At 62.0% G+C, this 55,859-nt stretch carries 53 protein-coding genes (1 of these 53 running past the window's edge); 20 read left to right on the top strand and 33 right to left on the bottom strand.

Features of this window, described 5'->3' with window-relative positions; all coding sequences use genetic code 11:
* Together ACTQ4R_RS06655 and ACTQ4R_RS06650 are read left to right on the top strand one after the other, a co-directional pair.
* A protein-coding gene (locus tag ACTQ4R_RS06655) for a GNAT family N-acetyltransferase (protein WP_441627048.1) crosses the window boundary here: on the top strand, positions 1-94 show its 3' end. The gene continues 1,010 nt to the left of window position 1, outside the view; 94 of the gene's 1,104 nt are visible here — the last part of the coding sequence; its start codon lies beyond the left edge, outside the window; it ends in the stop codon at positions 92-94.
* A 275-nt stretch (positions 95-369) separates the two neighbouring features.
* Complete coding sequence (locus tag ACTQ4R_RS06650; RefSeq protein ID WP_441627046.1) at positions 370-1,326, top strand: calcium/sodium antiporter; 957 nt, start codon at positions 370-372, stop codon at positions 1,324-1,326.
* A 289-nt stretch (positions 1,327-1,615) separates the two neighbouring features.
* Here ACTQ4R_RS06650 and ACTQ4R_RS06645 read toward each other — a convergent pair whose 3' ends face one another.
* Entirely contained in the window at positions 1,616-2,992 is a 1,377-nt protein-coding gene (locus ACTQ4R_RS06645; protein WP_441627044.1) for an MATE family efflux transporter, read from the bottom strand.
* Positions 2,989-3,435 (bottom strand): MarR family winged helix-turn-helix transcriptional regulator, encoded by a 447-nt coding sequence (locus ACTQ4R_RS06640; protein WP_441627042.1) that lies wholly within the window; start codon positions 3,433-3,435, stop codon positions 2,989-2,991. Before ACTQ4R_RS06640 ends, ACTQ4R_RS06645 begins: the two co-directional genes overlap by 4 nt.
* Before the next feature lie 172 nt (positions 3,436-3,607).
* Between ACTQ4R_RS06640 and ACTQ4R_RS06635 the strand changes: the two genes are divergently transcribed.
* The 4 genes from ACTQ4R_RS06635 to ACTQ4R_RS06620 all read left to right on the top strand — a co-directional run bounded on the left by ACTQ4R_RS06635 (position 3,608) and on the right by ACTQ4R_RS06620 (position 8,466).
* The gene (locus tag ACTQ4R_RS06635) at positions 3,608-4,453 is read left to right on the top strand and encodes a DegV family protein (protein ID WP_441627040.1); all 846 of its coding nucleotides are present in this window, start codon (positions 3,608-3,610) and stop codon (positions 4,451-4,453) included.
* A 142-nt stretch (positions 4,454-4,595) separates the two neighbouring features.
* A complete protein-coding gene (gene arcA, locus ACTQ4R_RS06630; RefSeq protein ID WP_441627038.1) occupies positions 4,596-5,819 on the top strand; it encodes an arginine deiminase in 1,224 nt (407 codons plus the stop codon).
* Between the two features lie 240 nt (positions 5,820-6,059).
* On the top strand, positions 6,060-7,058 hold the full coding sequence (gene argF, locus ACTQ4R_RS06625) for an ornithine carbamoyltransferase (RefSeq protein ID WP_441627036.1): 999 nt from the start codon (positions 6,060-6,062) through the stop codon (positions 7,056-7,058).
* Positions 7,059-7,077: 19 nt separating this feature from the next.
* The gene (locus ACTQ4R_RS06620; protein WP_441627034.1) at positions 7,078-8,466 is read left to right on the top strand and encodes a YfcC family protein; all 1,389 of its coding nucleotides are present in this window, start codon (positions 7,078-7,080) and stop codon (positions 8,464-8,466) included.
* A 46-nt stretch (positions 8,467-8,512) separates the two neighbouring features.
* Here the strand turns inward: ACTQ4R_RS06620 and ACTQ4R_RS06615 are convergent, their stop codons facing one another.
* From ACTQ4R_RS06615 to ACTQ4R_RS06565, 11 genes are all read right to left on the bottom strand, one after another.
* Complete coding sequence (locus ACTQ4R_RS06615) at positions 8,513-9,043, bottom strand: ECF transporter S component (protein WP_441627033.1); 531 nt, start codon at positions 9,041-9,043, stop codon at positions 8,513-8,515.
* A gap of 140 nt (positions 9,044-9,183) precedes the next feature.
* On the bottom strand, positions 9,184-9,813 hold the full coding sequence (locus tag ACTQ4R_RS06610) for a hypothetical protein (protein WP_441627031.1): 630 nt from the start codon (positions 9,811-9,813) through the stop codon (positions 9,184-9,186).
* A gap of 108 nt (positions 9,814-9,921) precedes the next feature.
* Entirely contained in the window at positions 9,922-11,712 is a 1,791-nt protein-coding gene (ftsH, locus tag ACTQ4R_RS06605; protein ID WP_441627192.1) for an ATP-dependent zinc metalloprotease FtsH, read from the bottom strand.
* Between the two features lie 81 nt (positions 11,713-11,793).
* Positions 11,794-11,976, bottom strand: a complete 183-nt coding sequence (locus tag ACTQ4R_RS06600; protein ID WP_441627030.1) for a hypothetical protein — start codon at positions 11,974-11,976, stop codon at positions 11,794-11,796.
* A 48-nt stretch (positions 11,977-12,024) separates the two neighbouring features.
* A complete protein-coding gene (gene hpt / locus ACTQ4R_RS06595) occupies positions 12,025-12,579 on the bottom strand; it encodes a hypoxanthine phosphoribosyltransferase (protein WP_441627028.1) in 555 nt (184 codons plus the stop codon).
* Positions 12,576-13,925: a tRNA lysidine(34) synthetase TilS gene (gene tilS / locus ACTQ4R_RS06590; protein ID WP_441627027.1), complete on the bottom strand. Its 1,350-nt coding sequence runs from the start codon at positions 13,923-13,925 to the stop codon at positions 12,576-12,578. Before tilS ends, hpt begins: the two co-directional genes overlap by 4 nt.
* A complete protein-coding gene (dnaB, locus tag ACTQ4R_RS06585) occupies positions 13,909-15,258 on the bottom strand; it encodes a replicative DNA helicase (RefSeq protein WP_441627025.1) in 1,350 nt (449 codons plus the stop codon). The genes tilS and dnaB overlap by 17 nt, the downstream gene beginning before the upstream one ends.
* Before the next feature lie 38 nt (positions 15,259-15,296).
* Entirely contained in the window at positions 15,297-15,746 is a 450-nt protein-coding gene (gene rplI, locus ACTQ4R_RS06580; protein ID WP_441627023.1) for a 50S ribosomal protein L9, read from the bottom strand.
* 22 nt (positions 15,747-15,768) lie between these two features.
* Positions 15,769-17,763, bottom strand: a complete 1,995-nt coding sequence (locus tag ACTQ4R_RS06575; RefSeq protein WP_441627021.1) for a DHH family phosphoesterase — start codon at positions 17,761-17,763, stop codon at positions 15,769-15,771.
* A gap of 138 nt (positions 17,764-17,901) precedes the next feature.
* Complete coding sequence (locus tag ACTQ4R_RS06570) at positions 17,902-19,095, bottom strand: MFS transporter (RefSeq protein WP_441627019.1); 1,194 nt, start codon at positions 19,093-19,095, stop codon at positions 17,902-17,904.
* 73 nt (positions 19,096-19,168) lie between these two features.
* Positions 19,169-20,194, bottom strand: a complete 1,026-nt coding sequence (locus tag ACTQ4R_RS06565) for a LacI family DNA-binding transcriptional regulator (protein WP_441627017.1) — start codon at positions 20,192-20,194, stop codon at positions 19,169-19,171.
* Between the two features lie 411 nt (positions 20,195-20,605).
* Here ACTQ4R_RS06565 and ACTQ4R_RS06560 point away from each other — a divergent pair, with 411 nt between their 5' ends.
* The gene (locus ACTQ4R_RS06560) at positions 20,606-22,264 is read left to right on the top strand and encodes a ribonuclease J (protein ID WP_441627015.1); all 1,659 of its coding nucleotides are present in this window, start codon (positions 20,606-20,608) and stop codon (positions 22,262-22,264) included.
* A 54-nt stretch (positions 22,265-22,318) separates the two neighbouring features.
* On the opposite strand, the gene ACTQ4R_RS06555 is transcribed toward ACTQ4R_RS06560, so the two are convergent.
* On the bottom strand, positions 22,319-23,089 hold the full coding sequence (locus ACTQ4R_RS06555; RefSeq protein WP_441627013.1) for a DeoR/GlpR family DNA-binding transcription regulator: 771 nt from the start codon (positions 23,087-23,089) through the stop codon (positions 22,319-22,321).
* Between the two features lie 218 nt (positions 23,090-23,307).
* On the opposite strand from ACTQ4R_RS06555, the gene ACTQ4R_RS06550 reads away from it, so the two are divergent.
* Complete coding sequence (locus ACTQ4R_RS06550) at positions 23,308-24,381, top strand: type II glyceraldehyde-3-phosphate dehydrogenase (protein WP_441627011.1); 1,074 nt, start codon at positions 23,308-23,310, stop codon at positions 24,379-24,381.
* Positions 24,382-24,391: 10 nt separating this feature from the next.
* Complete coding sequence (locus ACTQ4R_RS06545) at positions 24,392-25,636, top strand: phosphoglycerate kinase (protein ID WP_441627009.1); 1,245 nt, start codon at positions 24,392-24,394, stop codon at positions 25,634-25,636.
* A gap of 58 nt (positions 25,637-25,694) precedes the next feature.
* Here ACTQ4R_RS06545 and ACTQ4R_RS06540 read toward each other — a convergent pair whose 3' ends face one another.
* The 4 genes from ACTQ4R_RS06540 to ACTQ4R_RS06525 form a co-directional block, all read right to left on the bottom strand.
* On the bottom strand, positions 25,695-26,612 hold the full coding sequence (locus tag ACTQ4R_RS06540; protein WP_441627007.1) for a phosphate acyltransferase: 918 nt from the start codon (positions 26,610-26,612) through the stop codon (positions 25,695-25,697).
* Between the two features lie 187 nt (positions 26,613-26,799).
* On the bottom strand, positions 26,800-27,525 hold the full coding sequence (locus ACTQ4R_RS06535) for a response regulator (RefSeq protein WP_441627006.1): 726 nt from the start codon (positions 27,523-27,525) through the stop codon (positions 26,800-26,802).
* On the bottom strand, positions 27,518-30,196 hold the full coding sequence (locus ACTQ4R_RS06530; protein WP_441627004.1) for a DUF4118 domain-containing protein: 2,679 nt from the start codon (positions 30,194-30,196) through the stop codon (positions 27,518-27,520). The genes ACTQ4R_RS06535 and ACTQ4R_RS06530 overlap by 8 nt, the downstream gene beginning before the upstream one ends.
* A 69-nt stretch (positions 30,197-30,265) precedes the next feature.
* Positions 30,266-30,442, bottom strand: a complete 177-nt coding sequence (locus ACTQ4R_RS06525) for a hypothetical protein (RefSeq protein WP_441627002.1) — start codon at positions 30,440-30,442, stop codon at positions 30,266-30,268.
* Between the two features lie 308 nt (positions 30,443-30,750).
* Here ACTQ4R_RS06525 and ACTQ4R_RS06520 point away from each other — a divergent pair, with 308 nt between their 5' ends.
* Both ACTQ4R_RS06520 and ACTQ4R_RS06515 read left to right on the top strand, forming a co-directional pair.
* A complete protein-coding gene (locus ACTQ4R_RS06520) occupies positions 30,751-32,097 on the top strand; it encodes a TrkH family potassium uptake protein (RefSeq protein WP_441627190.1) in 1,347 nt (448 codons plus the stop codon).
* Positions 32,098-32,112: 15 nt separating this feature from the next.
* Positions 32,113-32,760 carry a potassium channel family protein gene (locus tag ACTQ4R_RS06515; protein WP_441627000.1) on the top strand — a complete coding sequence of 216 codons (648 nt, stop codon included), beginning with the start codon at positions 32,113-32,115 and terminating at the stop codon, positions 32,758-32,760.
* A gap of 174 nt (positions 32,761-32,934) precedes the next feature.
* On the opposite strand, the gene groL is transcribed toward ACTQ4R_RS06515, so the two are convergent.
* The 4 genes from groL to ACTQ4R_RS06495 all read right to left on the bottom strand — a co-directional run bounded on the left by groL (position 32,935) and on the right by ACTQ4R_RS06495 (position 37,137).
* Positions 32,935-34,560 (bottom strand): chaperonin GroEL, encoded by a 1,626-nt coding sequence (gene groL, locus ACTQ4R_RS06510; RefSeq protein ID WP_441626998.1) that lies wholly within the window; start codon positions 34,558-34,560, stop codon positions 32,935-32,937.
* A gap of 62 nt (positions 34,561-34,622) precedes the next feature.
* Positions 34,623-34,907 (bottom strand): co-chaperone GroES, encoded by a 285-nt coding sequence (locus ACTQ4R_RS06505; protein ID WP_441626996.1) that lies wholly within the window; start codon positions 34,905-34,907, stop codon positions 34,623-34,625.
* A gap of 166 nt (positions 34,908-35,073) precedes the next feature.
* Entirely contained in the window at positions 35,074-36,000 is a 927-nt protein-coding gene (locus tag ACTQ4R_RS06500; RefSeq protein WP_441626994.1) for a diacylglycerol/lipid kinase family protein, read from the bottom strand.
* A 27-nt stretch (positions 36,001-36,027) separates the two neighbouring features.
* Positions 36,028-37,137: a THUMP domain-containing class I SAM-dependent RNA methyltransferase gene (locus tag ACTQ4R_RS06495; protein ID WP_441626992.1), complete on the bottom strand. Its 1,110-nt coding sequence runs from the start codon at positions 37,135-37,137 to the stop codon at positions 36,028-36,030.
* A 173-nt stretch (positions 37,138-37,310) separates the two neighbouring features.
* On the opposite strand from ACTQ4R_RS06495, the gene ACTQ4R_RS06490 reads away from it, so the two are divergent.
* A complete protein-coding gene (locus ACTQ4R_RS06490; protein WP_441626990.1) occupies positions 37,311-37,766 on the top strand; it encodes an NfeD family protein in 456 nt (151 codons plus the stop codon).
* Positions 37,763-38,707 (top strand): SPFH domain-containing protein, encoded by a 945-nt coding sequence (locus tag ACTQ4R_RS06485; protein ID WP_441626988.1) that lies wholly within the window; start codon positions 37,763-37,765, stop codon positions 38,705-38,707. Before ACTQ4R_RS06490 ends, ACTQ4R_RS06485 begins: the two co-directional genes overlap by 4 nt.
* A 54-nt stretch (positions 38,708-38,761) precedes the next feature.
* Here the strand turns inward: ACTQ4R_RS06485 and ACTQ4R_RS06480 are convergent, their stop codons facing one another.
* Entirely contained in the window at positions 38,762-39,910 is a 1,149-nt protein-coding gene (locus ACTQ4R_RS06480) for an aminotransferase-like domain-containing protein (RefSeq protein WP_441626987.1), read from the bottom strand.
* 437 nt (positions 39,911-40,347) lie between these two features.
* Between ACTQ4R_RS06480 and ACTQ4R_RS06475 the strand changes: the two genes are divergently transcribed.
* Entirely contained in the window at positions 40,348-40,860 is a 513-nt protein-coding gene (locus ACTQ4R_RS06475; protein WP_441626985.1) for a CarD family transcriptional regulator, read from the top strand.
* 34 nt (positions 40,861-40,894) lie between these two features.
* Here the strand turns inward: ACTQ4R_RS06475 and ACTQ4R_RS06470 are convergent, their stop codons facing one another.
* The 8 genes from ACTQ4R_RS06470 to ACTQ4R_RS06435 all read right to left on the bottom strand — a co-directional run bounded on the left by ACTQ4R_RS06470 (position 40,895) and on the right by ACTQ4R_RS06435 (position 49,182).
* Positions 40,895-41,662, bottom strand: coding sequence for an HAD family hydrolase (locus tag ACTQ4R_RS06470; RefSeq protein WP_441626983.1), 768 nt, complete (start codon positions 41,660-41,662; stop codon positions 40,895-40,897).
* 20 nt (positions 41,663-41,682) lie between these two features.
* Entirely contained in the window at positions 41,683-42,720 is a 1,038-nt protein-coding gene (locus ACTQ4R_RS06465) for an endonuclease/exonuclease/phosphatase family protein (RefSeq protein ID WP_441626981.1), read from the bottom strand.
* A complete protein-coding gene (locus ACTQ4R_RS06460) occupies positions 42,717-43,751 on the bottom strand; it encodes a LacI family DNA-binding transcriptional regulator (protein WP_441626979.1) in 1,035 nt (344 codons plus the stop codon). The genes ACTQ4R_RS06465 and ACTQ4R_RS06460 overlap by 4 nt, the downstream gene beginning before the upstream one ends.
* Positions 43,741-44,403 (bottom strand): hypothetical protein, encoded by a 663-nt coding sequence (locus tag ACTQ4R_RS06455; protein WP_441626977.1) that lies wholly within the window; start codon positions 44,401-44,403, stop codon positions 43,741-43,743. The genes ACTQ4R_RS06460 and ACTQ4R_RS06455 overlap by 11 nt, the downstream gene beginning before the upstream one ends.
* Positions 44,404-44,515: 112 nt before the next feature.
* A complete protein-coding gene (locus tag ACTQ4R_RS06450) occupies positions 44,516-45,742 on the bottom strand; it encodes a hypothetical protein (protein ID WP_441626975.1) in 1,227 nt (408 codons plus the stop codon).
* Between the two features lie 66 nt (positions 45,743-45,808).
* Positions 45,809-46,930 carry an ABC transporter ATP-binding protein gene (locus ACTQ4R_RS06445; protein WP_441626973.1) on the bottom strand — a complete coding sequence of 374 codons (1,122 nt, stop codon included), beginning with the start codon at positions 46,928-46,930 and terminating at the stop codon, positions 45,809-45,811.
* A gap of 24 nt (positions 46,931-46,954) precedes the next feature.
* Entirely contained in the window at positions 46,955-48,820 is a 1,866-nt protein-coding gene (locus ACTQ4R_RS06440; protein WP_441626971.1) for an ABC transporter permease, read from the bottom strand.
* Between the two features lie 137 nt (positions 48,821-48,957).
* A complete protein-coding gene (locus ACTQ4R_RS06435) occupies positions 48,958-49,182 on the bottom strand; it encodes a hypothetical protein (RefSeq protein WP_441626969.1) in 225 nt (74 codons plus the stop codon).
* Positions 49,183-49,233: 51 nt separating this feature from the next.
* On the opposite strand from ACTQ4R_RS06435, the gene ACTQ4R_RS06430 reads away from it, so the two are divergent.
* Positions 49,234-50,256 carry a LacI family DNA-binding transcriptional regulator gene (locus ACTQ4R_RS06430; RefSeq protein ID WP_441626967.1) on the top strand — a complete coding sequence of 341 codons (1,023 nt, stop codon included), beginning with the start codon at positions 49,234-49,236 and terminating at the stop codon, positions 50,254-50,256.
* A gap of 54 nt (positions 50,257-50,310) precedes the next feature.
* Here ACTQ4R_RS06430 and ACTQ4R_RS06425 read toward each other — a convergent pair whose 3' ends face one another.
* On the bottom strand, positions 50,311-52,098 hold the full coding sequence (locus ACTQ4R_RS06425) for a peptidoglycan DD-metalloendopeptidase family protein (protein WP_441626965.1): 1,788 nt from the start codon (positions 52,096-52,098) through the stop codon (positions 50,311-50,313).
* 313 nt (positions 52,099-52,411) lie between these two features.
* Between ACTQ4R_RS06425 and pta the strand changes: the two genes are divergently transcribed.
* From pta to ACTQ4R_RS06405, 4 genes are all read left to right on the top strand, one after another.
* Positions 52,412-53,392: a phosphate acetyltransferase gene (gene pta, locus ACTQ4R_RS06420; RefSeq protein ID WP_441626964.1), complete on the top strand. Its 981-nt coding sequence runs from the start codon at positions 52,412-52,414 to the stop codon at positions 53,390-53,392.
* Positions 53,393-53,538: 146 nt separating this feature from the next.
* A complete protein-coding gene (locus ACTQ4R_RS06415; RefSeq protein ID WP_441626962.1) occupies positions 53,539-54,078 on the top strand; it encodes a YitT family protein in 540 nt (179 codons plus the stop codon).
* A 208-nt stretch (positions 54,079-54,286) separates the two neighbouring features.
* On the top strand, positions 54,287-54,424 hold the full coding sequence (locus ACTQ4R_RS06410) for a hypothetical protein (protein WP_441626960.1): 138 nt from the start codon (positions 54,287-54,289) through the stop codon (positions 54,422-54,424).
* Positions 54,425-54,597: 173 nt separating this feature from the next.
* The gene (locus tag ACTQ4R_RS06405) at positions 54,598-54,864 is read left to right on the top strand and encodes a hypothetical protein (protein WP_441626958.1); all 267 of its coding nucleotides are present in this window, start codon (positions 54,598-54,600) and stop codon (positions 54,862-54,864) included.
* Positions 54,865-55,103: 239 nt separating this feature from the next.
* Here the strand turns inward: ACTQ4R_RS06405 and ACTQ4R_RS06400 are convergent, their stop codons facing one another.
* Complete coding sequence (locus ACTQ4R_RS06400) at positions 55,104-55,316, bottom strand: helix-turn-helix domain-containing protein (RefSeq protein WP_441626956.1); 213 nt, start codon at positions 55,314-55,316, stop codon at positions 55,104-55,106.
* Positions 55,317-55,560: 244 nt separating this feature from the next.
* Between ACTQ4R_RS06400 and ACTQ4R_RS06395 the strand changes: the two genes are divergently transcribed.
* Positions 55,561-55,839 carry a hypothetical protein gene (locus ACTQ4R_RS06395; protein ID WP_441626954.1) on the top strand — a complete coding sequence of 93 codons (279 nt, stop codon included), beginning with the start codon at positions 55,561-55,563 and terminating at the stop codon, positions 55,837-55,839.
* Positions 55,840-55,859 lie beyond the last annotated feature (20 nt).

Here is a 55,859-nt window from a genome sequence, read left to right as displayed (position 1 = left end):
TTTCCGCAGCTTCGGCTTCCGGGAGGAGGACGCGGCGGAGGGCGGCAAGACGGTCCTGGTCAAAAACATCGGCTACGACCCGGAATACCTGTGACCGGCCCGGGCTTCCGCTCCCGGATTTTGCCAGAGGACAGCGAAAAATTCGCATTGACAAACGGACGCCATCCTTCATATAATATAGGCGTGTAAAAGGGAGTAGCCTGCGCCCCTTGGGGCGTGGTGTGGTTCGTCAGCACGGCGGCGCGCAGCCGCCCGGGGCACGTCGAAAAGGCGAGACTTTTACTGGGCACCGCTGCCGCGGATGAAACGCCGCGGTTTGGTGTGCAGTAAGGGTCTCGCTTATTTTTTGCGAAAAACGCGGGAGGACGTATGAATATCTGGATCACGGTATTGTTGTTTTTGATCGGTCTTATGCTGATCGTCAAGGGCGGCGACTGGTTTTTGGACGGCGCCGTCTGGATCGCGGAGAGCACCGGCGTGCCCCGCTTCATCATCGGCGCCACCATCGTGTCCCTGGCCACCACCCTGCCGGAGCTGACTGTCTCCGTCACCGGCGTGCTCCAGGGAGAGGTGGACCTGGCGGTGGGCAACGCCGTTGGCTCCGTCACCGCCAACCTGGGTCTGATCCTGGGCATCTCCGTGGTGTGCATCCCGTCTGTGGTCAGCAAAAAGCAGTTTAACCTGAAGGCCGTTTTGATGATGGCCGGCGGCGGATTGCTGCTGGCCCTGTGCCGGGGCGGCGGACTTGCCTTCCTGCCCAGCCTGCTGCTGTTCGTCATTTTCCTGACGTATCTCGGCAACAACATCGCCGACGCCCGCCAGGGCATGGCGGAGCGGCGGGAGGAACATCCGGGCCGCCGCACCGTTTCCCACCGGCAGATGTTCATGAAGCTGGGCTTGTTCGCGGCGGGCATCACCGCCATCGTGGTGGGCTCCCGGCTGCTCATCACCTACGGCAGCGAGCTGGCGCTGCAGCTGGGCGTTCCCTCCAGCATCATCGGCGTCACCATGGTGGCCATCGGCACTTCCCTGCCGGAGCTGGTCACCACCTTGACCGCCATTGCCAAGAAAGAGGCCTCCATGTCCGTGGGCAATATCATCGGCGCCAATGTCATCGATCTGACCTTGATCCTGCCGGTATGCTCCGCCGTGTCCGGCGGACGGCTGACCATCGGCACCCAGACTACGGCGCTGGACCTGCCCTTCTGCTTTTTCATGTGCTGCCTGGCGGTGATCCCGCCTCTGCTGAAGGGGAAGTTTTACCGCTGGCAGGGCATTTTGATGCTGGCGGCCTACGCGGGCTACGTGGCCGTGCTGGTCATGTGAACAAGAGCCGGAAGCTATGCTTCCGGCTCTTGCAGCTTGTCGAAAAGCTTCTGTTTGGAGAAAAAGCGTTCCGTTTTGCAGGGGGAGTACGAGGGGGCGGGAGTCCCCTCGTGTTGAATCGAATGTCTGCAAAAAGCCTGCGGCAGCAGCCCGTTGCGCCGCACAGCGGCAGCTTTTTGGACTGCGAAGCAGGCAAAAAAGCGAGGCATTGTGCAGGCTGTCGAAAAAGTCCACTGGACTTTTTCGACAGCCTGCAAGAGCCGGAAGCGCTGCTTCCAGCTCTTGTTTTTTATGTCTGCCGTTCCAGCTCCGCCATGCTCTTTTTGAATTGGACGGCAAACATGCCGGCCGTGGTGCACACCGCCAGGAGGTCCGCCACCGGCTCCGCCAAAAACACGGCAAACACCTTATCCGCGAAGAAATGGGGCAGGATATAGATGAGAGGGATCAGAAGGATAATCTTCCGCAGCACCGCCAAAAACAGCGAGGTCTTGGCGTTGCCCAGGGCAATGAAGGTCTGCTGGCAGGCGATCTGCACGCCGAAGATGCCGGTGGCCCCCATGTAAATCCGCAGCGCCCAGGCGGCGTAGGAGCGCAGCTCCGGGTCCGGCGTGAAAATGCCGGCGAACATCCGGGGCATCAGCTGCACCAGCGCCCAAAGCGTCAAGGAATAGGTGACGCATGCCAGCAGCAGGCACCGGAATGCCTCCCGCACCCGCTGCGGGTTCCGGGCGCCGTAGTTGTAGCTGACGATGGGCTGGGCTCCCTGGGTCAGGCCTTGCAGGGGCATCATGGCCAGCTGCATGATACTGGTCAGAACCGTCATGGCGCCCACCGCCAGGTCCCCGCCGTATTTCAGCAGGGAGGAGTTGAAGCACACGGCGATAAGGCTCTCCGTGGACTGCATGATAAAGGGCGCCAGGCCCAGGGCCAGGCAGGGTCCCACCACAGACGCCCGGGGCCGCAGGTTCTCCCGCCGCAGGCGCCACTTGCTCCTGTTTCCGGTCAAAAAGCGCAGCACCCACGCCGCTGACACCGCCTGGGACAAAATGGTGGCCAGGGCCGCGCCCCGGACGCCCATGTCCAGCACGAAAATGAAAATGGGGTCCAGCACAATGTTCAGTCCGGCGCCAATGAGCACCGTCCGCATGCTGACGGTGGTGAAGCCCTGGGCGGTGATATAGGCGTTCATGCCCAGGGTGACCTGCACAAAAACCGTGCCCAGGGAGTAAATGCCCATATAGGCCGCGGCATAGTCAATGGTATTTTCACTGGCGCCGAACAGCAGCAGCAAGTCCCTGCCGAACAGCTGCAGCACCGCCGTCAGCACCAGGGAGGCCATCACCAGCATGGTAAAGCAGTTGCCCATGATGCGCTCAGACTCCCGGGCATTGCCCCGCCCCTCTTGAATGGAGGCCCGGGGCGCGCCGCCCATGGCCAGCAGCGCCGCGAAAGCGGAGATGACCACGATGATGGGAAGGCACACGCCCACGCCGGTGAGGGCCAGCTTGCCCACGGTGTCCACCGGCTGCATATGGCCGATATACACCCGGTCTACCAAATTATACAGCATATTGACGATCTGGGATGTGATGGTGGGCAGCGCCAAAGAGAACAGCAGGCGGCTCACCTTTCCGCTGCCCAGGTCCACATTTTGCCTGTTCATTCCAGCGTCTCCTTTCCGGCCAGACGCTCCGCGTTGGCCATGACCTTTTCCATGATGTGCCGCAGGAAGTCCATCTCCTCCGGTGTCAGGCCCGCCGTCAAGGCCCGGCCGCAGCCGGCTTGAATGGCCCGGGCCTCCTCCGCCAGAGGGCTGCCCTTCTCCGTAATGGACAGGTGGATGACCCGCCGGTCCTCCCTGTCGGGGCAGCGGCGCAGAATTCCCTGGTCCGTCAAGCGCTCCACCGCCTGGGACACCTGGGACTTCGCCAGGCCCCGCAGCGTGGCCACATCCCGGGCCGTGTCCCGCCCCGGATTGTTGGCCAAAAACAGCAGCACATGGACCTCCGCCATATTCCATCCCATCCGTTCCAGCAGCGGCACGAACCGGGCGGCGTAAAACCGTTCAAACTGCCGGGAAAACCGCAGCAGGCGGGACGCTTCCATACCGGCACCTCCATTTGTTCCTTTTTCAACAGTTCTCTTTTGAACTTTTATAAAATATCACGTTCCCCCGCCTCTGTCAAGGTCCCTTTTTTCCCCATTGACAAACGTGTCATGTCGTATTATGATGAAAATAAAAATCTGGTATGCAAAACCAGATTACAAGGAGTTTTATATGACTTGGAATATTGTCAGTGACAGCAGCTGCGACCTGCGGATGGCTGCGTTTGAAAGTGACCGCGTCCGCTTCGAGACCGTTCCCCTGCGCATCCAGGTGGGTGAGCGGGAATTTCTGGACAATGACGATCTGGTGGTCCCCGACCTGCTGGACGCCATGAGCCAGGAGAAATCCGCCTCCTCCACTGCCTGCCCCTCTCCCGCCGCCTTCGCCCGGGCCTTTGAGGCCGGGGACTGCACGGTGTGCTTCACCATTTCCTCCAATCTGTCCGGCACGTACAACTCCGCCGTCATGGGCCGGGAGATGGTGCTGGAGGAGCACCCGGAGAAAAAGGTCTGCATCATTGACTCCAAGGCCACCGCCGGCGCCATGGTGCTGCTGATCCGCAAGGCCAAGGAGCTGATGGAGGCTGACGAGACCGGGGATTTTGAGGACATCTGCGACCAGCTGCGGCTGTACCAGGCGGCGCTGCGGACCTGCTTCACTTTGGAAAACTTCGACAACCTCATTAAAAACGGCCGTATGCGTCCCCTGGTGGGCACTTTGCTTCACTCTCTGGGCATCCACGTCATTGCCGACGCCACGCCCCAGGGCACCATCCACGTGGCAGACAAGGCCCGGGGCGAGGCCAAGACCTACAAGACCATCACCGCCCTCATGAAGTCCAGCAAGGACTGCACCGGCGCCGAGGTGGTCATCTCCCACTGTGAGAACATGGCCGGCGCCTTGAAGCTGAAGCAGCAGATCCTGGAGGACCTGTCGGTAAAGAGCGTGGATGTCCTCTCCTGCCGGGGCCTCACCTCTTTTTACGCCATGGAAAAGGGACTCATCATCGGATACTGAATGAACACGAACCGCCGCTGACATTCGTCAGCGGCGGTTCTTTTTTTGTCATTTTGTCAAAATTTCGAAATGCGCGCATGAAACCGGAAAAACAAGAGACCCTAAGCCAGAACGATTCCCAGACAACAAAGGAGTGACTGATTTGGAAACCGGAATCCACAACACCTCCGAGATCGGGCGGCTGAAGCGAGTCCTCCTCCACCGCCCCGGCGGCGAGCTGGAGAACCTCATGCCGGACTACCTGGAGCGTCTGCTGTTTGATGACATCCCCTACCTGCGGGAGGCCCAGAAGGAACACGACGCCTTTGCCGAGTGCCTGCGCAGCCAGGGCGTGGAGGTGGTGTACCTCACGGACCTGGTGACGGAGTCCCTGACAGGCGACGATGTGCGCCGGGAGCTGCTACGCCAGTTCCTGAACGAGGCGGATATCCAGGATCACCGGACCCGGGAGGCGGTGGAGGAGTACCTCTCCGCCATGCCGGACCGGGAGATGGTGGCCGCCATGATGGCCGGCGTCCGCAAGAGCCAGCTGCGCACCGGCAGCGCCCGGCTGGGGGACTACCTCTCCGCCGCCGGGGACGACTATCCCTTCGCCGTGGACCCCATGCCCAACCTGTATTTCACCCGGGACCCCTTCGCCACCATCGGCACCGGCGTCTCCCTCCACAAGATGCATACCGTCACCCGGAACCGGGAGACTCTGTTCGGAAAATTCATTTTCGAGCACCACCCCGTGTATAAAAACGCTCCCCGCTGGTATGACCGGGGGCTCACCAGCTCCCTGGAGGGCGGCGACATCCTCATTCTCTCCCCCCAGGTGCTGGCGGTGGGCATCTCCCAGCGGACCAGGGAGGACTCCATCGACACCCTGGCGGAGGCCGTCCTCTCCTACGATGGCACCTTCCGCAAGGTGCTGGCCTTCGACATCCCCAAGACACGGTCCTTCATGCACCTGGACACGGTGTTCACCATGGTGGACCGGGACAAGTTCACCGTCCACCCCAACATTCTCGGACAGCTGACCGTATTCGTCATGGAGCTGGATGAAAACCGGAAAATGACCATCCGCCAGGAGGACGGCCGGCTGGAGGACATTTTGAAAGAGCACCTGGAGCTGGACAGCGTGACACTGATCCCCTGCGGCCGGGGCAGCGAGATCGACGCCGCCCGGGAGCAGTGGAACGACGGCAGCAACACCCTGGCCATCGCCCCCGGCGAGGTAGTGGTGTACGCCCGGAACTACGTGACCAACCAGTCCCTGGAGGAGGCGGGCATCCGCATCCACACCATCCCCAGCGCGGAGCTGAGCCGGGGCCGGGGCGGTCCCCGGTGCATGAGCATGCCTTTGTGGCGGGAAACGCCTTAGGAGGGGAGCAGGCTCCCCTCCTAACCACCCCACCACCAGTGACATTGGTCACTGGTGTCGCCGCCCAGGGCGGCTGGGTCAGTGTGTTTTCGCCACGTACACGCCGCGGCGAAAATGATCTCATTTTCTTCGTTTGCTTGTGGGCAAACGAACCGGGAAATAAGCGGTTCCCTGGCCCCTCCCTTTTCAGTGGGCGGGGCTGGTAGAAATCACCACCATTTTTGATAAGGAGAACGTATTATGGCAGTCAATTTAAAAGGCCGGAGCTTTCTGACTCTGGAGGATTTTACCCCCGCCGAGATCCGGTATCTGCTGGACCTGGGCCACGACCTAAAGGCCAAGCGCCGGGCCGGCATCTGCGACCCCGCCTTGAAGGGCAAGCACATCGTGCTGCTGTTCGAAAAAACCTCCACCCGCACCCGCTGCTCCTTCGAGGTGGCGGCTACCCAGGAGGGGGCCCACGTCACCTATCTGGACGCCAACAGCTCCCAGATGGGCAAAAAGGAGTCGTTGGAGGACTCCGCCAAGGTGCTGGGCCGCTTTTTCGACGGCATCGAGTACCGGGGCTATGAACAACGGGCCGTGGAGGACCTGGCGAAGTACTCTGGCGTCCCCGTGTGGAACGGCCTCACCGACGCGGACCACCCCACCCAGATCCTGGCGGACATGATGACCATTGAGGAGCACTGCCACAAGCCCCTAAACCAGATCAAGGTGGTGTTTCCCGGCGACGTGCGCAACAACATGTGCTACGCCTGGATGATCGGCGCCGCCAAAATGGGCATGCACTTCGTGGCCATGGGCCCGGAGCAGCTGGCCAAAGAAATGGACAAGGACCTTGTTCAGCGGGTCTTTGCCACCGCCCGGGAAAACGGCGGCCTCATCGAGATCACCGACCACCCCGAGGACCTAAAGGGCGCCGACGTCATTTACGGCGACATCTGGGCCTCCATGGGCGAGGAGGCCCTCATCCCGGAGCGGGTCAAGCTCCTCTCCCCCTTCCGGGTGACGGAGGAGACACTGAAGGCCACCGGCAACCCGGACGTGCTGTATATGCACTGCCTGCCCTCCTTCCACGACTTTGAGACAAAGCTTGCCAAGGAGTGGCAGGACAAGGGCGTGGACATCCGGGAGGTCACCGACGAGGTGTTCCGCAGCCGCCACAGCGTGGTGTTTGACGAGGCGGAAAACCGCATGCACTCCATCAAGGCGGTGCTGGTGGCCACCATCGGCAAATAACGGACAAGGGGGTTTCCCTTTGGAAAGCAAAAAATTCCGCATGCCCACAGCCTACACCATTTTGTTCCTGCTCATTATTCTGGTGGCCATCGCCACCTGGTTCATCCCCGCCGGCACCTACGACTATGTGGACGGCGTGCCGGCGGCGGGCACGTACCATCCCACCGCCGCCAGTCCCCAGGGCGTGGGCGCCGTGCTGAAGGCCGCCTTCTCCGGCTTTTACGACGCGGTGGACGTGTGCGTGTTCATTTTGATGGTGGGCGGCTTTCTGGGCGTGGTCATGAAAACCGGCGCCGTGGACGCCGGCGTGGCCCGGGTCATCCAACGACTGGGGGGAAAGGAAAAGTGGCTCATCCCCATCCTCATGCTGCTGTTCGGCCTGGGAGGCACCACCTACGGCATGTGGGAGGAGACCATGGCCTTCTATCCCCTGCTGATCCCGGTGTTTCTGGCCGCCGGCTATGATGCGGTGGTGGGCATCTCCGTCATTTTGCTGGGGGCCGGCGCCGGCGTCATCAGCTCCACCGTGAATCCCTTCGCCACCGGCATTGCCTCCGGCTTCGCGGGGGTCTCCCTGGGCGAGGGCATCTTGCTGCGGGTGCTCCAATGGGTGGTATTTGAAAGCGCCGCCATTTGGTATGTCTCCGCCTATGCCGCCCGGGTGAAGAAAAACCCCTCCCGGTCCGTGGTGGGCGTAGGCGCCGGTAAGCTCCAGGTCAGCATGGAGGACGCCGTCCCCTACACCCCCCGCCGCAAGGCCATCATGGCGGTGTTCACCCTGGTGTTCCTCATCATGGTCTACGCCGTCATCCCCTTTGACGAGATGGGCCTTGCCCTGCCGGTCTTAGGCTGGTGGTTCCCGGAGCTGAGCGCGCTGTTTCTGGTGGGCGGCATTCTCATCGGCCTCATGGACCGCATGACGGAAAGTGAGATCGCCGAGACCTTCGTGGCCGGCTGCGCGGACCTTTTGGGCGTGGCCCTCATCATCGGCATCAGCCGGGGCATCACCGTCCTCATGAACGACGGCGCCATCACGGACACCATCCTCCACTGGGGGGAGGAGGCCCTCTCCGGGGCGGGACCCGTCAGCTTCGTGCTGCTGGTGTATCTTATTTACCTGCCTTTGACGGTGCTCATTCCCTCCTCCTCGGGCCTTGCCACGCTGTCCGTGCCGGTGATGGCGCCCCTGGGCCGGTTCGCCGGGGTAGGCGGCGACCTGGTGGTGACGGCGTTCCAGTCCGCCTCGGGCCTGGTGAACATCATCACCCCCACCGCCGCCGTGGTCATGGGCGCCCTGGCCCTGGGCCATGTGCCCTATGACCGCTGGGTAAAGTACGTGTGGAAGCTGGTTTTGTACTTTCTTTTGCTGACCATGGCGTTTCTGGTGGCCGGCGTGCTGCTGGGATAACGTGAAAAAGGACCGCCGTACGGCGGTCCTTTTGTGAATATGCGTTTCAGCGGTTGGAGAACTTGTCCCAGAAGGCCAGCAGGCCGGCGGGGAAGCACAGCAGCATGGACACCACAGCGCCGAAAGTGGCCTGGAAGATCTGGAAGGGCAGCTTCAGCAGGGAGTACTCCGGTGTTGAGTAGATGAACGCCCGGCCCAGGGAGTAACCCACCACGTTGATAACCACGCCCAGAATAACGCCCACCAGGGCGCCCCGGCTGCGGCGGTCCGCGGACAGCTTATGGGCGCACAGGGAGATGACCACCGCCTGGAGGCCGTGGGTCACCAGAGAGACGAACATGGGAGCGGGATAAAAGAAGAAGTCGCCCAGAAAAGCGCCCACACCGCCCACGATGAACGCGCCCAGGGGGTCCAGCAAAATGGCGGCTGTGCAGATAACGGCGTCATTGAGATACAGGTGGCCGCCGGGAACGGGGATGCTGAAAGAGCTCATGACCACATTCATGGCCATCAGCATGGCGGTGACGGTCAGCCACTTGGTGGGATGCTTTTTACGCAACTGCGTTTGAGAAGACATGTCGGTTTACTCCTTTGTAAATGATGGAGCTATCATACCCCTGCTTTGAATCTATGAAAATCGCCAAATCATGAAAATTTTATAAGGTCAGATGGTGTCAAGAAAGCAGGAGGACCGCCCGGCGGGCGGTCCTCCGTTTCTCATTCTGTCAATTGGAACGTATTCGCGATCAGCGCCAGCCGGGTGCCGAAGCCCTCCGCCGCCTCCGCCGGGTACTCCCAGGAGATGACGTAGACGGTGCCGTCACCGCTCTGCACCGCCATGAAGCTCAAAAAATCTCCGTCCTCATCCATGCCGGTAAGGGGGTCGCCCAGCTCGCCGCCCATCAGGTCCTCGAACACATAGTCCCGGTCCCGTGTGAAGTCCGCCTTGACTTCGGCCAGCGATTCGTTCAGCCTTGCGGGATACCGCCGGACCTCCAGCTCCACCTCGTCGTTGACGGTGCTCTCCCAGCTGTCCTCCAACGTGCCGTCATCCGCATCCTTCTCATGGCGCCATCCCTCCTCGGGGATGTAGAGGGAATAACCCCGGCCGATGAAGAGGGCGGCGATGACCTCCTCGGTCTCTCCCTCCACGCTCATCTCCAGCACGGTCCGCTCCTCCCGGCCCAACTCCTCAGCCGTGGGGTTGCGGTCTCCGCCAGGCGCGGCCTGCTGCTCCGCGGGAGGCTGGCTCTCCACGGCAGGAACATTTTCCGGCGTTGCCTTATTTCCGCCACAGCCGGACAGAAGCAGGGCCAGCAGGGTGCAGCTCAAAATCACTCGTTTCATTGCAGACACCTCCTTTTCTTTTCAGACGCTTTTCCTCCGCCATTTGTTGCATTCTTCCGGAGAAAAACCGCCGTCCGTAGTTTCCCACAGACGGCGGTCCGTATGCACTTATTTCTCAGCCGGTTCTTCGCCGAACACCGCCAGGAAAGCCTCCTGGTCCATGGTCTCGTGTTCCAGCAGATACCGGGCCACGGTCTCCAGGGCGTCGCGCTGCTGCTCCAGAATGGACTGGCAGCGGTTGTACGCCTGGGACACCACGTTTTGGACCTCCTGGTCGATCTGGGCCGCCACGGCCTCGGAGTAGCTGCGGCCCTGGGTCATGGTGCGGCCGATGAACACGTCGTGGCCCTCGTCGAAGGACACGGTGCCGATCTTGTCGCTCATGCCGTAGGAGGCCACCATCTTCCGGGCGATCTGAGTGGCCCGCTGGATGTCGTTGCTGGCGCCGGTGGAAATGTCCCCCAGGCACAGCTTCTCCGCCACCCGGCCGCCCAGCAGCCCCACGATCTGGTCCTCCATGTACCGCTTGGAGAGGTAGGAGCGGTCCTCCTCCGGCAGGGAGATGGTCATGCCGCCCGCCTGGCCCCGGGGCACGATGGTGATCTGGCTCACCGGGTCCTGACCCGGCAGGCTGTGCATCACCACGGCGTGGCCGGCCTCGTGATAGGCGGTCAGCTCCCGCTCGTGCTGGGGGACCACCCGGCTCTTCTTCTCCGGGCCGGCGATGACCTTGATCTCCGCCTTTTCCAGGTCCTCCATGCAGATGTAGGGCCGGTCCTCCCGGGCGGCCAGCAGGGCGCCCTCGTTCACCAGGTTCTCCAGGTCCGCGCCGGTGAACCCCGGCGTGCCCTTGGCCAGCTTCTTCAGGTCCACATCCTCCGCCAGGGGCTTGCCCTTCACATGGACCCGGAGGATCTCCTCCCGGCCCCGGATGTCCGGCAGGCCCACATACACCTGGCGGTCGAAGCGGCCGGGCCGCAGCAGGGCCGGGTCCAGCACGTCCGCCCGGTTGGTGGCGGCCAGCACCACAACGCCCTCGTTGGCGGCAAAGCCGTCCATCTCTACCAGCAGTTGGTTGAGGGTCTGCTCCCGCTCGTCATGGCCGCCGCCAAGGCCCGTGCCCCTCTGGCGGCCCACGGCGTCGATCTCGTCGATGAACACGATGGCGGGGGAGTTTTTCTTGGCCTGCTCGAACAGGTCCCGGACGCGGCTGGCGCCCACGCCCACGTACAGCTCCACAAAGTCGGAGCCGGAGATGGACAAAAAGCCCACGCCGGCCTCGCCGGCCACAGCCTTGGCCAGCAGCGTCTTGCCGGTGCCCGGAGGGCCCACCAGCAGCACGCCCTTGGGGATGCGGGCTCCCAGGGCGATATACTTCTGAGGGTCCTTCAAAAACTCCACGATCTCCCGGAGCTCTTCCTTTTCCTCGTCGGCACCGGCCACATCCTCAAAGGTGACCTTTTTGTCCTTGTCCGTCAAGGTGCGGGTGCGGGCCATGCCGAATTTGGCCATACGGTCGCCGCCCATGCCGCCCTGGGCCCGGGCGAACATCATATACCACATGGCGCCTATCACCACGATCATCAAAAGCCAGGGCAGCAGATACTCCAGCCAGTTGGTGGACTCCGGCGGCGGGTAGTCGTAGTCCTTGATGATACCCTTGGCATACTGCTCCTGGATAAGGGGGTCCAGGTCCTCGTAAAACAGTTCAAAGCTGTACAGCTGATAGCGCACCGTATCGGTGCCGCCCTTGAGCTTCATGGTCAGAACATGCTGCTTGTTGACGCTCAGCTCCTCCACCTTTTCCTGCTGGAACAGCTGGCGGACCTGGGCATAGTCCAGCTTCTCTCCCTGGGTATCCGCCTGCCACAGCCAGCTGAGGCACAGCACGATCACCATGATGAGAAACAAAAAGCTGAAGCCTGACGCTTTATTTTGTCTCGTCACAAATCCATCCTCCTTTGGATGCGGGAAATCGCCTTATTTGGCGGCGTAGACCTCCGGCTTCAGCACGCCGATATACGGCACGTTCCGGTACTGCTGGGCGTAGTCCAGGCCGTAGCCCCCCTTCCCGCCGGACAGGTCCGGCGGGAGCCCTTTTTTGAACGTAAGCGCCCCGAAATGAATCCGGGCCGCTTCGAGGTTTTGCCCCCGGCAAAACACTCGGACGCCTATCGGCGGCGGCCTTCGGCCCGCTGGTGTGCCACGGCCTTATTTGGCAGCGTAGACCTCCGGCTTCAGCACGCCGATATACGGCACGTTCCGGTACTGCTGGGCGTAGTCCAGGCCGTAGCCCACCACGAACTCGTCGGGCACCACGAAGCCGGACAGGTCGGCGGTGATGGCCTTGGCCCGGCGGGAGGGCTTATCCAGCAGCGTCACGATGGTGATGGAGGCGGCGCCCTTCGTCATGAAGTACTCCTTCAAGAAAGCCAGGGTGTTGCCGGAGTCCAGAATATCCTCCACAATGATGAGGTGCCGGCCGGTGATATCCTGCTGGAGGTCATGGGTGATCTGCACCCGACCGGAGGAGGTGGTGGCGTTCTCGTATGAGCTGACGGCGATGAACTCCACATCACTTTTCAGCTGGCAGGCGCGGACCAGGTCCGCCATGAACACGAAGGACCCCTTCAAAACGCTGAGGAACAGGGGCTTCTTGCCCTGGAAGCGGTCATACAGCTCCCGGCCCATTTCGGCGATGCGGGCTTTCAGCTCCTCCTCCGTCACCAGGACCTTCAGAATATCTTGCTCCATCTCACTTCTCATGATGATTCTCCTCTGTCTTTTTTATAAAATTTCACAAACACCGTCTGTCCGCCGGGGCAGGGTGCAAAATCCGGTTGAACGCCAAACACCGGGTCGGCGGCGTGGGCCTCCCCCACCCGCAGCACCGGAAGCGCGTCCCGCGCCTCCGGGGTCAGTCCCCGCTCCGCGCACAGGCGCTTAAAGCTCCTTGGTCCTCGGCTGCCGGGCAGACGCAGCCAGTCGCCGGGACGCCAGGGCGTCACGGTCATGGCCGCGCCCTCCGGCAGTCCCACCGGCAGCGCGCCGGGGGAGGCATGATCGGAAATCATGACGGCCGTCCCGCCGAACTCCACGGTGCCGCCCACCGCGATGGGCGCAGCGTCGGGCCGGGCAGGCCGCCGGGTGATCTCCAGGGTGTATTTCTTCCGCCGCGCCGTCATGCCGTAAGGCAGGGAGACCTCCAGGTCCGTCCGGCGTCCCCGGGCCAGGTCCAGCACCGCCAGCACATGGGCGGCCGTTAGGTCCTTCCGGTGTCCGGCGGTCCGGGCCAGCAGCTGCAGCACCGCCCGCTCCGCCACCGCCTGGGGCACATCCGTTAGCATCAGGCAGGGCACGCAAACGCCGTCCGGCAGCACCTTGACCTGGTCCATCAAGCCCCTTGCCATGGATTCCAGGGCGTCGCTCTCCTCCCGCAAAATGGCGGAGGTCCGGGCAATATTTTCCACGTACTTCGGATTGATCTGCCGCAGCACCGGCATCACAGAGCTCCGCAGAGCGTTCCGGGCCGCGGCGTCGGGGTCCTCGTTGGTGGCGTCCTCCACATGGGGCACGCCGTGGGCGGCGGCGTAATCCGCCAGCTCCGCCCGGGGAATGCGCAGGAAGGGGCGGCAGATATTCCCCCGCACCTGGGGGATGCCCGACAGTCCCGCCGACCCGGTCCCCCGGACCAGGTTCAGCAGCACGGTCTCCGCGTTGTCATCGGCGTGGTGGGCGGTGAAGATGGCGTCAAAGCCGCCGTCCGCCGCCGTCTTGGTCAAAAAATCGTACCGGAGCCGCCGGGCGGCCTCCTCCACGGAAAGCCCCTCCCGCTCCGCCAGGGCGCGGGTGTCGCCGCTTCCGGAAAGAAAGGGTATTCCGCGGGCGGCGCAGTGATCCCGGACGAACTGTTCGTCCCGGTCCGCCTCCGCGCCCCGCAGCCGGTGGTTGAAATGGGCGGCGGTGACGGAAAACTCCCTTTGGCGGCACAGGAAATCCAATAGGCACATGGAGTCCAATCCGCCGGACACGGCGCACAGCACCTTGCCCCCCTGGGGAAAGCGCCTGCGCAGAAAGGCCCCGGCGGCGGCCAGCTCATTCATCGTCCCCATAGCGGTTATCCAGCGTGGCGAAGGTGGTGTACTCCGGCATCCACCGCAGCTCCACCTTGCCGGTCTCGCCGTGGCGGTTCTTGGCTACGATGCACTCGGCGATGTTATGCTTTTCCGAATCCTCATTATAATAGTCGTCCCGGTACAAGAACAGAACGATGTCCGCGTCCTGCTCGATGGCGCCGGATTCCCGGAGGTCCGAGAGCATGGGCCGCTTGTCGTCCCGCTTTTCGTTGGCGCGGCTGAGCTGACTCAGGCAGATGACAGGGATGTTCAGTTCCTTGGCCATGATCTTCAGCATACGGGACATGTCGCTGACCACCTGCTGGCGGCTCTCTCCGCCGCTCTTGCCGCCGGCGGAGGTCATCAGCTGCAGGTAGTCGATGACCACCAATCCCAGGTTATCCAGGCGGCGGCACTTGGCGTTCATGTCCGCCACGGACAGCATGGGGTTGTCATCGATGCGGATGTCCACCTTGTTCAAGATGGTGGCGGCGCCGGCGATCTTCTCCCAGTCGGTCTCCCGGAGGGAGCCGGTCTTGAGGCGGTTATTCTCCACGCAGGCCTCGGAGGACAACAGGCGCATGGCCAGCTGCTCCCGGGACATTTCCAGGGAGAACACAGCCACGGTCTTTTGGGTGCTCTTGGCCACGTTCAAGGCGATGTTCAGCGCGAAGGAGGTCTTGCCCATGCCGGGGCGGGCGGCCAGCAGAATGAGGTCGGACTTGTTGAGGCCCGTGATCTTCTGATCCACGGCGGAAAGGCCCGTGGAAAGGCCCGGCAGGTGGTTTTCGCTCTCGCTCATCTCGCTGAGGCGGTCCAACACCTCCGGCAGCACCTGGCGCAGGGGCACCATGTCCTGGGCGCTCTGGCCCCGGCGGACGGCGTACACCTTCTGCTCCGCCATCTCCAGGATGTCCGCGGCCTCGCCCACGCCCTCCTGGACCATGGCGGTGATCTCCGCCGCCGCCTGGGCAACGCCCCGCAGCAGCGCCTTGTCCCGGACGATGGCCACGTACTCCATGACGTTTGCGCTGGTGGGGGTGATCTCCATCAGCTGGGCAAGGTAGGAACGGGTGGTGTTTTCGTCGTAGGTGCCGGCCTTCTGCATCTCCTCGCAGACGGTGATGCCGTCGATGGGCCGGGCGTAGGTGAACATGGAGTAGATGGTCTCAAAGATCTCCCGGTTCTGCCGCAGGTAAAAATCCGCCGGGCGCAGCTTGTCCATCACGTCCTTGACGCATTCGGAATCGATGAGCATGGAGCCCAGCACCGCCTGCTCTCCCTCCAGGGAGTGGGGCATCTGCCGCAGCAGCAGGTCTTCATTTGCCATGAGCGTTCACCTCCGGGAAGTTTGAAAAATCAAAGGGTTTACTTCTCCTCGAATACGGACACGTACACGGTGCCCACGACCTCAAAGCCCAGCTTGGCCTTCACCTGGTAGCTGCCAAAGGCCTTGATGGGCTCGTCCAGCACCAGCTTCTGCTTGGGGATGTCGATGCCGAACTGGGCCTTCAGGCCCTCGGAAATTTCCTTGGTGGTAACGGCGCCGAACAGCCGTCCGCCGTTGCCGGCCTTGGCGGTGAGCTTCACCTGGCACTCCTTCAGCTTTTCGGCGGTGGCTTCGGCCTCGGCCTTCTGACGGGCCTCCTCGGCCTTGCGGGCCTTCTCCTTGAGGTTCATGGTGTTGATGGCGTCGGCGGTGGCGGCGATGGCCAGCTTCCGGGGCAGGAGGAAATTGCGGGCATAGCCCTCGGACACCTCCACCATCTGGCCCTTCTTGCCCTGGCCCTTCACATCCTGCTGTAAAATGACTTTCATGGTTGATTTCTCCTTTTTCTCATTATTTTTCCAAATAGTCGTCGATGGCCTGGCACAACTGCTCCCGCACGGTCAGCGGATCGCCGTTTTCCACGCGGCCGCCGGCGGTGGTGGAATTGCCGCCGCCGCCCAGGGCCTCCAGGATCACCTGGACATTCATCTCGCCCAGAGAGCGGGCGGACATCTGCACATCTTCCCCGTTGCGGAACAGCACGAAGGACGCCTTCACGCCCTTGAGGCCCAGCAGCTCATCCGCCGCCTGGGCGGCCGCCACCCGGTCCACGCCGTCCTGGGGAATGACGGCGATGGCGAAGCAGTCCCGGTACATCTCCGCCCGGCGGATGATGTCGTACCGGGAGACCATCTCGCTGAGGTTGTTCTGGAACAGGCGCTGGACGTCGGTGGTATCCGCGCCGCCCCGCCGCAGGAAAGCCGCCGCCTCGAAGGTACGGCCGCCGGTGCGGAGGGTGAAGTGCTTCGTATCCAGCACGATGCCGGCCAGCAGGGATTCCGCCTCCTCCCGCAGGAGGTCCGCCGGCTCCACCAGGTACTGCAAAAGCTCCGTCACCAGCTCCGAGGCGGAGGAGGCGTAGGGCTCGTGGAAGCTGAAGGCGGCGTTTTCAATGTAGCTGGCGGCCCGGCGGTGGTGGTCGATGACGGCCACCCGGTTGCAGGACTCCAGCAACTGCTGGTTTTCCACCAGGTCGGGGCGGTTGGTGTCCACCACGATCAACAGGGCGCCGGGCTGCATCTTCAAAAAGGCCTCGCCGCCGGAGATGAACACGTTCTCATACTCCGGCAGGGCTTTGAGCTTCTGCAGCAGGGACTGGGCGGCGTTGTGCTCCTCATCAATGACGATCTGGGCCCGCTTGCCCCGCTTCCGGGCCACGCAGCAAAGGCCCGCCGCGGCGCCCACGGCGTCCATGTCCGCGAAGCTGTGGCCCATGATGTAGATCTCCGTGGCGTCCGCCACCAGCTCGCTGAGGGCGTTTGCCATGACCCGGGACTTCACCTTTGTCCGCTTCTCCGTGGTCTTGGCCCGGCCGCCGTAGAACTCGAAGTCCACCTTGTTGCGGACCACCGCCTGGTCGCCGCCCCGGCTCAAGGCCATCTCCACGGAGAGGTTGGCGTTTTTGTACAGCTCCGCCATGGTGTCCGCGTCCTTACCCACGCCGATGGACAGCGTGGGGTGGACGCCCTCGCCCACCTTGATGTCCCGGATGGCGTCCAGCACGGAGAACCGCTCCGCCGCGAAGTGCTCGTAGTGCTGCTCCTCAAAAATGAACAGGTAGTGGTCCCGCTCCGTTTTCAGCAGGGGGCCGCCGGCCCAGGAGGCCCAGCTGTTGAGCTTTTCGTCGATCTGGGCCAGCACGGCGCTGCGCTGGGTGTCGGCGCAGGCCTTCATCAGATCGTCATAGTTGTCCACCATGATGATCGCCACCACTGGGCGGGTAGCGGTATACTTTTCCCGCAGGTCGTCAGCCTCGGTGGTGTCCACCCAATAGGTCGTCGCCACCAGGTTCTGCTCCCCGCTGCGGCCCTTGGCCCGGACCAGGCTGCCGTACACCCGGAAGCGGCGGCTGTTCATGACCACCCGGCCGGGGCACTCCTGCTTGCCCTCCAGCAGCCACTGGACGGGAAAATCCGGCACGGCATCGTCCACCCGCATTTCAAAGAGGTGCTCCCGCACGCCGGCCAGCTGGAGGAAGTTTTCGTTGCTCCAGATGACCTCGCCGGTATCCGGCCGGAACACCATGATGGGCAGCGGGGAGTTGATGAGGGTGGATTTGCTGGCGGTATCCACGCTGCCGGTGAGGTTGTCGATGTACTGGAGGACGCCCTGCCGCCGCTTTTTATTGGACTTGGTAAAGTAGACATACAGTCCCAGCGTGGCGCAGCCCTCCGTCAGGGCCAGCAGGGGGCTCACCGTGGCCGTGGCGGCGCAGAAGGCGGCCATGCACAGAAAATACAGCTGCAGATTGGGTTCCAGCAGGCGGGAGAGTTTTTTATTGCTCATTCCAAAGTCTCCTTTATCCGGCTTTTCCGGTGCGCATACTGATAGATTTTAATAGTATAGCATTTTTCTAAAATGCACGCAATGGAAAATCCAGAAAAAGCGGTGCCCGCCTGGCACCGCTTTTCAAAGGACCTGTGTTTACCGCCGCCGGCAGGAGCGCAGCAGCAAGAGGTTCAGTCCCAGCGCCGCCAGGGCCATGACAGCCCCCGGGAAGCCCAACCGCTCCATTCCCACTGCCGCCTGCAGCTCGCTGCTGGCAAAGGAGCCCACGGCGATGCCGATGTTGCCGGCCACCGACAGCGTGGAGGCGCAGAGGTTCATGGCGTAGGGATGCTCCCGCTCCGCCAGGGCCAGGGCGTGGACCTGGACCGGGGTGCTGATGGCGTACATCAAAAGGCACATGGCGAACACGGCGGCAAGGCCCGCCCAGCGGCTGCCAAACAGGAGCGGCATGGCGGCAAACAAGACCGCCTGCAGCGCCAGCACCGCCGGCGTTTTGGTGACGCCGCCCCGCTCTCCCAGCCAGCCCGCCAGGAGGTTGCTGGTCATGCAGCAAAGGCCCACCGCCATCAAAAGCGGGCTGACGGCGGCCTCCCCCACCCCCAGGACCTCCGTCAGAATGGGGGTCAAGTACGTGTAGACCATGTAGGTGGCGGCATAGCAGCCCACCGTCATCAGCACGCACAGGGAATAGCGCGGGTCCCGCAGCACCGTGAACTGCCGCAAAAAACCGCTGCCGCCGGCGCAGGCGCCGCTGCGGGGCAATGTCCGAAACAGCACCGGCACCAGCAGCGCCCCCGCCGCCAGAATGACGGCGAAGGCCGCCCGCCACCCCAGCAGGGCGCAGATGGTTTTGTTGAGGGGATTGCCCACCACCGTCGCCAAGGACATGCCCGCGTAGACCATGGACACCGCCCTGGCGGTGTGCTCCGGCGGCGCCACCTCTCCCACGAACAGCAGCCCCACCGCCGTCAGCGTGCCGGTGAGCACCGCCGCCAACGCCCGGGAGGCGTACAGCACCCACAGGTTCGGCGCCAGCATGCTCAAGAGGTTGGCCGCCAGAAACAAGGCCATCAGCGCCGTCAGCAGCCGGAACCGGGGCAAGCGGCCCGTGGCGGCGGTGACGATGGGCGTGCCGATGGCGTAGCCGGCGGCAAACACCCCCACCAGCTTGCCGGCGGCGCCCAGCGACACATTCAGTCCCCGGGCAATGTCCGGCAGGATGGCCACCACCACATATTCACAGGACCCCAGCACAAAGCCCAGGGCCATCAGCGTCAGCACCGGAGCCGTAAAAAAGCGGCCGGAGGCGGCGGTTTGTTCTTTCATCATGATCCCTTCCTTTTCTGTGTACGCACACAGGTATAGCCCGGAAGATGGGGGACGTGGTCCCCCAAGGCCGGTATCACACGGTCTCCGCGTTCAAAATCGGGCTGGCCGGATAGTAAAACTCCCGCTCCGGCAGCTTGTGCTCCAGCACCGCCTGGAACAGCACGGACAGTGCCTGGTAGCTCTGGTAGGTTAGGTTCTGGTCGATGCTGAAATCCACCTGTCCCGTCTGTAAAAAGGCGCGGATCTCCGGGCCGCCGTCGTGGGCCAGGACCCGGACCTGTCCCTCCTTCCCCGCCCGGCGGATGGCCACCACGCAGGCGGGCACGCTGAGGTTGGCCATGTACACCAGCTTCAGCCCCGGCTCCTCCTCCAGTGCCCGGGTCACCGCCGCCAGGGTCAGGTCATAGTCGTTGCGGGTGATGGCCACCCGGAAATCGCCGCCGGAAAAGCCCAGCTCCTCCAGACGCTCCATAAAGCCGTCCACCCGGGCCTTGTGGCTGACGTACTCCGGGCCGGCGTAGACCAGCAGCATCCTGTCGCCGGGGCGGCAGAACTTGGAGGCAATCTCACCGGCGATGCGTCCGGCCCGGTGGGCGTCCTCCCCCACGTAGCACAGCCGCCGTGCCCCGGTGATGTCGGAGTTGAAGGTCACCACGGGGATGTGGCGCTCTCCCAGCTCCTGGAGCTTTTTCCGCACCGCCTCGGTGTCGGACGCGCACAGGGCAATACCGTCCACCCCCTCCGCCGCCAGCCGGTCCAGGATGGCGAGGCAGGCCTCCGTATCCCCCTGGGGATACTCCTCGATGGCAATGTTCAGGTTATAGTCCCGGCGCTCCTCCCGAAAGCGGTAGATGCCCAGGGAGATGGCCCGGCCCACATATCCCTCCCAGGGAGGCTGCACCACGGCGAAGCGGCGGGTGGTGCCGCTGGTGGCCAGGGCGCTGGCCATGTGGTTGGGCCGGTAGTCCAGCTCCTCCATCACCTTCAGCACCCGCTCCTTTACCTCCGCCTTCACGTACGGGCGGTCATGGAGCACCCGGTCCACCGTGCCAATGGATACGCCGGCCTTTTCAGCGATCATTTTGATGGTTGCACGCATAGTGCCCCTCCTTTCTGTTAACGTGCACATAATAGCACATCCGCCGTGGATGTCAAGCCGCTTTTTCACAGTTTCCGTCGGAAGTTTTTCATGGAAAGAAAAATGTATACAAATCCGTTTTTCTGTGCTATACTATATTGACATTCGCGTTGAGGAGCCGCTGCTTCTCCGCATTTTCCTGTATTTCACCGGGCAGGACCGCGCTTCCCGTCCCGGTCAAATAGATCACAATCTCACAGGAGACAGCCTTGATGACGTCACCATCCCCCTTCCGGCGAAACGGGGCCGGACAGGGACTGGGCGCCTTGCTTTGCCGCGCCTTTTTTCGGCGCGCGGGCGCTTGTCATTCCAGCCGCTGCCTGTGAGAAACACTACATATCTTTTGTATAACAAAAAGGAGTATCTCAATCTATGGCAGAAAAACTGAAGATCATCCCTCTGGGCGGTCTGAATGAGATCGGCAAGAACATGACCGCCTATGAGTACGGCGGAGAGATCATCGTGGTGGACTGCGGCATGGCCTTCCCCGGGGACGACATGTACGGCATCGACCTCATCATCCCCGACGTCACCTATCTCATCAAAAACCGCGCCCGCATCCGCGGCCTGTTCATCACCCACGGCCATGAGGACCACGTGGGCGCCATCCCCTACGTGCTCAAGCAGGTGAACATGCCCATTTACTGCACCCGCTTCACCGCCGGACTCATCAAGCTGAAGCTGGAGGAGCACGGCCTGGTGAAAAGCACGAAGCTCATCACCGTGGAGCCCGGCAAAACCGTCCGGGCGGGCAAGTTCACCGTGGAGTTCATCCACGTGAACCACTCCATCGCCGACTCCGTGGCCTTCGCCATCCACACGAAGATGGGCGCCGTGGTCCACACCGGCGACTTCAAGATCGACTCCACCCCCATCGACGGGGAGGTCATCGACCTGGCCCGCTTCGGCGAGCTGGGCAAGGAGGGGGTCCTCTGCCTGTGCGCCGACTCCACCAACGTGGAGCGCCCCGGCTTCACCCCCTCGGAAAAGACGGTGGGCGCCACCTTCACCCGCCAGTTCCAGAACTGTGACGAGCGCATCATCGTCACCACCTTCGCCTCCAATGTCCACCGCATCCAGCAGGTGCTGGACGCCGCCGCCCAGTGCGGGCGGAAGGTGGCCGTCACCGGCCGGTCCATGGAGAACATGATGAAGGTCTCCACGGAGCTGGGCTACATGAAGGTGCCCAAGAACACCCTGGTGGACATCAACAAGATCAAGGGCCTGCCCAAGAACAAGCAGGTCATCGTCACCACCGGCTCCCAGGGCGAGGAGATGAGCGCCCTGTACCGCATGGCCTTCTCCACCCACAAGCAGGTGGAGCTGGGCGCCGGCGACAAGGTCATCATCTCCGCCTCCGCCATCCCCGGCAACGAGGTGACGGTGAGCCGGGTCATCAACGAGCTGTTCCGCAAGGGCGTGAAGGTCATTTACGACCGGGCGGACATCCTGCATGTGTCCGGCCACGCCTGCCAGGAGGAGCTGAAGATCATTCACGCCTTGACGAAGCCCCGTTTCTTCGTGCCCCTCCACGGCGAGCAGCGGATGCTGCAGATCCACAGCCAGCTGGCCCAGCAGATGGGCATGGACCGCAACCACATCGCCATCGCCGACAACGGCTCCGTCATTGAGCTGACCGCCAAGACCCTAAAGGTGAACGGCACCGTCCCCAGCGGCGAGGTGTACGTGGACGGCTCCGGCGTGGGCGACGTGGGCGCCGTGGTCATGCGGGACCGCAAGCGCCTGGCCGAGGACGGCATGGTGGTGGTGGTGATGCCCGTTTCCAGCCACGACGGCGCCATCCTCTGCGAGCCGGAGATCATCACCCGGGGCTTCATCTACGTGAAGGAGTCCGGAGACTTGATGAAGGAGCTCCAGGGCGTGGCCATGGACGCCGCCAAATCCGTGTCCCGCAAGCGCAGCCGGGACGACGGCGAGCTGAAGGGCGCCGTGAAGTCCGCCATCAGCAGCTACCTGTTCAAGACCACCAAGCGCAGCCCCATGGTCATTCCCGTTGTGACCCGGCTGTAAAAAGCGTATCAAAAAAAGAGTCCCCGTCCTTTGGACGGGGACTCTTTTTTTGATTCACTCGCCATCCTCGCCGCACAGCAGGCGGATGTGGCATGCCCGGATAGCATCCAAATAGGGCTGGGAGGGCAGACGGTCCGTCACCACGGCGGACAGGTCCTCGAATTTGAAAAAGGAGATGGTGGAGGCGTTGTCGAACTTGCTGTGGTCCGCCAGCAGCACCACATGGTCCCGGCCCCGCCGGACCACCCGCTGCTTGATCTCCGCCTCGAAATAGGTGGTGTTGGTGAGCCCCCGCTCCAGCGACACGCCGGTGGCGGCGATAAACACCGTGTCCACGCTGATGCGGTCCAGCGCGTCCAGGGTGGAGATGCCCACGTAGGAGCTGGTGGGCGGGCTGTACAGTCCCCCCAGGGCGATGACCTTTAAATTGGGATACTTGGCGGCCTCGTACATGGCGGAAAGGCTGTGGGTGACGATGGTGACATCCTTCCGTCCCGTGAGGTAGGGCAGCATGGTCAGCACCGTGGAGCCGGAATCCAGAAAAATGGTCTGCCGGTCTTCCACCAGTGTCGCCGCCAAACGGCCGATCTTCCGCTTTTCCTCCAGGTTTTTCCCGGCCCGAACCGCCATGGGCAAGATCCCCGGCGCCTCCTGGACAGCTACGCCGCCGTAGGTCTTTCGGATGCGGCCACGCTTCAAAAGGGCGGACACGTCCCGCCGGACGGTGTTCATGGAGATGTGGAACTCCTCCGCCAGCTCCTCTAAAGACGCCGTTCCGTTCCGCAGAACGTACTGCTCCATTTCATTGACCCGATCCAGTCTCATCAAAGCCGCCTTCCTTCCCGTTTTTTCGTGGATTGCTAATATTATAACAATGTTTTAGGTAGGTTTTCAATGTCTTTTGAGAATTTTTTTAAATTTTTTCTCAAAAAGGACTTGCAAAAAGAAAACCAATAGTTTATCATCACATCATCAGAAAGTTACCAATAATTTTACCATAATTAAACTAACACTTTATAATTTATGGAGAGGAAGCGTTTGACATGAGAAAGATTCGCGTAGGTGTGGCGGGCTACGGCACCATCGGCCAGCGGCTGGCGGACGGCGTGGCCATGCAGGAGGACATGGAGCTGGTGGGCGTGGCCGACCTGGCGCCCACCCTGGCGGTGCGGGCCCTGTACGAAAAGGGCATGCCCTACGACCTGTACCTGGTGGACGGCGCCAACAGCGACGCCCTGGACCAGCTGGGCATCCCGGTGTCCGGCACCTTCCAGGACCTGCTGGGCAAGGTGGACATCATGCTGGACTCCTCCCCCGGCGGCGTGGGCGCCAAGAACAAGGTCCTGTACGAAAAGGCCGGCGTGAAGGCCATTTTCCAGGGCGGCGAGAAAAACTCCGTGGCTGACGTGTTCTTCCACGGCTACGCCAACTACGAAAAGGGCATCGGCCAGCAGTACCTGAAGCTGACCTCCTGCAACACCACCGGCCTCATCCGCTCCGTGGACTGCCTGGACCGGGCCTACGGCGTGGAGAAGGCCGCCATCACCATCATCCGCCGGGTGGCGGACCCCGGCGACTATCACCGGGGCCTCACCAACGCCCTGCAGATGGAAAAAGCCCCCACCCACCAGGCGGTGGACCTCATGACCATCATGCCCCACATCTCCGCCACCGGCATCCTGGTCCACACCCCCGTCACCCACGGCCACATCATCACCGTGGTGGTCAGCGGCAAGCGGAAGATCACCCGGGAGATGGCCCTGGAAGCCTTTGAAAAGCACCCCCGCATCCGCGTGGTCAGCATCGACGACGGCTTCGCCGGCAACAGCTCCTTCTTCAAGTACGGCCGGGACCTGGGCCGTCCCCGGGGCGACCTGTACGAGATCGGCCTGTGGGCCGACAGCATTGTAGAAAGCGGTGACGACCTCATGTACGCCATCCACATCCCCCAGGAAAGCGTCACCATTCCCGAGACCATCGACGGCATCCGTGCCGCCTGCTCCATGCAGCTGACCCGGGAGGAGGGCACCGCCATGACCAACAAGTACCTGCACATTGGCCAGTTCAAGGGCCTGTTCCAGCCCAAGGCGCCTGTGTCCGCCCGGAAAGTGGGCTGAGGAGGCGGCCATGAAGTACGGTATCCGCACTCTGGACGACGTGGACGTGGCCGGCAAGACGGTTTTGTGCCGCGTCGACATCAACCAGCCGGTGGACAAAGCCTCCGGCACCCTGCGCTCCACCGCCCGCATCCGGGCCTGCGTCCCCACGGTGCGGGAGCTGGCGGACCGGGGCGCCCGGCTGGTGCTGCTGGCCCACCAGGGCAGCGACATCGAATACCAGAACTACTATTCCCTGGCGCCCCACGCCAAGGTCCTGGAAGCGCTGCTGGGCCGGGAGGTCCGCTTCCTCCCCGACGTATGCGGCCCCGCTGCCCAGGCGGCCATCCGGTCCCTGGAGCCCGGCCAGATCCTGCTGCTGGACAACGTGCGGTTTCTGGCGGAGGAGCAGACCCTCTTTGAGCTGAACCTGCGTCTGACCCACCCCCAGCAGGCCCAGACGCTGCTGGTGCGGACGCTGGCACCTCTTGCGGACCTGTACATCTGCGACGCCTTCGCCGCCGCCCACCGGGACCAGCCCTCCCTGTGCGGCTTCGAGCAGGTGCTGCCCTCCGCCATGGGCCGCCTGTTTGAGCGGGAGTACTGTGTGGTCTCCGACCTGATGGCCGCCCCCAGCCATCCCTGCACGTTTATCCTGGGCGGCGCCAAGGTCTCCGACGCCTTTTTGATGCTGCGCGCCGTTTTGGAAAACGGCGCCGCGGACCGCGTGCTCACCGGCGGCCTGGTGGCGAACATCATGCTGGCGTCCGCCGGCAAGGAGATCGGCAGCGGCAGCATGGACTTTATCGAAGCCTCCGGCTACGCCGGCTTTATCGGGACCGCTCGGGAGCTGTACAGCCAGTACCAAAGCCGCATCGTCCTGCCGGCGGACGCGGCCTACACCGTGGACGGCCGCCGGCAGGAAGCTCCGGTGGACGCCATCCCCGCCGGCGCCGCCCTCACGGACGTGGGCAGCCACACGGCGGTCCTTTACCAGGACTTGATCCGCGGTTCCGCCACCGTATTCGCCAACGGGCCCATGGGCGTTTTTGAACAGCCGGAAACGGAGCTGGGCACCCGGGCCGTGTGGAACGCCCTGGGAGACACGAAGGCCTTCACCGTCATCGGCGGCGGAGACAGCATCACTGCCGCCGCCAAATACGGCGTCACCGACAAGCTGGACTATGTCTGCACCGGCGGCGGCGCCCTCATCCGCTTTCTCTCCGGCGAGGAGCTGCCGGTGGTGCGGGCCCTGCGTCACGGCTCCACCCTGTGACCGCCGCCCCCTCTTCATAAAAAAGCACCCGGAGCGAAAGCTCCGGGTGCTCGCTTTTTCAGCGGTCGGACTGCAGGTCCAGGGCGGCGCAGAAGGCCAGGGACAGGAACGCCACTTCCTTGTCGTCGCTGCGGGAGGTCAGGGCCACCGGCACCTTGGCGCCGATGACCACGCCGCAGGTCTTGGCGTGGGCGTGCATCTGCCAGCACTTGACGATGAGGTTGCCGGCCATCAGGTTGGGGGCCACGATGCCGTCAAATTCGCCGCAGAGGGGATTGTCATAGCCCTTCAGTCGGGCGGCCTCCTTGGACAAGATCAGATCGTAGGCGATGGGGCCCACCAGGTTGCAGTCGGCGATGGGGTTCTCCGCGTGCTCCATCACCAGGCGCTGGGCCTCCACGGTGTCCTTCATGTGGAAGCTGACGTTTTCCACCATGGACAGCAGAGCAATGTTGGGCTTTTCATAGCCCACGGACTCCAGCATCTCCACCATGTCCCGGATGATCTGCTTTTTCTGCTGCAGGTTGGGCTCGATGGTGACGGTCACGTCGCCGATGGCGATGAGCTTGGGATACTCCGGCATGCTCACCAGGTCGATATGAGTCAAGCGCTTGTCCGTGCGCAGGCCGTTATTCTCGTCCAGCAGACGCATGAGGAAGCTGCGGGTCTGGGTGTTGCCGCGCATGAGCACGTCGCCCTCGCCCCGGTTGATAATATCGATGGCGGCCTGGACCACATTGTTGCCGGGCTGCGTCGCCACCAGGCGGTAGGGCTTGTCCTTTAGGCCCAGCCGCTCCAGCATGGGCTCCACCTTGGTGGGCTCGCCCACCAGGATCAAGGAGGCAAAGCCGGCGTCCTGGGCCTCAAAGGCGCCCAGCAGGATATTTTCCGAATCCGCTCCGGCAATGACCACCCGCTCCTTGCGGAAGGACTGCTTGGCGCGTTCCACGATCTGGTCAAAGTTATTCAGTGCCATCTCCACATTCTCCTTCATCATCATATAATATTGTGCAAAATGCAGCGGGGAGAATCGACACATTCCCCCATTTTTCGGGGTGATTTTACCATTTTGCCGGATGGCTTACAAGGGCCGCCGGAAATTTTCGTTGGAACATACAACTTTTTTCAAAAAAGCACAGCATTATTACAAGAGGGTCCGGCACTTACGGCTCGCTGTCTTTATTGCACTGGATCATGCGGTAGCCCACGCCGATATGAGTCTGGATGTACTGGGGGTGGCTCTGGTCCACCTCCAGCTTTTTCCGCAGCGTCGCCATAAAGACCCGCAGGGAGGGCAGCTCCGCCGATATGTTCTCCGAGGAAGCGCCCCAGATCTCGCTGATGATATAGTTATGGGTGAGCACCTTGCCGGCGTTTTTGGCCAGCAGGCACAAAAGCTTATACTCGATGGGGGTCAGATGGAGCTCCTGGCCGTCCCGGTAAGCGCAGCCGGCGGCATAGTCGATGACCAGGCCTCCGTTTTGATACCGGGCCGCCTCGCCGCTGGCCTTCTGGCTGTCGTAGCGCACCCGGCGCAGCGCCACCCGCAGCCGGGCCAGCAGCTCGTCCACGGAGAAGGGCTTCGTCAGATAGTCGTCCGCCCCGGCGTCCAGAGCGGTCACCTTGTCCCGGTCGTCAGACCGGGCGGACACCACGATAATGGGCATGTTGCTCCAGGAGCGGACCTTTTTGATGATCTCGATGCCGTCAATGTCGGGCAGGCCCAGGTCCAGCAGCATCACATCCGGCCGGTAGGACAGGGCGTCCAGCACCGCCTGCTGACCGTTTTTGGCCCGGTGGAACTGGTAGTTCTGCGTCTCCAGCGTGGTGGCAATGAGATTTCCGACAGCGGTGTCATCCTCCACAAAGAGGATCTGCGGTTTATTCATAGGGTCTTACCTCCGATGCCCGCAGGGTGAAGCGGAAAACAGTCCCCTGGGGGTGATTGTCAATGGCCGCAATGGTGCCGCCGTGGGCGGTCACGATGGACTTGCACAGGGCAAGACCCAGTCCCAGGCCCCGCCGCCCGTCGCCCCGCTCGTTTCCGGCGGTGTAGAACATGTCAAACAGCCTTTCCTTTGCCTCGTCCGGGATGCCCGGTCCATCGTCGGCGACCTCCACGGCAACCATCCGGCCGTCCCGCTTTGCGGACAGGGTGATGCGGGACCCCTCCGGTGTGTATTTGACGGCGTTGTTGACGATGTTGATGACCACCTGCACCACAAGGCGGGCGTCCATGTCGGCCATCAGCATGTCGTCGGGCAGCTTTGTTTCGATGTGGTGGCGGCAGGCGTTCCGGTCCAGGTGGGACAGCGCCTCGGCGAAAATATCTTCCAGCAGCTCCGGCTCAATGTTCATGTGGATGCGGTTATCCTCGATCTTGGTGATGGACAGCAGGTTCTCCACCAGGTTGATCAGCCACATGGCGTCGTCGTAGATGGCGGTAAACAGGCTCTGGCGCTTTTCCGGCTCCAGCTGGTCGGCATTTTCCATTAGGATGTTGGCGTTGCCGGAAATGCTGGTGAGGGGCGTGCGCAGGTCGTGGGAGATGGCCCGCAGCAGATTGGCCCGCAGGGCCTCCTGGTCCGCCTGGGCCTCCGCCCTCTGCTTTTCCCGCATGGTGCGTTCCTTTTCCAGCGCAAGGCCGCACTCATCCAGCAGGGCCACCATCAGGTTCTTCTCAAAGGACAGCAGCGGCTGGTTCCCGGCGGCGGCGATGCCCACCACCGCCAGGGCGCCGCCGGTTCCGCGGATGGAGAGGTACAGGCACTTGGCCCCCGGCAGGGTGTTGGTGGTGGCGCCGGCGTGCTTGTTGTTTTTCATGACCCATTCCGCTACCGCCTCCTCATCGGGCGTCAGCAGAGCGGACAGGTCCGCCTCCTCGGCAAAGGGGAAGCACATGGCCGGCAGGAGCCCCCCCTGGCCGTCCGCCTGGTAGACCACCAGGTCCCGCTCCAGCAGGTGTCCCAGCTGCTGGGCCGCGATGGTCAAAATAGACTCCGCCCCCTCGGCAGTCTGCAGCTTGTGGCTGGTCTCCAGCAGGATGGCGGTACGGTACGCCTTATCGGCGTTCATCTTCGCCTGGGTCTTGATCCGGGTGGTCAGAGAGCTGCTGAGCAGCGCCACCAGGAACATGATGCCGAAGGTGGCGATATAGCTGGGGTCGCTACGCAGGGTGAAGTAGGGCGCGGTGAAGAAGAAGTTGAAGATCAGCACCGACAGCACCGACGAGAGCAGGCTGTAGCTGCGGCCCGTGGTGACCATGGAGATGACCAGCACGCCCAGCAGGTACAGCATGATGATATTGGTGTCCGAAATGCCCAGGAATGAGAAAAAATAACCGCCCAGGGTGCACAGGGTCAAAACTCCCAGAGTCTTTAGGATGTCCAGGGCGGAGAGGTGCTCCTGGGTGTTTTTCCGGCTGAGGGCGTGGGGCGACGTCTGATTGCCCCGCTGGTCCGGGATGATATAAATGTCCAGGTCGGGGGCGAGTTCGTTCAGCCGGTCCACCAGGTTTTTGGTGTGGTGGACTCCGCTCCGGCGCGGACTGCGGCCCAGAACGATCTTGGAGATGCCGCTGATGCGGGCGTATTCCGCGATCTGTACCGCCGGGTCGTCGCCGTAGGTGGTGGTGATCCTGGCGCCCAGCTCCTCCGCCAGCCGCACATTGGCGCTGATGCGGGTCCGGTCCGCCTCGGACATGGCGGCAAAATCCGGCGTCTCCACAAACAGCGCCGTAAAGGCACCGTGAAAGGCCTTCGCCATACGGGCGGCGGTGCGGATGACCTTGGCGTTGGAGGGGGAGGCGGACAGGCAGATCAGAATGTGTTCGCCGGCCTTCGGCTTTTCATTTCCCTCCAGCCAGGGGGTCGTGTCCAGGCGGTCCGCCGTGCGCCGCAGGGCGATCTCCCGGAGGAAGGCCAAATTCTGGTCGGTAAAGAAATTCCCCATGGCCTGCCGGGGACGGCCGGCCCTTCCCTCCCGCAGGCGCTCCAGCAGGTCCGCGGGCTCCAGGTCCACCAGCTCTACCTGGTCCGCGGAGTCAAACACGCTGTCGGGGATCCGCTCGGCCACGGACACGCCGGTGATGGCGGCCACCTTGTCGTTTAAGCTCTCCAGATGCTGGACGTTGACGGTGGTATAAACATTGATGCCCGCCCGCAGCAGCTCCTGCACATCCTGGTAGCGCTTGACATGCCGGCAGCCCTCGGCGTTGGTATGGGCCAGCTCGTCCACCAAAATCAGCTGGGGATGCCGCGCCAGCGCCGCGTCCAGGTCAAATTCCTTCTGTTCCGTCCCTTTACACAGGACAGACATTGCCGGCAGCTGCTCCAATCCCTGCAGCAGCGTCTGGGTCTCTGGCCGGGTGTGGGGCTCGATATACCCCGCCACCACGTCCACGCCGGCGGCCTTCGCGCGCCGCGCCGCCTCCAGCATGGCGTAAGTTTTGCCAACACCGGCGGCGTAACCGAAAAAGATCTTCAGCTGGCCTCCCGGCACTTCTTCCGCCTGCCATAGGCTGTGGGGGGAGCCGGGGCCCGGGCGGTGATCATCCTGCATGAGCGTTCCTCCTCTCGCAGTGGTCCTCACCGTTGATTATAGCCGCTGGCCATCCATGCTGCAACGGTTTTACTCACCCGGGATGTCCGCTGTGATGCTCTCCGCCTCTCCGGAGGTCTGCTCTTCCTCCTCGTCCCAGTAGGGGCGGATGCCGCCCTGATCCAGAAATTTTCCCAGACGTCCCATGACGAAAAAGCCCATCACGGCAATACAGGCAAATCCTCCGGCCAGAATCAAAGCCTCCACACAGACCCCTCCCCATCACCGCGGCAAACGCGGCTGTGTTCTCTACTTTTATTATAAACGCAAACATCTATGGGTGAGATTTACATTTTCCGCAGGAGATTAAGATTGCATTAATACTGCCTGCCGCCTTCGGGCGCGGCAGCCCGGACCGCGCCGCTTCTTAATGTAATTTTAATGCCGTGTAAAGAACCCTAATAAAGTCCTCATTTCCCCCATGCTATAATACAATTAACCTTTATATGTTCTTACACTTGTCACACAGGGGAGGCAGCTCCGGCGTGTTCAAAGAAAAGCTCCGTGGGGCCTTCATGCCCTTTTGGAAAAGCGAGCGGGTATCACCCGCCCGTGTCATCATTTTCGGCTTCCTTCTTCTGATCCTGCTGGGAACGGCGGCGCTGATGCTCCCCTTCTCCACAAGGGGACAGGGCGGGGCGTCTTTTTTTGACGCGCTGTTTACCGCCACCTCCGCCACCTGCGTCACTGGCCTGGTGGTCCACGACACGGCCAGCTACTGGTCCGGGTTCGGGCAGCTGGTCATTTTGTTTTTGATCCAGGTGGGCGGCATGGGCGTTGTCACCATGGCCGTGGCCATCTCCATCTTTTCCGGAAAGCGGATCGGTTTGAAGCAGCGCTGGGTCATGCAGGAGTCCATCTCCGCTCCCCAAGTGGGCGGCATCGTCCGCATGACGGGCTTTATTTTAAAGGCCGCCTTTATCATGGAGGGTGTGGGAGCCGTCCTTCTGGCCCTTCGTTTCTGTCCCCGGATGGGACTGTGGCGCGGGCTCTGGTACGCCGTTTTCCACGCGGTCTCCGCCTTCTGCAATGCCGGCTTTGACCTAATGGGCCGGGACGTCCCCTTTTCCTCCCTAACAGGCTATGTGGGGGACCCCGCCGTCAATGTGGTGGTCATTCTTCTGATCGTCATCGGAGGCCTGGGCTTTCTCACCTGGCAGGACGCTGCCGTCCACCGCCTGCGCTGCAAGGAATACCGGCTGCAGAGCAAGCTCATTTTAGTCACCACCGCCGCCCTGCTGCTGTTTGGCTTTTTCTTCTTTTTGCTCTATGAGTTCCGCCTCCCCCAGTGGGTGAGCCTGTCCAGCGGGGAAAAACTCCTGGCCGCCCTCTTCCAGTCCGTCACGCCCAGGACCGCCGGCTTCAACACCGTGGACCTGGCCCGGATGTCCGAGGCCGGCCAGCTTGTGACCATTTTGCTGATGCTCACCGGCGGCTCCCCCGGCTCCACCGCCGGCGGCTTCAAAACCACCACCCTCGCCGTCCTGCTGTTAAGCGCCGCGGCGGTTTTCCGGCGGCGGCGCAGCGCCCAGTGCTTCGGGCGGCGGGTCCAGGACTCCGCCCTCCAAAGCGCCTGCGCCATCTTCCTTTTGTACATCCTGCTGTTCCTCACGGGCGGTATTTTGATCTGCTGCATCGACGCCGTCCCGCTGATGGACGCTTTGTTCGAGGCGGCCTCCGCCATCGGCACGGTGGGCCTGTCTCTCGGCGGCAGCGCGCGTTTTTCCGCCGCCTCCAGAATGATCTTGATTTTTCTCATGTACTTCGGCCGCGTAGGCGGGCTGACCATGATCTATGCCTTCACGGCCGGAAACGGCACATCCGCGTCTCAATTCCCGCAAGAGCCGGTAACGGTGGGATAAGAAAGGAGCCTACATATGAAATCTGTGCTTTTGATCGGTCTGGGCCGTTTTGGGCGGCACATGGCTGAAAAGCTGCGGGAGCTGCGTCACGAGGTCCTGGCAGTGGACCGGGATGAGCAGCGGGTCAACGACATCCTGCCCCTGGTAACCAACGCCCAGATCGGCGACAGCACCAACGAGCAGTTCATCGCGTCTCTGGGCGTCCGCAATTTTGACCTGTGCGTGGTGGCGATCGGCGACGATTTTCAAAGCTCCCTGGAGACCACCGCGCTGCTGAAGGAGCACGGGGCCCCCTTCGTGCTGGCCCGGGCGGCCCGGGACGTACACGCCAAGTTCCTGCTGCGCAACGGCGCTGACGACGTCATCTACCCGGAAAAGCAAATGGCATCCTGGGCGGCGGTGCGGTACAGTGCCGACCACATTTTCGACTACATTGAGCTGACGGAGGACCACTCCATTTTCGAAACCGCCGTACCCGCCTCCTGGGTGGGAAAGACCATCGTGGCACTGGCGGTCCGTCAAAAGTACCACATCAACGTGCTGGCCACCAAGCGCAACGGCAAGCTGGAGCCGCTGCCGGGCCCCGCCCATTGCTTCACGGCGGATGAGACCATCTTCATTCTGGGCAGCAACCGGGACGCCCAGCGGTTTTTGAGCCTGTAAGGCCGCTGCTTCCGCCTGCCGCCCCGGGCGCGGGAAAATCATGCCGCACTTGCAGCAACAAGCACCCTCCGCCACCTTGCAAGGCCGGAGAGTGCTTGTTGTTTTGCCTTTGTCAAGACAAGATGAAAAAGCCGCAGGCCTTTCGGCCTGCGGCTTTGTGTTGTGTTTTGCCGATCAATACATGCCGCCCATATCGGGAGCGGGAGCTGCGGGAGCGGGGGGCTCGGGCTTGTCGGCCACCAGGGACTCGGTGGTCAGGACCATGGAGGAGACGGAAGCGGCGTTCTCCAGCGCGGAGCGGGTCACCTTGGCGGGATCGATGATGCCGCAGGCCACCATGTCGCAGTACTCTTCCTTATAGGCGTCGAAGCCGTAGCCGTTCTTGCCGGAGGAGCGGACCTTCTCCAGAATGACGGAGCCGTCCAGGCCGGCGTTGGCCGCGATCTGACGGATGGGGGCCTCCAGGGCCTTGGCGATGATCTGGACGCCAGTCTTCTCATCGCCCTCCACAGTGGATAGCAGAGCCTCCACGGCGGGGATGATGTTGACAAAGATGGTGCCGCCGCCGGCGACCACGCCTTCCTCAACAGCGGCGCGGGTGGCGTTCAGAGCGTCCTCGATGCGCAGCTTCTTTTCCTTCATCTCGGTCTCAGTGGCAGCGCCCACCTTGATGACAGCCACGCCGCCGGCCAGCTTGGCCAGGCGCTCCTGGAGCTTCTCCTTGTCGTACTCGCTGGTGGTGTTGGCGATCTGGGCGCGGATCTGGGCCACCCGGTCCTGAATGGCCTGGGAGTCACCGGCGCCGTCCACAATGGTGGTGTTCTCCTTGGTGACCTTCACCTGGCGGGCGCGGCCCAGCATGGAGATGTCGGCGCTCTTCAGCTCCAGGCCGACTTCCTCGCTGATGACGGTGCCGCCGGTCAAGGTGGCGATATCCTGCAGCATCTCCTTGCGGCGGTCACCGAAGCCGGGAGCCTTCACGCAGACCACGTTCAGCGTGCCCCGCAGGCGGTTGACGATTAAGGTGTTCAGGGCCTCGCCTTCCACATCCTCAGCCACGATGACCAGCTTCTTGCCGGACTGGACCAGCTGCTCCAGGATGGGCAGGATGTCGGCGATGACAGAGATCTTCTTATCGGTGATGAGGATATAGGCATCGTCAATGACAGCCTCCATCTTCTCCATATCGGTGGCCATGTAGGGGGTGATATAGCCGCGGTCAAACTGCATGCCCTCCACGACCTCGCTGTAAGTCTCAGCGGTCTTGGACTCCTCGATGGTGATCACGCCGTCGGAGGAGACCTTCTCCATGGCGTCGGCGATCAGCTTGCCGATCTCCTCGTCGCCGCTGGACACGGCGCCGACACGGGCGATGTCCTTGGAGCCGTCCACGGTCTTGGCCTGCTTCTTGACCTCGGCCACAGCGGCCTCCACGGCCTTGGCCATGCCCTTGCGGACCACGATGGGGTTGGCGCCGGCAGCCAGGTTCTTCAGGCCCTCGTGGATCATGGCCTGGGCCAGCAGGGTGGCGGTGGTGGTGCCGTCGCCGGCAACGTCGTTGGTCTTGGTGGAAACTTCCTTCACCAGCTGGGCGCCCATGTTCTCAAAGGGGTCCTCCAGCTCCACTTCCTTGGCGATGGTCACGCCGTCGTTGGTGATGAGGGGAGCGCCGTACTTCTTGTCCAGGACCACGTTGCGGCCCTTGGGGCCCAGGGTGACCTTGACGGTATCGGCCAGAGTGTTGACGCCGGCTTCCAGGGCCTTACGGGCCTCGTCGCCGCGCTTGATGAGCTTAGACATGATAAACTACCTCCAAAATAAAGATGATTCGCAAACGCGAAATAGTTTAAGTGGTGATGGAATTATTCGACGATGGCCAGGATGTCGTTCTGGCGGACGACGACGTACTCCACGTCCTCCAGGTTGACCTTGGTGCCGGCGTACTGGCTGGTGATGACCTTGTCGCCGGGCTTCACGGTCATGACCACGTCCTTGCCGTCCACGTTGCCGCCGGGGCCAACGGAGATGACTTCGGCCACGGAGGGCTTCTCCTTGGCGGAGCCGGTCAGGATGATGCCGCCCTTGGTGGTCTCCTCGACCTCAACCATTTTCAGGATGACACGATCTGCAAGCGGAGTGAGTTTCATTTGGGGTTCCTCCTTAAGAATATAAAAATTTTTGAAAAAACAATTTCAGCGTTAGCACTCAATCTCCTCGAGTGCTAACGCTGCTATATTAGCGCAACTGATTCCGTTTGTAAAGGGGAAATCGCGGAAAAGTTATGAAGAATTTGTAAATGTTCCCGCCGCGGCCTCACCGGGCGGTGGCGTTTGGGCTGCAGCCCTTGGGGCCGAAGAAGTTCAGCCGCTTGTCCGACAGCGTCATGACCACTTCCCTGCCCCGGAAGCACTCCCCGTCCAGGCAGGTGACCAGCTCCTCCCCGCTTTGGATACGGACGGTGCGGGCGGTGCTGACCCGCACCAGCTCCGGCGGCAGCAGGTGATAGTCCCCGGCGGAATAGACGCTGAACAGCCGGGCAAATTTACTGCGCTCCACCTTTTTCACAAGGATGGTGTGGAGCACGCCGTCGTCCATCCGGGCCTCCGGCACCGGCATGGACCCGCCGCCGTAATAGCGGCCGTTGCACATGGACACCAGCAAAAATTCCCCTTCCAGCCGCTCGCCGTCCAGCCAGACGGTCCAGCGGCTGCCCACCGGCCGCAGCAGCACGTTGGCGGCCACGGCGGCTAAATAGCTGCCCCGGCCGGACAGCAGCGGCAGGCCGCTGTACTGGTGGACGCTGTCCGCCACCCGGGCGTCGATGCCGTTGCAGGCGATGGTGAGGCACAGGCGGCCGTTGCAGTCGATGAGGTCCAGGGGAAAGGCCTCCCCGTCCCACAGGTTTTCCGCGTCGTTGAATTTTTCGGCGTCCGGGCCGAAGTTTTTCAAAAAATCGTTGCCGGTGCCGGTGGGGATGGCCGTCATGGCGGCGTTTACGTACCCGGCGACGCCCTCCGCCACCTCGTGGACCGTGCCGTCGCCGCCGCAGGCGTAAAGCCGCAAGTCCTCGCCGGTCTGCGCCAGCTTTCGGGCCATTTCCGTGGCACCGCCGGGGCGCTCCGTCAGCATACAGGCGCACTCCAGGCCGTGGCGGTCCCGCAGGCGGTCCGCCATGTCGTAAATGCGGGCGGTCTGGTCCCGCTTTCCCGCGTTGGGATTGATGATGAACACATGCTTCACCAGGACATCCCCCTCGTTTTTCTCTCTTTATTTCCCGTACAGGAACGCGTCGCACTTGAGCATGCCGTTGTACAGCTTGCGCTTCTTGTCCGCCGGGCGGCCGAAGCACCGCTCAAACTCCGTGTGGGAGGAGAGCACCACCACCCGCCACTTGGGCGGCAGGTCCCGAAGCGCCCGGCCGAACACCCGGTACAGCTCCTCCGCCTCCTTCTTCTCCAGCAGGCGCTCACCGTAGGGCGGGTTGGTGACCAGCTGGCCGTACTCGCTGTCCCGGTGGAATGCTCCCGCGTCCGCCACCTCGAAGCGGACACAGTCCTCCACGCCGGCCAGCTCCGCGTTGTGCCTCGCCAGCTCCACGGCCTTGGGGTCGATGTCGCCGCCCCAGATGTCGTAGGTGCCGTGGAACTCCTTGTCCATGGCCTCGTCGGCGGCGTCCAGCCACAGCTTGGAATCCATATTCTTCCACTTCTGGGCGGCGAAGCTCCGGTCCAGGCCCGGGGCCCGGTTCTTGGCGATGAGGGCCGCCTCGATGGGGATGGTGCCGCTGCCGCAGAAGGGGTCACAGAAGGGGTCCCTGCCCCGGTAGCGGGAGAGGGTCACCAGCGCCGCCGCCAACGTCTCCCGCAGGGGGGCACCCATATTCTGGGCCCGGTAGCCCCGCTTGTACAGGCCCTCGCCGGAGGTGTCCAGGTACAGCGTGGCGGTGTCCTTGATGATGGCGAACTGGATCTGATAGCGGCTGCCGGTCTCCGGCAGGGTCTCGCAGCCGTAGGCGTTCCCCAGCCGCTTGGCGGCGGCCTTTTTCACAATGGCCTGACAGGCGGGGACGGAGTGGAGGGCGGAGTTGAGGGAGTAGCCCTTCACGGGAAATTCTCCGTCCCGGGGAATATAATCCTCCCACGGCAGGGCCAGTACACCCTGGAACAGCGCCTCAAAATCCGGCGCCTGGAAGGAGCCCAGCTCCATCAGCACCCGGGCGCCGCAGCGCAGGTTTAGATTCAACCGGGCGATGTCCGTCAAGGTCCCCTCGCAGTGGACCCGGCCGTTTTCCGCCCGAACGTCCTTCAATTGCAGGCGCTTCATCTCATCCGCCACCAGGGCTTCCAGCCCGAACAGGCAGGGCACCGTCAGTGTCATGGCCCGCACCTCCTTTGTTTCCAGTCGTTTTCCGGGACCAGTATATCAGAAAACGTTAGGATACGCAATGCGGCATTTTTCTCCTGCGGTTTGTAACCAAAATGAAATGCTTTTCCCGGTCCGGGCATGCTATGATGAGTTTATACAGATCGGCAAAGCGGATAGGAGGAAGTATGGATCTGATGAGTTGGCTCTGGCTGGGCGCGGCGGTGCTGTTCGGCATCGTGGAGGCCCTGACCGCCGGACTGGTGTCCATCTGGTTCGTGGCCGGCGCTGCGGCGGCTCTGGCCGGGGCGCTTTTGGGCGCCGGGACAGGCGTCCAGGTGGCGCTGTTTTTGGCCGTGTCGGCGGCGGCCCTGGCGGCCACCCGGCCTCTGGTGCGCCGGTTCAGCAAAGACGGCACCGTGGCCACCAACGCGGACCGGGCCCTGGGCCAGGCCGGCCGGGTCACGGAGGCCGTGGACAACGCCGCTTCCACCGGCGCCGTCTATGTGGACGGCAAGACGTGGACAGCCCGCAGCGCAGACGGCAGCGTTATTCCCCCGGGGGCCACGGTGAAGGTCCTGCGCATGGAGGGCGTCAAGCTCTTTGTGGAAAAAATTGAAGAAAAAGCGGAGGTAGCATCATGAACTTCGGTTGGATCGTCCCTGCCATTCTGGTGGTCCTGCTGCTGGTGGTCATCATCAGCAACATCGTCATCGTCCAGCAGTCCCGGGCCTATGTGGTGGAACGCCTGGGTGCGTTCCGGGCCGTTTGGAACGTGGGCCTGCACATCAAGGTGCCCTTTATTGAGCGCATCGCCAAAAAGGTGTCCCTCAAGGAGCAGGTGGCGGATTTCGCTCCCCAGCCCGTCATCACCAAGGACAATGTCACCATGCAGATCGACACGGTCATCTACTTTCAGATCACAGACCCCAAGCTGTACACCTACGGTGTGGAGCACCCCATGAACGCCATTGAGAACCTGACGGCCACCACCCTGCGGAACATCATCGGCGACATGGAGCTGGACCAGTCCCTCACCAGCCGGGACATCATCAACTCCCGGATGCGGGCCATTCTGGACGAGGCCACAGACCCCTGGGGCATCAAGGTCAACCGGGTGGAGCTGAAGAACATCATCCCGCCCAAGGAGATCCAGAACGCCATGGAAAAGCAGATGAAGGCGGAGCGGGAGCGCCGGGAGTCCATTCTCCAGGCGGAGGGCACCAAGCAGTCCCAGATCCTGGTGGCCGAGGGCGAGAAGCAGTCCGCCATTTTGCGGGCGGACGCCGAGAAGCAGGCCGCCATTTTGAAGGCCCAGGGCGAAAAGGAGGCCCGCATCATGGCCGCCGAGGCCGAGGCCCAGGCCATCATGCAGGTGCAGAAGGCCATGGCCGACTCGCTGAAGCTTTTGAACGAGGCCGCCCCTAACGACCAGGTGGTGAAGCTGAAGGCCCTGGAGGCTATGGAAAAGGTGGCGGACGGCAAGGCCACCAAGATCATCATCCCCAGCGAGTTGCAGGGGCTGGCGGGCCTGGCCGCCAGCGCCAAGGCCGTGTTTGAAAGCGAAGAGCCCAAGGCGGAATAATTTCACGCGCAAAGGGAGCCGCGGCGTCTGCCGCGGCTCCCTTTTGTTCTCTCTTCACAGCTGCTCCCGCAGCACCCGGCCCAGGCGGCAGATACCCTCCACGATGTGCGCCTCGTTGGCGTTGGAGAAGTTCAGCCGCAGGGTGTTGGTGACATCGCCGTCGGCGAAAAAGGTCTGGCCGGGGATGTAGGCCACCTTCCGCTCCACCACCCGGGGCATGATGGCGGCGGTATCCACTCCCTCCGGCAGCGTGACCCAAAGGAACAGCCCGCCGTTGGGGTGGGTCCAGCGGGAGCCCTTCGGGAACGTCTCCTCCATGACGGACAGCATCAAGTCCCGCCGGGAGCGGTACAGGGCGTTGAGGGCGCGGATGTCGGTGTCCAGGTCGTTATCCGCCAGATAGGTGTCCACCATCATCTGGCTGTAGGTGCTGGCCTGCAGGTCGGACCCCTGCTTGGCGGTTTCAAACATACCCAGCATCTCCGGAGCGGCCACCAGCCAGCCCAGGCGGATGCCGGGGCTGAGGATCTTGGAAAAGGAGCCCATGTACACCACGTTTCCATGGGTGTCCATGGACCGCAGGGTGGGGATGTCCGTTCCCTCAAAGCGCAGCTCGCCGTAGGGGTTGTCCTCCAGAACAGGCAGGTGGTACTGTTCCGCCAGGGCCAGCAGGCCCTTCCGCCGCTCCAGGGACCAGGTGCGCCCGGTGGGGTTCTGGAATGTGGGGATGACATAGATGAGCTTGGCCCTGGGATTGGCCGCCAGTTTCCTCTCCAGATCCTCCAGAATCATGCCGTCGTCATCGGTGTCAATGGGCAAAAAGCCGCACTCGTAGGACCGGAAGGTGGAAAGTGCCGCCGTGTAGGTGGGGTTTTCGCACACCACCAGGTCCCCGGGGTCTAAGAACAGCTTGCCCGCCAGGTCCAGGCCCTGCTGGGAGCCGTTGATCATCAAGATATCCTCCGGCCGGCAGGCCATGCCCTCCCGGCGGTGGCGGGCGGCGATCTTCTCCTGCAGGGGGCGGTAGCCGTCGGAGGGGCCGTACTGCAGGGCCATGGGGCCCGCCGCGGTCAGCACCTTGTCCGATGCTGCCCGCATGGCCTCCACCGGGAACACCTCCGGCGCCGGCATGCCGCCGGCAAAGGAGATGATGTCCGGCCGGGAGGTCAGCTTCAGCGTCTCCCGGACCACGGAGGAGTTCATCTGCTCCGTGCGCTTTGCAAATCAAATATCCATAAAGGTCCTCCCTTTTCGAATTCCCCGGGGGCGGGAACCCAGCGCCGCCCCTGCGAAAAAAGGAAACGGAGCAAGGCCGCTCACAGCGAGCGCCCTTGCTCCGTTTCTTGATTGTTGTCCATTATAAGGCCCGCGGCGTCCGCCGTCAAGCGTGTCCGGCGCCGCGGAGCCATATCCCGCGAGATCCCGGAAAACCGCCGTTTTCCCTTGGGTATTTTTGTATTTTTTGCATACAGATTTTCCCCCGCTCCGGCTCCCGCGGATTTTTTTAGGAAGTTTTTCTTACATTTGTCCCCCAAAACATGGTAAACTATGTATGCAGCGTGCGGTCCCGGCAGACGTAAGTCCAGTTGCCGGACCGCCCGTTTTTTCTTTTCGGAAGATTTTTTGAAGGGGGAAGCCAGATGTTTCAACCAGGAGATTTGGTGGTATACGGAGCCACCGGCGTCTGCCGCGTGGAGGAGATCACCTGTCCCGGCGGCATCGGAGCGGACCGGAACAGGCGGTTTTATCTTCTCAAGCCCTTGCAGCAGGACGGCGTGATCTACACGCCGGTGGACAATGCGAAAGTTCCCATGCGGCCGGTGATCTCCCGGGAGGAGGCCGAAGCCCTCATCGACCTGATCCCCTCCATCCGGGCGGAGGCTTACCACGGGCCCACCCTCCAGGCCCTGGCCCAGCACTATCAGTCGGCTGTCCGCTCCCACGACTGCCGGGACCTCGTGGAGCTGATGATGTCCATTTACGCCAAGCGCCGGCAGGCGGAGGCCCAGAAGCGGCGGCTGGGCATGGTGGACGAGCGGTTCATGAAGCAGGCGGAGCGGCTGTTATACGGCGAGCTCTCCGTGGCGCTGGATATCCCCTTTGACCAGGTGGAGCCTTACATCGCCCGGCGGGTGGACGGAGGACAAACGTAAAAAAGCGGGCGCAAGGCGCCCGCTTTTTGTTTATTTACTTCAGCGCCATTTCGGGGTTGATCTCGTCCAGCCAGGGAACGATGTCCCGGATGTCGCTGACCACCAGGTCCGGCTTTTCCGCGTCGGCGGCCACGCCGGCGTCCTTCTCTGCGGAGAGGTAGGAGCCGATCTGCACCGCCTTGGCAAAGCCCGCCCGCTTGGAGCCGATAATATCCCGGGAGACCGTGTCGCCCACGTAGACGCACTCCGCCGGCTCCACCTGCATCTGGCGCATGGAGATGCGGAACAGCTCCCCGTGGGGCTTGCGGTAGCCGGTGACGCTGGACACCGTCACATCCTCCATGTATTTGCGGATGCCGTAATCCTCCAGCACATTGAACACATTGTACAGCGAGGCGTTGTTGGAAATAACGCCCAGGTGGTAGCCCCGCTGCTGCAGCGCCTGCAGCATCTCCTCCACGCCGGGACGCAGCTCCCGGTGATAATACGTGACCTCCCACAGGTTGGCCAGCTCCTCGGCGATGGCCTCCAGCTTCGCCCGGTCAAAGCCGAACTCCTTCAAATAGTAATCCGGCCAGATCTCCTCCGGCTTCAGCTCCCGCATGGCGGGCTCGCTCCAGTTTTTATAGGCCTTGAGGCCCGCCATGACCCGGCGGTCAAATTCCTCCGGCCCGCAGCCGGGCTCCAGGCCATGGGCGCGCAGTGTCTCCTGCAGCTTCACCATGACCTCCGCCTGGGTCTCCTTGTTGTTCCAGATGTCCTCCAGGGTTCCGCCCATGTCAAATAATACGGTCGTCAGCATGGATATGCCTCCTCAATGATTTATTTTGAAAGGGCGCAGGACGCCCAAACCGCGTTGTGGTCGGACAGCTCCTGGCCGGTAAACCGTGCCAGAGCGGAATCGGGAGGTGCAAAGCCACAATCCTCCGTGCGGGTGGAAATGGTGCGGCTCTCCCGCACCTGGGCACCCCGCACCAGCAGCCAATCCAGCCGCAGGTCCAGGTGCCCCCCTCCCGGCAGGGGCTTGCGGCGGGTGGCAACGGGATGGTCCGGAACCGCCCGGTATCCGGCAGCCTCCGCCGCCCCCAGGCAGCCCTCCCACCGGGCCACATCCTCCAGGCAGCGGCGCTGCAGCCCCGCGTCGCCGGCAATCTCTTGAATGGCGTCCTTGTCCCGGCCGTCGAAGGTGTTGGTGTTCAAATCTCCGCCCAGGATCACCGGCATGCCGGGGAACATCTCCTCCGCCGCGGCCAGGACCGTGTCAAGCTGCGCCTGGCGGCCGGGGCCGTGGGTGCGGTTTTCCAGATGGATGGTGGCCACGCCCACCGGCGTGCCCGCCACGTCCAGCTCCGCCAGGATGGCCAGGCGGCCGCCGATGCGGCGCTGGCGGTCAAAATACCAGTTGTACTGCTCCGGCAGGCGGAGCACCTTGGCCCGGGTGATGGGCCAGCGGGAGAAGATGGCGTTGCCGTGGAAGCCCTTGGGGTCCTCCCCGTTCACCAGCTCGATAAATTCCAGGCCAAACACGTAATTCATGCCCAGCCGCTCCGCCAGGAGCCGGGTGGTGTCCCGGCAGCCGGAGCGGACGCAGCCGTCGTCCAGCTCGTTGGCCAGGATCACGTCAAAGGGCTTTACCGCCGGGCAGCTCTCCAGGAAATCGCCCAGCTCCTCCAGGCAGACGCCCCGTTCCATGTTGAATACCAGCGTCCCGATCTCCGCCGGCTTTTCCGCCGGCGGGTCCGCCAGATTGTGGACCTCCGCCTGGGAAAACTGCCCGATCTGGGCCATGACCTCCGCCTGAGAAGCGTGGTCCAGCAGGGCGCCCAACCGCTGCCGCTCTTCATTGGGGATTCCGTTCATGCATGTGCCTCCTTTATGTTGCTGTGCCGCCGCAGGCGGGGGTCCATGCAGGTGGAGCGGACCATCAGCTCCGGCTGGATCAGGTCCACGGTCTGTTCCCGCTTTCCCTCGATCTGCTCCACTAGCCTGTCCACGGCGATGCGGCCCAGCTGGTACTTTTTCTGGGACACGGTGGTCAGGTGGATGCGGGGCAGGGCGGCAAAGGAAATGTTATCGTAGCCCACCAGGGAGATGTCCCTGGGAATGGAAACGCCGCACTCCTCCGCCGCCTCCATGATCTTCAAGGCGGTGACGTCGGAAAAGGCGAAGATAGCCTCCGGCAGGGGTCCCCCCTGGCGGAACAAGTACAAAGCAGTCTCATAGCTCCAGTTCCGCATGAGGCCCACATCCGCGGGCGCCGGCAGGTCCCGTCCCTCCAGCCCCGCCTCTGACAACGCTTGGCGGAACCCCCGGACGCGCAGCTCCCGGGTGCGGGAGGTGGTGCGGCCCCCAAAGAACAAAATATCCCGGTGGCCCAGCTCCACCAGATAGCGGGTGGCCTCATAGGCGCCCACCTCGTTGTCCGCCATGACATAGCTGCACGCGTCGCCGTGGTTCACGCCCATATACACGCACGGCAGGTTTCCCAAGCGCTCTTTGTGGAGGGCCTGGGACGCCGGGGACAGGGCGGAGATGAGCACGCCGTCGATCTGGCGGGACAAAAAGCCGTCAATGCCCTTGAGCTCCTGCTCTTGGATGCGCATGGAATTGCTCAGCAGCACCCGGTATCCCCGCTCCGCCGCCTGCTGCTCGATGGCGGTGGCCATGCCGGAATAGTAAGGGTTGGAGATGTCCGGCACGATGACGCCGATGGTGTGGGTGGACTGGCCGGTCAGCCCCCGGGCCGCCGCATTGGGCACATAGCCCAGCTGCACGCAGGCGGAGCGCACCTTCTCCTTGGTCTCCCGGCTGATCTCGGGACGGTCGTCCAAAGCACGGGAAACGGTGGCAAAGCTGACGCCCGCCAAGGCGGCCACGTCTTTAATCGTCACTCTCTTCTTCATCGTCTTCGTAAAGCAGCATGGCCTCCTCCTGGGCGGAGCGGAATGCCGGCGGCGTTCCCGGCGCGGCCTCGGGGCCGAACAGGGCCTCCTCCGGTGTCACCTCCGGCTGGGCAGGAGGCTGCGGCGCGGGAGGCTCCTGGCGGGCTGGCTTTTTTGCCGCTTCCTTTTCCGCGGCCTCCCGCAGCTCCTCCTGGATGGTCTTTCTATGGTTCAGCGCGGGATTGGCGCGCTTCATTTTCAAGTAAATGGGCCAGGCGGCGGCATTGCCCACCAAAACGGGGGCCAGGCCGAACATGGCGATAAGCCGCAGCATATTTCCCCGTGCCGGTTCATCCAGCATGAGCGCTGCGGCGCAGAACATGGCAAATACAACCGCCAGACCGGCGAAGCCGTAAGGCGCCACCCGTTTGTCCGGCAGGAAAAACAGCAGGCAGCACACAGCGGTGCCCGCCAGGGCGATGAGAATGGCATGAACGGCGGTGGTGGCCGCCGTGCTCTCCAGGCGCACCGCGTGGTAAAGCGGCTCCGTCAGCAGGGCGTACATGATGCCGAACACCGCCAGATACAGCAGGGCCGCGCCTACGGCGGCCAGGGCGATGGGACTTTTTCTGCGGTTATTCTGATCGATAAAAAAACTCATTGGGCCTCTCTTTTCCGCGGCAGGCCGCGGCTCTTCACGAAAAAGAAGCGGCGGGCGGACAGCCGCCCGCCGCTTGCAGAACTATGCAGTGCCGTTTCAGCAGCTCCGGGGATCAGCCCAGCTTCTGCCAGAAGTCGCGGACCGTGTTGTACTCGTAGTAGATCTCCTCGGCGTCGAAGTGGGCCACGTTCATCTCAGCGAAGGGAGTGGAGCCCTCGGCAGGCTCAATGTCGTCACGGACAGGCCAGCCGCCCAGGGTGTTGAAGGGCTTGTAGCCGGAGGTATCGCCGTCGATGCCGCCCATCATGAAGCGGACCAGCAGCTTGGCGGCGGCGGGATGCTCGCAGCCTTCCACGATGTACAGGGTGTTGATGGCGGGGATGCCGGTGTTGGGATACAGGTTCACGGAGCTCAGCACCCAGCCGTTCTCCTCAGCCTTGCGCAGCTTGGAGGAGGCGCTGAAGCCCACGGGGGGATCGCTCTGGCCGGGGGCGCCGACAGCCTCGGCACTTTCGTCAGAGGAAGCGCAGTAGACAGGCTCGTTGTCGTGCAGGCGCTTGAGGAACTCATAGCCGGCGTTCTCGCAGCCATCGGACAGGACCAGGTCCTCACCGTACAGCTCCTTGTAGGCAGCGGCCAGCTTCTCAGGCTCTTCGCCCACACAGAAGCCGGTGATCCAGGAGCCCCAGGACAGGTTGTCCAGAGGATTCTGCATGGTGATCTTGCCCTTCCACTGGGGCTCGGTCAGCTGCCAGATGTTGGTGATGGGAGAGCCGTCGGGATAGGCCTCGGTGTTGTAGAACAGCTGGGTCAGCTCGATGTACATGGGGGTGGCGGTAGCGGTGTAGGAAGGATCGATGTGCTCGAAGATATCAGCGGGCTGATAGTTGTAGAACACCTTGTTGGCCACGTACTCTTTCCACATGGAGCCGTCCTGGTCCTTGATGTGGACCACATCAGCCACGTGCTGGCCGGCCTCATACTCGCGGGTGACCTTCTCCAGCAGCTCGTTGGTGGAGATGTCGAAGGGCACGCACTCCAGGCCGGGATACTTGGCCATGAACGCGTCAGCGACCTTGCTGCAGCGGGAGGAGATGGAATACAGGGTCACGGTGGCGCCCTCTTCCAGAGCCTTCTGATACAGCTCCTCGTCGGTCTCGTCGGTGTTGTAGATGCCGGAGGTCTTCTCCCATTCGGTCAGCTCGGACTCGGCGGGCGCTTCGGCGGGGGTCTCAGCGGGGGTCTCGGCAGGAGTTTCCTTCTTGCCGCCACAGGCTGCCAGGCTGAGGACCATTGCCAGCGTCAGCAGCATAGCCAGGAACTTCTTGTGCTTCAACATTTTCTTTTCCTCCTTGTTCTTCTTTCCAAATCGTATTTCATGCGGCATCCGCCGCGGAGGCACTCTTTACACGCAGTATTTGATGAGGTTTTCAGTGGCGGCGTCAAAGACGTTGATCTTGTCGGGATTGAAGCCCAGGTAGACCTTTTCGTCGCTGGCGTAGTGGGTGGAGCCCAGCTCCTTCACCGTCAGCGTGGCACTGCCCACCCGGACGCTGACCAGCGTCTCGGAGCCGGCGGGCATGCCGGAGTACACATTGCCCTCCGCCCAGTGGGCGTCGTCCTTTTCCCGGCTGATGGTCAGCTGTTCGGGGCGGATGCCCAGAATGATGTCGGCCTTGCCGCTCTCGGGGGCGTTGGACGTCATGTGCGCCCGCTGGAAGATCAGCTGGCCCACGGGGCTGTCGGTGGTCATGCCGGCGGCATCCAGCTGGGCGGTGCCCTTGACGAAGTTGATGCTGGGGTTGCCGATGAAGTCCGCGGTGTACAGGTTCACCGGGTTGTCGTACAGCTCCAGGGGCGGCGCCACCTGCACCAGCTCGCCCTTGCGGAACAGGGCGATCTTGGTGGACATGGTCAAGGCCTCCACCTGGTCGTGGGTCACGTAGATGATGGTGGTGCCGGTCTCGTGGTGCAGCCGCTTCAGCTCCGCCCGCATATCCACCCGGAGCTTGGCGTCCAGGTTGGAAAGGGGCTCATCCAGCAGCAGCAGCCGGGGCTCGGACACGATGGCGCGGGCGATGGCGACGCGCTGCTGCTGGCCGCCGGAAAGCTCGGTGGGGTAGCGCTTGGCGTATTCGCCGATCTGCATCCGCTCCAGGGCGCTGGCCACCTTCTTGGCGATGACATCGCTGGCCTCCTTGCGGATCTTCAGACCGAAGGCCACGTTGTCAAACACGGTCATGTGGGGCCACAGGGCGTAGGACTGGAACACCAGGTTCAGATTGCGCTTGCTGGGAGGCGCAAAGTAGGCCTCGGCGGCGTTGACGATCTCCTTGCCGTCCATGTGGATAAAGCCGCTCTGGGGCTTTTCCAGGCCGGACACCACACGCAGCGTGGTGGTCTTGCCGCAGCCGGAGGGACCCAGCAGCGTCATGAAGTCTCCGTCCTCGATGGTGAGGTTCAGGTCCTTCAGGACATGGTTTTTGCCGTAAAATTTATCAATATGAGTCAGTTCGATCTTGCTCATGATTTCGTCTCCTCTCTATATGTCTCAGCCCGCCATGCTCTTGGCGAGGTCGGCGTCTCCGAAGATATTCGCCAGCGCGTACACCAGGAACACGATGGAGAACATCACAATGGCCACGCAGTTGGATGCCTGGGGGCAGTTCTGGTTTTGATACTGGAAGGCCAGATACGGCAGCGTGGTGGTGGACGGGGTCATGATCAGAATGATCAGATCCAGTTCCTTCATAATGGAGACGAAGATCAGCATAAAGCCGGAGATGAAGCCGCCCTTGGACAGGGGGAACACGATCTTCACAAAGCGCTTGAAGAAGCCGGCGCCCTCGATGGTGGCGGCCTCCTCCAGCTCGCCGCTGATCTGCAGCATGTTGGAGGTTCCGGCGCGGGAGGCGAAGGGCAGGTGCTTGACCACAGAGGTCAGCGTCAGCAGGGCGAAGGTGCCGTACAGGGCGGGGATCAGCTCCACGCCGAACAGGGTCTGGGGCTTGGAGAACATACTCAGGTAAATGCCGCCGAAGGCCACAGAGGGGATCAAGTAGGGGATGAACACCAGCTGCTCCACCAGCCGGCCGTGGAACTTGCCGCGGCCCTTGGCGCAGATATAGCCAAGCATCTGGCCGAAGATGGTGCCGAACACGCCGTTGACGAAGGTCAGCTTCAGGGAGTTCACTAGAGCCAGCTTGAAGTTGCTGTTCTTGAAGATGCCCGGCACGCCCTCCATGATGTTGGGATCTCCCTCGCCGATCCAGTAGTACAGGGTGAAGTTGGACAGGGAGTAGGTGCCCTCCTTGAGCATGCAGCTCTCAACGATCAGGATGACCACCGGCATGATGATGCCCACCAGGAAGAAAATGAACAGGATGATGGTCACGATGGGCTTCCAGCCGCCCAGGCCGATGGGCGTGGACCGGCCGCCCTTGCCGCCCACGGTGGCGTAGGACTTGCGGGTACCGATGAGCTTTTGGTTGATGAACACGGACAGTGCCGCGATGCAGATCATCAAAATGGCCATGGCGAAGGCCGTCTGGGTGTTCTGGGACTTGGAGTTGGAGTACAGCTCGCTGGACAGGGTGCGGAACTGCACGGGAGAGCCCAGGTAATTGATGGTGCCGAAGGTGCCGATGGCCTTGGAGAAGGTCAGGATAACGGCGGACAGCATGGCGGGCAGCACCAGGGGCAGGGTGATCTTGCGCAGGATGAGAGTCTTGCTGGCGCCCTGGATCTCGCCCATCTCCTCCAGCTCGGAGTTGACGGAGTTCAGCGCCGCGGAGACCAACAGGTATGTATAGGCGTAATAGTGGAGCGTCAGCACGATGATGATGGCGATGCGGCCATAGGCGATGGGAGAGAGGATGGTCTCGATGGCCTCATTGCTCATGCCCATGCTCGTCATGAGGGACGCCACAAATCCGGGCGAGCCGCCCACCCGGGGGGTCTTGAACATGCTCAGCCAGGCCTGGGACTTCACCCAGGAGGGGATCATGTAGGGAATGATGACCGCCAGGGAGAAGAAGGGCTTGAAGGGCAGGTCGCTGCGAACCATGAGCCACGCAAGGCAGGAACCCAGGGCGATGGCGCACACGGATACGCCCACGCCGATGGTCAGGGAGTTCAGCAGGGGCTTGAGCAGCAGGTTCCAGCTCAGTTCGCTGGCCAGCAGCCGCTGCCAGTAATAGAAGGTGAATTCGCCGGCCACACCGCCGGGCACATTGCGCAGGTCCCGCTGAGACAGCAGGAAGGTGGTGGACAGCATGTCCACCAGCGGAAGGATAATCAGATAGATCAGCAGGACAATGGCGATCAGCACGATCACATTGTACGGATTCGTCACCACTGCCGTGACCTGATTTTTCAGCCGCCGGGACTTGGAGTAATTTTGCTCATTCGGTTTCATCGCGTGCAGGTACCCTCTCTTTCCTAGATCTTACCGCCGCATTCGGCGGACTTTACGCAAACGTTTCCGTCCTCATGGTGATACATTACCATTGGAATACGGAACTTGTCAATAGAACTTCCGCATTTTCCACATTTTCATGTATGTCCCTTTTCCTTTTTTGTGCGTTTTGCATAGTATCTTCTGTCCTTGGGGTTTGCTATAATGGAGCAAACAAAGAAGGCGGAAATACAAAAAAATTCCGGTAATTTCCCTGTGTTTTTTCCATTTTGTTCAAAAGCGTCCCGGTTTTTCGCCGGTGCGCCGGGCAAATCCCCCGGCTTCCCCCGGCATTTCACCTGCGCGCCCTGTGTTTTTCCCATTTTTGCAAACGTTACCGAAAATAATGCCGCTGCGCAGTTAGGAGGAGTCTCATGCAGCGTGTCACCATCAAGGACATCGCCCGATTGTCCGGCGTCTCCGTCACCACGGTGTCCCGGGCCCTCAACCACGGTCCGGAGATCAGCCCGGAGACCCGGGAGCGCATCCTCCGCATCTGCCGGGAGCAGGGCTACCGGACCAACCTGCTGGCCCGCAGCTTGATCTCCAGCCGCACCAACGTGCTGGGCCTCATCCTGCCGGACATCGCCAATCCCTTTCACGCCACGCTCTCTTTTAACATCGAGACCTATGCCCGGGAGCTGGGCTACCAGGTGATGCTGTGCAGCGGGCGCCCCGGCGACGGGCGGATCGAGGAGCTCATCGACTTTCTCATCGGCCAGCAGGTGGACGGCATCCTCCTCAGCAGCGCCAGCGACCAAGCCCGCTATCTGCTGCGCCGCTGCCGGGACATTCTGCCCACCGTGCTGCTGGGCTCCTGCGTACCGGAGGCCTCCGGCGTCCGGGTCAACTCCGTCAGCACCGACAACTTCGTGGGCGGCCGCATGGCGGCGGAGTATCTCCACCGTCTGGGCCACCGGGACGTGGCGTATTTGGGCCTGCGGTCCGGCAGCGTCACCCACACCCTGCGCCACGCCGGCTTTTTGGCCGCCGCCCGGGAGCTTGGAATGACGGTGACCACCGTGGAAAATACCGGCCCCTCCTCCGCCATTTCCAGCGGCTACCAGATGGCCCGGCGGCTCTTCGCCGCCCCCCTGTCCCAGACGGCGCTGTTCGCCGCCTCCGACGCGGTGGCCCTGGGCGCCATCCAGGCGGCGGACGAGAGTGGCATCGCTATTCCGGAGCGGCTGTCCATTCTGGGCTTCGATAACATCGAATACGCCGCCCTGCCCAATATCCGCTTGAGCACCCTGTCTCAGAATACGCCGCTGCTGGCCCGGGCGGCGGTGCGGCTGCTGCTGGAGCTGATCGACAGCGACAGCCGCGATGAGTACACCGGCAAGCTCATCACCCCCACCCTGGTGGAGCGGGCCACCTGCGCCCCGCCTCCCTGCTGAACGCGGTAAAAAAACGCCTCCCCGCTGAGCGGGGAGGCGTTTTTTGCAGATTGATCACGGCAGATAGTTCAAGGGGTTCTTGGCCACGCCGTTATAGCGGACCTCAAAATGGCAGTGGTTGCCGGTGGAGTTTCCGGTGGAGCCCACCCGGGCGATCTGCTGGCCCTTGTACACATGCTGGCCCACCGAAACGGTGAGGCTGCTGTTGTGGCCGTAGTAGGTCTCGTAGCCGTTGCCGTGGCTGATGCGGACCAGATAGCCGTAGCCGCTCATCCAGCCGGCGTAGGTGACGGTGCCGCCGTCGGCGGCATAGACCGGCGTGCCCCGGGGCGCCGCGATGTCGATACCCTTGTGGTTGGTGGAGCCGATGCCGCCGGGGGACTTCCGCCCGCCGAATCGGGAGGTGATGCGGCCGGTGACCGGCCAGCGGAAAGTGCCGGTGGGCAGCCAGGTGGGCCGCTCCTTGGTGCCCTGGAGACGCTGCTCTGTCACAGGCTCCTTCAGCGTCACAGAGGACAGCACGGTGCGCTCTGTCTCCTCTCCGTTGACATAGGTGACGTTTGCCACCACGTCGGCGGCGCCGTATTCGCCAGGAGAGGTGACCTTGTAATCGCCCTTGTACAGGTTGGCGGAGTCCGTATACTCGATCTTGAAGGGAACGTCGTCGATATAGCGCTCCCGCTGGACCACGGTCATGGTCAGATAGGGCACGGAGGCGGACAGGGTCAGCACTTCGCCGATCTGCAGCTTGTCAATGTTATAGCCGGGGTTCAGAGCCAGCAGCTCCGCGGAGGTCAGCCCGTTGCTGTTGGCGATCTGGGACCAGGTGTCGCCCTTTTTCACCTCGTAGGTAACCTCGGCGGTTTTGGTGCTGTACAGCGTTTCCGCCAGATACCCCAGGTTCATGATCTGCTCCGTGGGGACGTACTCCTCCTTGACCTCCACCTTCTCCTTGAACGCGCAGGAAATGGTGTCGGCGTTGGTGGCGGCGCTCTTGAGCTGCTCCAGCAGCTCCTCCAGGGCGCCCTCGTAGGGCGTGGCGCCGATGCGCTCCCCGTCCACGTACAGGCAGTAGGCCCGGGTCACCAGGCCGATCTCCTGGGACAGGTCCTCCTCAAAGGTATCCCCGTCCACCACGTCCTGGCGGCGCATGAGGCCGGAGGAATACTGGATCAGGGAATCGTCGATGGAGTAGGTGGTGCCCAGGGTCCGGGTGGTCACCTTTTCCAGATTGGAGCAGGCCTCCTCCACGGCGGACCGGGAGCTGACGGCGGCGATGGTCTCGCCGTCGTAGGTCACGGTGGTGCCCACCGTGTAGAAGGAGCAAAACAGCGCGATGGCCGCCAGACCGCTGGCCACCCCCAGGAACGCCGCCGGGTGGATGCGGTGGTGCTCGCTCCAGGCACGCATGTGGCTCACGTGGTGGATGGCCCGCTTGCGCCGTCCCCAGGTGGCCTCCCGCAGGAGGCTGCCCACCATGGGTAGCATGCTCCAGGCAAACAGCAGCAGCTGGATGGGCGCCCGCTCAGACTCCGGGAAGTTGCTGGCCCGCTTCTCCCGGACGATGTGCCGCCAGCGGCGGCGGGCCCGCTGGGCCTTCTGCCGGACAGCCTGCCAAAGACGGGCCGCCGTCTCCCGCACGGTGGCGGTGCCGCCTTCCGGGCGGTGCTTCTTCCGCCGGGGCGCGGTCTCCCGGGGCGTTTCCTCCGGCAGGACCGCGGCGGCGGCCTTTGTCCGCCCCTCCTCCCGGGAGGCACGGGCCGCCTGCTGTTCATTTGTCAGCCGCCGCCCGCCGCGGTCATTCTGCCGCTGGGCGCCGGTCTTTTTCTGTCGATTGCTCATATACTCTCCCTAAACAGGTCGTTTCCGAAAAAGTAACAATTTGTTACCGTTTCATGATACCCTGTTTTTCTGTATTCGTCAAGCCCCCGGCGGGCAAAACACGCATCTATGTATGGTGCAGGCGACACTTTCCCCGCCACAGCATCTGGAACGTGTCTTGTCAGTTTTGCACATTTGCCAGAAGGAAAGGTGAATATTTCGTAAATTTTCGGCGTCATGCTCCCATTTTCCAATTGACCCTGCATGCCAGTCGTGTATAATGAACTTGGTATGAAATGTTACCCCAACATGTATAATTGTGGAGGAAATGAAAATGTTTGAGTTTCTCATCAAAAAGCTGAAGGCCCATCCCCGCAAGATCGTGTTCACCGAGGGCACCGATCCCCGCATTCTGGAGGCTTCCGCCCGCCTGCTGTCCGGCACCTTCTTGACCCCCGTTCTGGTGGGCAACGAGGACGAGATCCAGAAGGCCGCCGAGGAAGCCGGCTTCAACATCCGCGGCGCCATCATCATTGACCCCGCCAACTTCGACGAGATGGACAAGATGGTGGAGACCATGGTGGAACTGCGCAAAGGCAAGATGACCGTCGAGCAGTGCCGCGCCACCCTGGGCCAGGCCAACTACTTCGGCACCATGCTGGTGAAGATGGGCTACGCCGACGCTCTGCTGGGCGGCGCCACCTACTCCACCGCCGATACCGTTCGTCCCGCCCTGCAGCTGATCAAGACCAAGCCCGGCAGCAAGATCGTCTCCTCCTGCTTCATTCTGGTCCGTCCCTCCGCCACCGGCGACCGCGAGGTCCTGGCCATGGGCGACTGCGCCATCAACATCAAGCCCACCGAGGACGAGCTGGTGGAGATCGCTTACGAGACCTCTGAGACCGCCCGCACCTTCGGCATCGACCCCAAGATCGCTTTCTTGAGCTACTCCACCCTGGGCTCCGGCAAGGGCGAGGACGTGGACAAGATGCGTCACGCCTTCGAGAAGGCCCACGCCGCTTATCCCGACCTGGCCATGGAGGGCGAGCTGCAGTTCGACGCCGCCGTGTCCCCCACCGTGGCCCGCACCAAGTGCCCCGACTCCAAGGTGGCCGGCCATGCCAACACCTTCATCTTCCCCGACATCAACGCCGGCAACATCGGCTACAAGATCTGCCAGCGCATGGGCTCCTTTGACGCTTACGGCCCCATCCTGCAGGGTCTGAACGCCCCCATCAACGACCTCTCCCGCGGCTGCAACGCCCAGGAGGTCTACTCCATGGCCATCATCACCGCCGGCCTGTGCAAGGACTAAGTTCCCTTTCCGGTTTCCCCGCCGGGACGCTCCAAGGCGTCCCGGCTTTTTTATACGCGAGTTTCTTAACAAGAAACAAACGGGATTCTCTCTTTCCGCTGTGGTATCATGATGTATTATTTCATTTTTCGGAAAGTGAGGGTCCTATGAAACAACGAGCTTCTCTTCCCGCCGTCCTGTCCCGGCTGCGGCCTCTGAACTTTTTGCTGCTGCTGGCGGCCGGCACCGTCAACGCCGTCGGCGTCACCATGTTTCTGGCGCCGGTCCACCTGTATGACAGCGGTATCTCCGGCACCTCCATGCTGCTGTGGCAGGTCACGCCGGAGGAATACACCCTGTCTCTGTTTCTTCTGCTTTTGAACATCCCCCTGTTCCTTTTCGGCCTGAAGCGGCAGGGCGCCGTGTTCACCATTTACTCCGTCTGGGCGGTGTTCGTGTACGCCGCCGCCTCCTTCGTCATCACGGACCTGCTGCCGGTGGACGTCTCCACCGCCTCCCCCTTCGCCGGGCAGGACCTGCTGCTGTGCGCCCTGTTCGGCGGACTCAAATACGAAATCAACGAAATTGCAAAAGCAATTACTCTGTCCGAGATTTTAGAATTACAAAAGAAATCAATCCAGATGGAGCAATTTTCAAATATACATGAGGGAAATCCTCTAAAAAATAGCAAGGAGACAGATTCATGAATTATTCTCAATTAGATGTTTAGAAAATGATGTAGGCACACAAGCAGCAGCTTCGGAACTCTCTGGAGGGTGAACCGACTGCCGGAACCCTTACCGCGTGGCGTCTGGAAGATGCACACGATTCGTTCATGATGAACTACTACATGGCACAGGAAGAAACTGCCGAGCCTCTTGACCTCAATATTTCAAGTGAGGTGAAGGTAAAGAAATGACAGCAGAAGAGAAGAAGCGAAAGAAGAAAAAGCAATCCTCTGTATTGGAAGCGGAGCTGTTCAGGATCATGGAAAAGAGCCTGAAAGCCGCAATGGACAAGGCTCTGGACGATATATTCAAGGATTGGAAATAAAGCAAGGCGGAAGCCGTTCTGAAAAGAGCGACTTCCGCCTTTTTTCGTTTTCTATCGTTTAACGGTAAATATCCTAAAATAGTATCACATTTTATTGGAAAAACGTCCTTTTTTGATTTTTTATTAAATATTTGTTATAATAATTATAGAAAGTTAAGAAAGGAATAATAATTATGGCTTATTTCAAAAAAGACGATCATGGTAATGTTTGGTATAGCTATTATGGCGTTTCGGACTGTATTCTTGCAGATTATACATCCCCAGAAAAGTTAGAGGCTTATTTAGATGACGAAGTGTTCCAGCAGGCGGTGATAAACAGTTATGAGCATATTGATCTTTCTGGTGACAATGAAAAAAACATTTCCAGAGTATTGGCGAAAATGGATCGAACAGCAGAATGGCTTCGAAAAAAGACTGCTATCCTTGCACAGGAATTTTGAATGAAGACGGTGCTCTATCGTTTGCGGACATGAGCACCGTCTTCTGGATTAAAACCACCATTTAGCGGGAGCGTAGCCCACCCCAAATTTGAAACGGCAAGTGAAAAAATATTTTTCCCGAAATTGACCGGGGATGTCCATAAAATGGGGGCAGTAATTCCTTGAACAAAATTCGCACCTAATTTGGGCTTTTTCTGCTTCTTTTGGAGCCTCCGCCGCCGTTCAGGTAAACAACTGTTTTATTGGACAGGCTCTTTCACATACTCCATGAGATCGGCGGGCTGGCAATCCAAAACTTCACAAATCTTATCCAATGCCTCCACTGGCAGATGTTTGACGGCTCCAGTGCAGATTGCAGAGACTGTGGGCGGTCTAATGCCCGTCCGCTCCGCGAGCTCTTTCTGCGTCATGTCCCGCATAGCAAGCATAACCTTGACCTTGAACTTTATCATAGAAACCCTCCTTTTTCTACGAATACATCATACTACGAATATCGTATTTGGTCAATACGGATAGCGAAAAAATATTTTGAATTTCGTAAAATAAATTACGATAAACGTATTGACAAATTACGAATTTCGTAGTATTATATAGACAGTTAAGAGAAATCGGGTGGCTGCGACGGACGGGCCGAGGACGAATCGGATATTCCCTCTATAATCCACCCGATCAAACGAAGAAAAGGAGAAATGAAAAATGAGCAAGAACGAAATGATTTCCATGATCGAGACTATGAACAACTACGACGAGCTGGCTTCCAAGGCAAAGGCCAAGGCCGACGCCATCCGGGAGGCCATCAAGGAAGAGATGGTTCGGCAGAACACCGAAGAGTTGGTTGCCGGGGCTTACATCGTCCGCTTCACCAATGTGATCTCCAACCGCTTTGACAGCACCGCCTTCAAGCGTCTGTATGCTGACCTCTACAAGGACTTCACAAAGCCCGTCAGCAGCCGCCGCTTCTCCGTATCCTGCTGATAAGAAAAACGCTCCACGGG

It is taken from the genome of Dysosmobacter sp. Sow4_B12 (genome assembly GCF_052116665.1).
In the GTDB taxonomy this organism is placed as follows: Bacteria; Bacillota; Clostridia; order Oscillospirales; family Oscillospiraceae; genus Oscillibacter.
This window is presented reverse-complemented; position numbering and strand designations above follow the sequence as displayed.

Excerpts from the sequence above, each read along its gene's own strand:
- rplI (WP_441627023.1), bottom strand. The coding sequence starts at position 15,746 with ATGAAAGTCATTTTACAGCAGGATGTGAAGGGCCAGGGCAAGAAGGGC.
- ACTQ4R_RS06555 (WP_441627013.1), bottom strand. The coding sequence starts at position 23,089 with ATGAGACTGGATCGGGTCAATGAAATGGAGCAGTACGTTCTGCGGAAC.
- ACTQ4R_RS06550 (WP_441627011.1), top strand. The coding sequence starts at position 23,308 with ATGAGAAAGATTCGCGTAGGTGTGGCGGGCTACGGCACCATCGGCCAG.
- ACTQ4R_RS06455 (WP_441626977.1), bottom strand. The coding sequence starts at position 44,403 with ATGAGTTTTTTTATCGATCAGAATAACCGCAGAAAAAGTCCCATCGCC.
- groL (WP_441626998.1), bottom strand. The coding sequence starts at position 34,560 with ATGTCTAAGCTCATCAAGCGCGGCGACGAGGCCCGTAAGGCCCTGGAA.
- ACTQ4R_RS06480 (WP_441626987.1), bottom strand. The coding sequence starts at position 39,910 with ATGAACTCCTCCGTGGTCCGGGAGACGCTGAAGCTGACCTCCCGGCCG.
- ACTQ4R_RS06430 (WP_441626967.1), top strand. The coding sequence starts at position 49,234 with ATGCAGCGTGTCACCATCAAGGACATCGCCCGATTGTCCGGCGTCTCC.
- dnaB (WP_441627025.1), bottom strand. The coding sequence starts at position 15,258 with ATGGCAAATGAAGACCTGCTGCTGCGGCAGATGCCCCACTCCCTGGAG.
- ACTQ4R_RS06395 (WP_441626954.1), top strand. The coding sequence starts at position 55,561 with ATGAGCAAGAACGAAATGATTTCCATGATCGAGACTATGAACAACTAC.
- ACTQ4R_RS06610 (WP_441627031.1), bottom strand. The coding sequence starts at position 9,813 with ATGAAACGAGTGATTTTGAGCTGCACCCTGCTGGCCCTGCTTCTGTCC.
- ACTQ4R_RS06485 (WP_441626988.1), top strand. The coding sequence starts at position 37,763 with ATGAACTTCGGTTGGATCGTCCCTGCCATTCTGGTGGTCCTGCTGCTG.
- ACTQ4R_RS06565 (WP_441627017.1), bottom strand. The coding sequence starts at position 20,194 with ATGCGTGCAACCATCAAAATGATCGCTGAAAAGGCCGGCGTATCCATT.
- ACTQ4R_RS06535 (WP_441627006.1), bottom strand. The coding sequence starts at position 27,525 with ATGAATAAACCGCAGATCCTCTTTGTGGAGGATGACACCGCTGTCGGA.
- ftsH (WP_441627192.1), bottom strand. The coding sequence starts at position 11,712 with ATGGTGATCGTGCTGTGCCTCAGCTGGCTGTGGCAGGCGGATACCCAG.
- ACTQ4R_RS06505 (WP_441626996.1), bottom strand. The coding sequence starts at position 34,907 with ATGAAACTCACTCCGCTTGCAGATCGTGTCATCCTGAAAATGGTTGAG.
- ACTQ4R_RS06470 (WP_441626983.1), bottom strand. The coding sequence starts at position 41,662 with ATGCTGACGACCGTATTATTTGACATGGGCGGAACCCTGGAGGACATC.
- argF (WP_441627036.1), top strand. The coding sequence starts at position 6,060 with ATGGCAGTCAATTTAAAAGGCCGGAGCTTTCTGACTCTGGAGGATTTT.
- ACTQ4R_RS06440 (WP_441626971.1), bottom strand. The coding sequence starts at position 48,820 with ATGAAACCGAATGAGCAAAATTACTCCAAGTCCCGGCGGCTGAAAAAT.
- ACTQ4R_RS06530 (WP_441627004.1), bottom strand. The coding sequence starts at position 30,196 with ATGCAGGATGATCACCGCCCGGGCCCCGGCTCCCCCCACAGCCTATGG.
- tilS (WP_441627027.1), bottom strand. The coding sequence starts at position 13,925 with ATGGGGACGATGAATGAGCTGGCCGCCGCCGGGGCCTTTCTGCGCAGG.
- ACTQ4R_RS06570 (WP_441627019.1), bottom strand. The coding sequence starts at position 19,095 with ATGATGAAAGAACAAACCGCCGCCTCCGGCCGCTTTTTTACGGCTCCG.
- hpt (WP_441627028.1), bottom strand. The coding sequence starts at position 12,579 with ATGAGAAGTGAGATGGAGCAAGATATTCTGAAGGTCCTGGTGACGGAG.
- ACTQ4R_RS06465 (WP_441626981.1), bottom strand. The coding sequence starts at position 42,720 with ATGAACGGAATCCCCAATGAAGAGCGGCAGCGGTTGGGCGCCCTGCTG.
- ACTQ4R_RS06435 (WP_441626969.1), bottom strand. The coding sequence starts at position 49,182 with ATGGGAAAAACACAGGGCGCGCAGGTGAAATGCCGGGGGAAGCCGGGG.
- ACTQ4R_RS06545 (WP_441627009.1), top strand. The coding sequence starts at position 24,392 with ATGAAGTACGGTATCCGCACTCTGGACGACGTGGACGTGGCCGGCAAG.
- ACTQ4R_RS06415 (WP_441626962.1), top strand. The coding sequence starts at position 53,539 with ATGAAACAACGAGCTTCTCTTCCCGCCGTCCTGTCCCGGCTGCGGCCT.
- ACTQ4R_RS06640 (WP_441627042.1), bottom strand. The coding sequence starts at position 3,435 with ATGGAAGCGTCCCGCCTGCTGCGGTTTTCCCGGCAGTTTGAACGGTTT.
- ACTQ4R_RS06425 (WP_441626965.1), bottom strand. The coding sequence starts at position 52,098 with ATGAGCAATCGACAGAAAAAGACCGGCGCCCAGCGGCAGAATGACCGC.
- ACTQ4R_RS06575 (WP_441627021.1), bottom strand. The coding sequence starts at position 17,763 with ATGAGCAATAAAAAACTCTCCCGCCTGCTGGAACCCAATCTGCAGCTG.
- ACTQ4R_RS06520 (WP_441627190.1), top strand. The coding sequence starts at position 30,751 with ATGCCCTTTTGGAAAAGCGAGCGGGTATCACCCGCCCGTGTCATCATT.
- ACTQ4R_RS06400 (WP_441626956.1), bottom strand. The coding sequence starts at position 55,316 with ATGATAAAGTTCAAGGTCAAGGTTATGCTTGCTATGCGGGACATGACG.
- ACTQ4R_RS06475 (WP_441626985.1), top strand. The coding sequence starts at position 40,348 with ATGTTTCAACCAGGAGATTTGGTGGTATACGGAGCCACCGGCGTCTGC.
- ACTQ4R_RS06515 (WP_441627000.1), top strand. The coding sequence starts at position 32,113 with ATGAAATCTGTGCTTTTGATCGGTCTGGGCCGTTTTGGGCGGCACATG.
- ACTQ4R_RS06615 (WP_441627033.1), bottom strand. The coding sequence starts at position 9,043 with ATGTCTTCTCAAACGCAGTTGCGTAAAAAGCATCCCACCAAGTGGCTG.
- ACTQ4R_RS06445 (WP_441626973.1), bottom strand. The coding sequence starts at position 46,930 with ATGAGCAAGATCGAACTGACTCATATTGATAAATTTTACGGCAAAAAC.
- ACTQ4R_RS06405 (WP_441626958.1), top strand. The coding sequence starts at position 54,598 with ATGGCTTATTTCAAAAAAGACGATCATGGTAATGTTTGGTATAGCTAT.
- ACTQ4R_RS06410 (WP_441626960.1), top strand. The coding sequence starts at position 54,287 with ATGACAGCAGAAGAGAAGAAGCGAAAGAAGAAAAAGCAATCCTCTGTA.
- ACTQ4R_RS06490 (WP_441626990.1), top strand. The coding sequence starts at position 37,311 with ATGGATCTGATGAGTTGGCTCTGGCTGGGCGCGGCGGTGCTGTTCGGC.
- ACTQ4R_RS06645 (WP_441627044.1), bottom strand. The coding sequence starts at position 2,992 with ATGAACAGGCAAAATGTGGACCTGGGCAGCGGAAAGGTGAGCCGCCTG.
- ACTQ4R_RS06495 (WP_441626992.1), bottom strand. The coding sequence starts at position 37,137 with ATGACACTGACGGTGCCCTGCCTGTTCGGGCTGGAAGCCCTGGTGGCG.
- pta (WP_441626964.1), top strand. The coding sequence starts at position 52,412 with ATGTTTGAGTTTCTCATCAAAAAGCTGAAGGCCCATCCCCGCAAGATC.
- ACTQ4R_RS06635 (WP_441627040.1), top strand. The coding sequence starts at position 3,608 with ATGACTTGGAATATTGTCAGTGACAGCAGCTGCGACCTGCGGATGGCT.
- ACTQ4R_RS06450 (WP_441626975.1), bottom strand. The coding sequence starts at position 45,742 with ATGTTGAAGCACAAGAAGTTCCTGGCTATGCTGCTGACGCTGGCAATG.
- ACTQ4R_RS06540 (WP_441627007.1), bottom strand. The coding sequence starts at position 26,612 with ATGGCACTGAATAACTTTGACCAGATCGTGGAACGCGCCAAGCAGTCC.
- ACTQ4R_RS06560 (WP_441627015.1), top strand. The coding sequence starts at position 20,606 with ATGGCAGAAAAACTGAAGATCATCCCTCTGGGCGGTCTGAATGAGATC.
- ACTQ4R_RS06650 (WP_441627046.1), top strand. The coding sequence starts at position 370 with ATGAATATCTGGATCACGGTATTGTTGTTTTTGATCGGTCTTATGCTG.